Annotated in this window: 48 protein-coding genes and 2 rRNA genes (1 of these 50 running past the window's edge); 17 read left to right on the top strand and 33 right to left on the bottom strand. The window is 71.6% G+C overall.

The features are described 5' to 3' along the window. Together BLT97_RS31800 and rrf are read left to right on the top strand one after the other, a co-directional pair. A 23S ribosomal RNA gene (locus tag BLT97_RS31800) occupies positions 1 to 143 on the top strand; the annotation flags it as partial. Between the two features lie 86 nt (positions 144 to 229). Next, positions 230 to 346 (top strand): 5S ribosomal RNA (gene rrf / locus BLT97_RS31795). 61 nt (positions 347 to 407) lie between these two features. Here the strand turns inward: rrf and BLT97_RS31790 are convergent. From BLT97_RS31790 to BLT97_RS31775, 4 genes are read right to left on the bottom strand one after another with little or no spacing between them, the layout of a single operon-like run. Beyond that, positions 408 to 1,076, bottom strand: coding sequence for a response regulator (locus BLT97_RS31790; RefSeq protein ID WP_093616453.1), 669 nt, complete (start codon positions 1,074 to 1,076; stop codon positions 408 to 410). Continuing rightward, positions 1,073 to 2,320: a sensor histidine kinase gene (locus BLT97_RS31785; RefSeq protein ID WP_093616451.1), complete on the bottom strand. Its 1,248-nt coding sequence runs from the start codon at positions 2,318 to 2,320 to the stop codon at positions 1,073 to 1,075. Before BLT97_RS31785 ends, BLT97_RS31790 begins: the two co-directional genes overlap by 4 nt. Before the next feature lie 59 nt (positions 2,321 to 2,379). After that, positions 2,380 to 3,183 carry an ABC transporter permease gene (locus BLT97_RS31780; RefSeq protein ID WP_093616449.1) on the bottom strand — a complete coding sequence of 268 codons (804 nt, stop codon included), beginning with the start codon at positions 3,181 to 3,183 and terminating at the stop codon, positions 2,380 to 2,382. After that, positions 3,180 to 4,175 (bottom strand): ABC transporter ATP-binding protein, encoded by a 996-nt coding sequence (locus BLT97_RS31775; RefSeq protein WP_093616447.1) that lies wholly within the window; start codon positions 4,173 to 4,175, stop codon positions 3,180 to 3,182. The genes BLT97_RS31780 and BLT97_RS31775 overlap by 4 nt, the downstream gene beginning before the upstream one ends. 145 nt (positions 4,176 to 4,320) lie before the next feature. Between BLT97_RS31775 and BLT97_RS31770 the strand changes: the two genes are divergently transcribed. Next, the gene (locus tag BLT97_RS31770; protein WP_245769654.1) at positions 4,321 to 4,887 is read left to right on the top strand and encodes a GNAT family N-acetyltransferase; all 567 of its coding nucleotides are present in this window, start codon (positions 4,321 to 4,323) and stop codon (positions 4,885 to 4,887) included. A 6-nt stretch (positions 4,888 to 4,893) separates the two neighbouring features. Here the strand turns inward: BLT97_RS31770 and BLT97_RS31765 are convergent, their stop codons facing one another. Together BLT97_RS31765 and BLT97_RS31760 are read right to left on the bottom strand one after the other, a co-directional pair. Next, complete coding sequence (locus BLT97_RS31765) at positions 4,894 to 5,508, bottom strand: NADPH-dependent FMN reductase (protein ID WP_093616445.1); 615 nt, start codon at positions 5,506 to 5,508, stop codon at positions 4,894 to 4,896. A gap of 58 nt (positions 5,509 to 5,566) precedes the next feature. Continuing rightward, positions 5,567 to 7,114: an MFS transporter gene (locus tag BLT97_RS31760; protein WP_093616443.1), complete on the bottom strand. Its 1,548-nt coding sequence runs from the start codon at positions 7,112 to 7,114 to the stop codon at positions 5,567 to 5,569. A gap of 78 nt (positions 7,115 to 7,192) precedes the next feature. Here BLT97_RS31760 and BLT97_RS31755 point away from each other — a divergent pair, with 78 nt between their 5' ends. Then, positions 7,193 to 7,834 (top strand): TetR/AcrR family transcriptional regulator, encoded by a 642-nt coding sequence (locus BLT97_RS31755; RefSeq protein WP_093616441.1) that lies wholly within the window; start codon positions 7,193 to 7,195, stop codon positions 7,832 to 7,834. Positions 7,835 to 7,856: 22 nt separating this feature from the next. On the opposite strand, the gene BLT97_RS31750 is transcribed toward BLT97_RS31755, so the two are convergent. The 8 genes from BLT97_RS31750 to BLT97_RS31715 form a co-directional block, all read right to left on the bottom strand. Next, positions 7,857 to 9,449, bottom strand: a complete 1,593-nt coding sequence (locus BLT97_RS31750) for a type IV secretory system conjugative DNA transfer family protein (protein WP_245769653.1) — start codon at positions 9,447 to 9,449, stop codon at positions 7,857 to 7,859. 1 nt (position 9,450) lies between these two features. Further along, the gene (locus BLT97_RS31745; protein WP_093616439.1) at positions 9,451 to 10,869 is read right to left on the bottom strand and encodes an ATP-binding protein; all 1,419 of its coding nucleotides are present in this window, start codon (positions 10,867 to 10,869) and stop codon (positions 9,451 to 9,453) included. 45 nt (positions 10,870 to 10,914) lie between these two features. Then, complete coding sequence (locus BLT97_RS31740) at positions 10,915 to 12,465, bottom strand: SCO6880 family protein (protein WP_093616437.1); 1,551 nt, start codon at positions 12,463 to 12,465, stop codon at positions 10,915 to 10,917. After that, positions 12,462 to 13,805 carry a hypothetical protein gene (locus BLT97_RS31735; protein ID WP_093616435.1) on the bottom strand — a complete coding sequence of 448 codons (1,344 nt, stop codon included), beginning with the start codon at positions 13,803 to 13,805 and terminating at the stop codon, positions 12,462 to 12,464. The genes BLT97_RS31740 and BLT97_RS31735 overlap by 4 nt, the downstream gene beginning before the upstream one ends. Further along, the gene (locus tag BLT97_RS31730; protein ID WP_093616433.1) at positions 13,795 to 14,640 is read right to left on the bottom strand and encodes a DUF8175 domain-containg protein; all 846 of its coding nucleotides are present in this window, start codon (positions 14,638 to 14,640) and stop codon (positions 13,795 to 13,797) included. The genes BLT97_RS31735 and BLT97_RS31730 overlap by 11 nt, the downstream gene beginning before the upstream one ends. A 202-nt stretch (positions 14,641 to 14,842) precedes the next feature. Beyond that, positions 14,843 to 15,151 carry a hypothetical protein gene (locus tag BLT97_RS31725; protein WP_093616431.1) on the bottom strand — a complete coding sequence of 103 codons (309 nt, stop codon included), beginning with the start codon at positions 15,149 to 15,151 and terminating at the stop codon, positions 14,843 to 14,845. Positions 15,152 to 15,480: 329 nt separating this feature from the next. Further along, positions 15,481 to 15,765: a hypothetical protein gene (locus tag BLT97_RS31720; protein WP_093616429.1), complete on the bottom strand. Its 285-nt coding sequence runs from the start codon at positions 15,763 to 15,765 to the stop codon at positions 15,481 to 15,483. Between the two features lie 83 nt (positions 15,766 to 15,848). Next, positions 15,849 to 18,623 carry a helix-turn-helix transcriptional regulator gene (locus tag BLT97_RS31715; RefSeq protein ID WP_093616427.1) on the bottom strand — a complete coding sequence of 925 codons (2,775 nt, stop codon included), beginning with the start codon at positions 18,621 to 18,623 and terminating at the stop codon, positions 15,849 to 15,851. A 309-nt stretch (positions 18,624 to 18,932) separates the two neighbouring features. Between BLT97_RS31715 and BLT97_RS31710 the strand changes: the two genes are divergently transcribed. Beyond that, entirely contained in the window at positions 18,933 to 19,520 is a 588-nt protein-coding gene (locus tag BLT97_RS31710; RefSeq protein WP_093616425.1) for a DUF6294 family protein, read from the top strand. Between the two features lie 203 nt (positions 19,521 to 19,723). After that, positions 19,724 to 20,959 carry a serine hydrolase domain-containing protein gene (locus BLT97_RS31705; RefSeq protein ID WP_093616423.1) on the top strand — a complete coding sequence of 412 codons (1,236 nt, stop codon included), beginning with the start codon at positions 19,724 to 19,726 and terminating at the stop codon, positions 20,957 to 20,959. Positions 20,960 to 21,017: 58 nt separating this feature from the next. On the opposite strand, the gene BLT97_RS31700 is transcribed toward BLT97_RS31705, so the two are convergent. Both BLT97_RS31700 and BLT97_RS31695 read right to left on the bottom strand, forming a co-directional pair. Further along, positions 21,018 to 21,479 (bottom strand): pyridoxamine 5'-phosphate oxidase family protein, encoded by a 462-nt coding sequence (locus BLT97_RS31700; protein ID WP_093616421.1) that lies wholly within the window; start codon positions 21,477 to 21,479, stop codon positions 21,018 to 21,020. 137 nt (positions 21,480 to 21,616) lie between these two features. Further along, positions 21,617 to 21,847, bottom strand: coding sequence for a hypothetical protein (locus BLT97_RS31695; protein ID WP_093616419.1), 231 nt, complete (start codon positions 21,845 to 21,847; stop codon positions 21,617 to 21,619). A gap of 139 nt (positions 21,848 to 21,986) precedes the next feature. On the opposite strand from BLT97_RS31695, the gene BLT97_RS31690 reads away from it, so the two are divergent. The 5 genes from BLT97_RS31690 (at position 21,987) to BLT97_RS31670 (ending at position 27,966) form a co-directional block, all read left to right on the top strand. Then, the gene (locus BLT97_RS31690; protein ID WP_093616417.1) at positions 21,987 to 23,492 is read left to right on the top strand and encodes a methyltransferase; all 1,506 of its coding nucleotides are present in this window, start codon (positions 21,987 to 21,989) and stop codon (positions 23,490 to 23,492) included. A gap of 193 nt (positions 23,493 to 23,685) precedes the next feature. Continuing rightward, positions 23,686 to 24,492: an ABC transporter ATP-binding protein gene (locus BLT97_RS31685; protein WP_093616415.1), complete on the top strand. Its 807-nt coding sequence runs from the start codon at positions 23,686 to 23,688 to the stop codon at positions 24,490 to 24,492. Positions 24,493 to 24,497: 5 nt separating this feature from the next. Then, positions 24,498 to 25,826 (top strand): ABC transporter permease, encoded by a 1,329-nt coding sequence (locus tag BLT97_RS31680; protein WP_093616489.1) that lies wholly within the window; start codon positions 24,498 to 24,500, stop codon positions 25,824 to 25,826. A 104-nt stretch (positions 25,827 to 25,930) separates the two neighbouring features. Then, the gene (locus BLT97_RS31675) at positions 25,931 to 26,962 is read left to right on the top strand and encodes a C40 family peptidase (RefSeq protein ID WP_093616413.1); all 1,032 of its coding nucleotides are present in this window, start codon (positions 25,931 to 25,933) and stop codon (positions 26,960 to 26,962) included. A gap of 248 nt (positions 26,963 to 27,210) precedes the next feature. Beyond that, positions 27,211 to 27,966: a phosphatase PAP2 family protein gene (locus tag BLT97_RS31670; RefSeq protein ID WP_093616411.1), complete on the top strand. Its 756-nt coding sequence runs from the start codon at positions 27,211 to 27,213 to the stop codon at positions 27,964 to 27,966. A 22-nt stretch (positions 27,967 to 27,988) separates the two neighbouring features. On the opposite strand, the gene BLT97_RS31665 is transcribed toward BLT97_RS31670, so the two are convergent. From BLT97_RS31665 to BLT97_RS38100, 3 genes are all read right to left on the bottom strand, one after another. Beyond that, positions 27,989 to 28,330: a hypothetical protein gene (locus BLT97_RS31665; RefSeq protein ID WP_143041421.1), complete on the bottom strand. Its 342-nt coding sequence runs from the start codon at positions 28,328 to 28,330 to the stop codon at positions 27,989 to 27,991. Positions 28,331 to 28,471: 141 nt separating this feature from the next. Then, positions 28,472 to 30,058: an FAD-binding oxidoreductase gene (locus tag BLT97_RS31660; RefSeq protein WP_093616487.1), complete on the bottom strand. Its 1,587-nt coding sequence runs from the start codon at positions 30,056 to 30,058 to the stop codon at positions 28,472 to 28,474. A 131-nt stretch (positions 30,059 to 30,189) separates the two neighbouring features. Further along, on the bottom strand, positions 30,190 to 30,363 hold the full coding sequence (locus tag BLT97_RS38100) for a hypothetical protein (protein WP_176953957.1): 174 nt from the start codon (positions 30,361 to 30,363) through the stop codon (positions 30,190 to 30,192). A gap of 120 nt (positions 30,364 to 30,483) precedes the next feature. On the opposite strand from BLT97_RS38100, the gene BLT97_RS31655 reads away from it, so the two are divergent. Both BLT97_RS31655 and BLT97_RS31650 read left to right on the top strand, forming a co-directional pair. Then, entirely contained in the window at positions 30,484 to 31,461 is a 978-nt protein-coding gene (locus tag BLT97_RS31655; RefSeq protein WP_093616407.1) for an SCO4651 family lipoprotein, read from the top strand. Between the two features lie 175 nt (positions 31,462 to 31,636). After that, the gene (locus tag BLT97_RS31650) at positions 31,637 to 31,822 is read left to right on the top strand and encodes a hypothetical protein (protein WP_093616405.1); all 186 of its coding nucleotides are present in this window, start codon (positions 31,637 to 31,639) and stop codon (positions 31,820 to 31,822) included. 51 nt (positions 31,823 to 31,873) lie between these two features. Here the strand turns inward: BLT97_RS31650 and BLT97_RS31645 are convergent, their stop codons facing one another. Next, positions 31,874 to 32,245: a metal-sensitive transcriptional regulator gene (locus tag BLT97_RS31645; protein WP_093616403.1), complete on the bottom strand. Its 372-nt coding sequence runs from the start codon at positions 32,243 to 32,245 to the stop codon at positions 31,874 to 31,876. A gap of 350 nt (positions 32,246 to 32,595) precedes the next feature. On the opposite strand from BLT97_RS31645, the gene BLT97_RS31640 reads away from it, so the two are divergent. Both BLT97_RS31640 and BLT97_RS31635 read left to right on the top strand, forming a co-directional pair. Further along, positions 32,596 to 33,216 (top strand): DUF47 domain-containing protein, encoded by a 621-nt coding sequence (locus BLT97_RS31640; protein ID WP_093616401.1) that lies wholly within the window; start codon positions 32,596 to 32,598, stop codon positions 33,214 to 33,216. 6 nt (positions 33,217 to 33,222) lie between these two features. Continuing rightward, complete coding sequence (locus tag BLT97_RS31635; RefSeq protein WP_093616399.1) at positions 33,223 to 34,221, top strand: inorganic phosphate transporter; 999 nt, start codon at positions 33,223 to 33,225, stop codon at positions 34,219 to 34,221. A 340-nt stretch (positions 34,222 to 34,561) separates the two neighbouring features. Here the strand turns inward: BLT97_RS31635 and pstB are convergent, their stop codons facing one another. The 12 genes from pstB to BLT97_RS31575 all read right to left on the bottom strand — a co-directional run bounded on the left by pstB (position 34,562) and on the right by BLT97_RS31575 (position 46,849). Beyond that, entirely contained in the window at positions 34,562 to 35,338 is a 777-nt protein-coding gene (gene pstB / locus BLT97_RS31630; RefSeq protein WP_093616397.1) for a phosphate ABC transporter ATP-binding protein PstB, read from the bottom strand. Between the two features lie 73 nt (positions 35,339 to 35,411). Next, positions 35,412 to 36,485, bottom strand: coding sequence for a phosphate ABC transporter permease PstA (gene pstA / locus BLT97_RS31625; protein WP_093616395.1), 1,074 nt, complete (start codon positions 36,483 to 36,485; stop codon positions 35,412 to 35,414). Then, positions 36,482 to 37,492 carry a phosphate ABC transporter permease subunit PstC gene (pstC, locus tag BLT97_RS31620; protein ID WP_093616393.1) on the bottom strand — a complete coding sequence of 337 codons (1,011 nt, stop codon included), beginning with the start codon at positions 37,490 to 37,492 and terminating at the stop codon, positions 36,482 to 36,484. The genes pstA and pstC overlap by 4 nt, the downstream gene beginning before the upstream one ends. A gap of 147 nt (positions 37,493 to 37,639) precedes the next feature. Further along, on the bottom strand, positions 37,640 to 38,770 hold the full coding sequence (pstS, locus tag BLT97_RS31615; RefSeq protein ID WP_093616485.1) for a phosphate ABC transporter substrate-binding protein PstS: 1,131 nt from the start codon (positions 38,768 to 38,770) through the stop codon (positions 37,640 to 37,642). A gap of 310 nt (positions 38,771 to 39,080) precedes the next feature. Continuing rightward, positions 39,081 to 39,500: an NUDIX hydrolase gene (locus BLT97_RS31610; RefSeq protein WP_093616391.1), complete on the bottom strand. Its 420-nt coding sequence runs from the start codon at positions 39,498 to 39,500 to the stop codon at positions 39,081 to 39,083. A 79-nt stretch (positions 39,501 to 39,579) separates the two neighbouring features. Beyond that, a complete protein-coding gene (locus BLT97_RS31605) occupies positions 39,580 to 40,599 on the bottom strand; it encodes a CHAD domain-containing protein (RefSeq protein WP_342742801.1) in 1,020 nt (339 codons plus the stop codon). Next, entirely contained in the window at positions 40,580 to 42,805 is a 2,226-nt protein-coding gene (locus BLT97_RS31600) for an RNA degradosome polyphosphate kinase (RefSeq protein ID WP_093616387.1), read from the bottom strand. The genes BLT97_RS31605 and BLT97_RS31600 overlap by 20 nt, the downstream gene beginning before the upstream one ends. Before the next feature lie 277 nt (positions 42,806 to 43,082). Continuing rightward, a complete protein-coding gene (locus BLT97_RS31595; RefSeq protein ID WP_093616385.1) occupies positions 43,083 to 43,925 on the bottom strand; it encodes a hypothetical protein in 843 nt (280 codons plus the stop codon). Beyond that, positions 43,922 to 44,806, bottom strand: a complete 885-nt coding sequence (locus BLT97_RS31590) for an ABC transporter ATP-binding protein (protein ID WP_093616383.1) — start codon at positions 44,804 to 44,806, stop codon at positions 43,922 to 43,924. The genes BLT97_RS31595 and BLT97_RS31590 overlap by 4 nt, the downstream gene beginning before the upstream one ends. Then, the gene (locus BLT97_RS31585) at positions 44,803 to 45,198 is read right to left on the bottom strand and encodes a GntR family transcriptional regulator (protein WP_093616381.1); all 396 of its coding nucleotides are present in this window, start codon (positions 45,196 to 45,198) and stop codon (positions 44,803 to 44,805) included. The genes BLT97_RS31590 and BLT97_RS31585 overlap by 4 nt, the downstream gene beginning before the upstream one ends. Before the next feature lie 131 nt (positions 45,199 to 45,329). Continuing rightward, positions 45,330 to 46,256: a mycothiol synthase gene (gene mshD / locus BLT97_RS31580; RefSeq protein WP_093616379.1), complete on the bottom strand. Its 927-nt coding sequence runs from the start codon at positions 46,254 to 46,256 to the stop codon at positions 45,330 to 45,332. Positions 46,257 to 46,291: 35 nt separating this feature from the next. Further along, entirely contained in the window at positions 46,292 to 46,849 is a 558-nt protein-coding gene (locus tag BLT97_RS31575; RefSeq protein ID WP_093616377.1) for a cupin domain-containing protein, read from the bottom strand. Between the two features lie 184 nt (positions 46,850 to 47,033). Between BLT97_RS31575 and BLT97_RS31570 the strand changes: the two genes are divergently transcribed. Together BLT97_RS31570 and BLT97_RS31565 are read left to right on the top strand one after the other, a co-directional pair. After that, positions 47,034 to 48,875 (top strand): bifunctional metallophosphatase/5'-nucleotidase, encoded by a 1,842-nt coding sequence (locus BLT97_RS31570; protein WP_093616375.1) that lies wholly within the window; start codon positions 47,034 to 47,036, stop codon positions 48,873 to 48,875. Positions 48,876 to 48,979: 104 nt separating this feature from the next. Then, positions 48,980 to 50,125: an LmeA family phospholipid-binding protein gene (locus BLT97_RS31565; protein ID WP_093616373.1), complete on the top strand. Its 1,146-nt coding sequence runs from the start codon at positions 48,980 to 48,982 to the stop codon at positions 50,123 to 50,125. 58 nt (positions 50,126 to 50,183) lie between these two features. Here BLT97_RS31565 and BLT97_RS31560 read toward each other — a convergent pair whose 3' ends face one another. Beyond that, positions 50,184 to 50,774, bottom strand: partial view of an alpha/beta fold hydrolase gene (locus BLT97_RS31560; protein ID WP_093616371.1) — the 3' portion only. 207 nt of this gene lie beyond the right edge of the window; only the last 591 of its 798 coding nucleotides appear in the window; its start codon lies off the right edge, out of view — the gene reads right to left on this strand; its stop codon occupies positions 50,184 to 50,186.

Raw genomic sequence — 50,774 nt, 5'->3', positions numbered from 1 at the left:
AGCGGGAAGCCTGCTTCGAGATGAGTATTCCCACCCCCTCGAGGGGTTAAGGCTCCCAGTAGACGACTGGGTTGATAGGCCGGATGTGGAAGCCCTGTAAGGGGTGGAGCTGACCGGTACTAATAGGCCGAGGGCTTGTCCTCAGTTGCTCGCGTCCACTGTGTTGGTTCTGAAACCACGAACAACCCCGTTGTGCCACACGACGGTGCGGTTGTCAGTTTCATAGTGTTTCGGTGGTCATAGCGTGAGGGAAACGCCCGGTTACATTCCGAACCCGGAAGCTAAGCCTCACAGCGCCGATGGTACTGCAGGGGGGACCCTGTGGGAGAGTAGGACGCCGCCGAACTAAATGTGAGAGAAAACCCCCGAGTCATCGACTCGGGGGTTTTCTTGTTTTCCGGGCGGTTTCACGACGGCTTCACCAGGCGAGTGTCGTACGCCAGGATCACCGCCTGGACGCGGTCCCTCGCGCCCGTCTTCGCGAGGATGCGGCCCACGTGCGTCTTCACCGTGGATTCCGCGAGGTGGAAGCGTTCCGCGATCTCCGCATTCGTCCAGCCCTGGCCGATGACCGTGAGGATCTCCCGTTCGCGCTCGGTGAGTTGGGAGATCCGGGAGTCCTGGGCGGTGGCCTCCGTGTCCCCGGGGGCCGGGAGGCGGTCGGCGTACGCGTCCAGGAGGCGGCGGGTGAGGCTGGGGGCGACCACGGCGTCTCCGGAGGCCACCGCCCGGATGCCGGCGAGGAGTTCCTCGGGTTGGGCGTCCTTGACGAGGAAGCCTGAGGCGCCCGCCCGTAGACCTGCGTACGCGTACTCGTCGAGGTCGAACGTCGTGAGGATCAGGACGCGGGTGCGGTCGCCGGCGGCGACGATGCGGCGGGTGGCCTCGATGCCGTCGAGGCCCGGCATGCGGATGTCCATCAGGGCGACGTCCGGGCGGAGTTCGGAGACCAGGCGGACCGCTTCGGCGCCGTTGGCCGCCTCGCCCGCGACCGTCAGATCGTCCTGGCTCTCCAGGAGCATGCGGAAGCCGAAGCGCTGCATGGGCTGGTCGTCGACGATGAGGACGGTGGTCACGGGGCGGTGCCTTCCGGGAGCGGGACACGGAGTCGGACCCGCCAGCCGCCGGCCGGGTGGGGTCCGGCCTCAAGTGTGCCCTGGTAGAGGGCAGTTCGCTCGCGCATGCCCGCGAGACCGCGGCCGCCCTCGCGCGCCGGGCCCCCCTGTCCGGTGTCCGTGACCGTGACGGTCAGGGCGTCGGTCCCGTAGGAGACGAGGACGTCGGCGGCTGCCGAAGGGCCCGCGTGTTTCAGGGTGTTGGTGAGGGCTTCCTGGATGACGCGGTAGAGGGTGAGTTCGAGGCCTGGGGGGAGTGGGACCGGCTCGCCTTCGATCGTCGTATCGACCGGGAGGCCGGCCGCGCGGACGCCCGCGATCAGGGAGTCGAGGTCGGAGAGTGCGGGGGCCGGGGCGAGGTCGGCCGACGGGGACTCCTCGCGCAGTACGTCCAGCAGGCGGCGCAGTTCCGTGAGGGCCTGGCGGCTGGTGGTGCCGATGGCCTCCAGGGCCTGGACGGCACGGTCGGGGTTCTTCTTCGCCGCGTAGGCGCCGCCGTCGGCGAGACCGGTGATGACGGAGAGGTTGTGGCCGATGATGTCGTGCATCTCGCGGGCGATCCGGGCGCGTTCGGCGGCGGCCGCCAGCTGGGCCTGCTGGTCGCGTTCGATCTCCAGGCGGCGGGCGCGGTCCACGAGTGAGGCGAGGTGCTCCATGCGGGAGCGGACCGCGATGCCCAGCAGGGCCGTGAGGGAGAACCCCCAGACCGCGGGGCCGAAGGCGGCGTCCCAGGCGGCGAGCGGGTAGCGCAGGGCGCCGGGGATCAAGGGCAGCGTCACGACGAGGAACGCCGGGACGAGCTGCTTGAGGGGCCGGTGGACGGCGAGGCTGAACACCGGGATCAGGGAAGCCAGATGGGCTTGGAGGATGGCTCCGGTCCACGCGTTGAGGAAGGCGAAGGGGACCATCGCGAGGAGCACGCCCAGGGGGTGGCGGCGGCGCCACAGGAGCGGAAGCGTGAAGCCGATGCTCATGACGAGCAGCTGCCAGTCCGGCACGTCCAGGTTCTGGGCGAGGCGCCGCCAGCCGCTGCTCGCGTAGTCGGTGAGGGCGGCGGTCATCCAGAAGAGGGTGACCGCCACGTCCCATACGTACGGGCGTCGTCGGTCGAAGGCGCGGGCCGCCTGCAGCAGGTGCTGCAGGCGGCCGGTCACCGCGCCGGGGGGTCCGGTCCGCTGGTCTGTCACGCGGTCATCCTCTGTCATCCGTTGCCGTCGAGGCCCCTTGTCGGCTGGGCTCGCGTCGTTCGCGTACGTCCTCGGTCTCAGACATCCCGGCGCTTGAGCAGCAGCCCGGCCACCGCCACCGTCCCGAAGGCCCACAGGCCCAGGGCGAGCAGCGAGGCGGCGGGGGAGGGGGCGCCGGCGCCGGCGACGGCGTCGAGGGCGGAGATGTTGCCCGCGGCCTGGGCCGGGAAGTACTCCATGGCGGTGTCCACGGCGTCCACGGGGATCATGCTGATGACCTCGGGCAGGATCATGATCCCGCCGACGTACGCGCCGATCGCGCCGGCCACCGAGCGCAGCAGGGCGCCGAGTGCGAGGGCGAAGACGCTGAGGGCGGTGAGGGAGGCGGCCGTGCCCAGGACGGCGCCGAGCACGCCCGGGTCCGTGAGGGCCGCCTCCTGGTCGGTGCCGGTCAGGAAGCTCTGCGCGAGTGGGTAGCCGATGAGGCAGGTCGCGAGGGTGAGCGGGAAGACCGTGGCGGTCAGGACGCCGGTCTTCGCCCACAGGACGGGCACGCGGCGCGGTACGGCGGTGAGCGTGGCGCGGATCATGCCGCTGGTGTACTCGCCCGCGGTGCACAGGACGCCGAGCACGGGCAGGGAGATCATCGCGATCTGGGTGCCGGCCAGGCCGATCTGGATCGGGTCGACGAACTCGCGGCTTCCGTCTTCGTAGTTGGCGGCGACGAGGAGGCCGACGCCGACCATCGCCACGGCCGAGAACAGCAGCGTGATCCAGGTGGAGCGGACCGACCACAGCTTGTGCCATTCGGAGCGCAGGACCCGGGCGGGGGTCACGGCATAGGAGCGGGGGCTCGTGACGGCGTGCGTGGGCGTGCTCATGCGGAGGTTCCTTCCAGGGCGGTGGCCTGAGCCGAGGTCTGTGCGCCGGTCTGCGTCGACGTCCGTGCGGTGGCCTGCGCCGGTGTGCGTACGGTGGCCTGGTATTCGACGGCGTCGCGGGTCAGGTCCATGAAGGCCTGCTCCAACGAGGCGGTGTGCGGGGTGAGTTCGACCAGCGGGATCCCGTGGGCGGCGGCGGTGCGGCCGATGTGGGCGCTGTCGCAGCCTCGCACGGTCAGCGTGCCGGGACTGTCGCCGGTGACCGTCACGGAGGGGCCGGTGAGCAGGGCGGCGAGTTCGGCGGCCGACGGGGTGACGACCTTGACGGCTCCGGCGCCCGCCTCCCGTACGAAGGCGTCCACGGTCGTGTCCGCGAGGAGCCGGCCCTTGCCGATGATGACCAGGTGGTCGGCCGTCAGGGCCATCTCGCTCATCAGGTGCGAGGACACCAGGACCGTACGGCCTTCCGCGGCAAGGGACTTGAGGAGGTTGCGGATCCACAGCACGCCCTCGGGGTCGAGGCCGTTCACCGGCTCGTCGAGGATCACCGTGGCCGGGTCGCCGAGCAGGGCGGCCGCGATGCCCAGGCGCTGGCCCATGCCGAGCGAGAAGCCCTTGACGCGGCGGCGGGCCACCTCGGTGAGGCCCGCGAGGTCGAGGACGTGGTCGACGCGGGAGCGCGGGATGCCGTGCGTGAGGGCGAGCGCGGTGAGGTGGGCGTGGGCGGTGCGGCCCGGGTGCACCGAGCGTGCCTCCAGGAGCGCGCCGACCTCGGTGAGGGGCGCGGGGTGCGCGGCGTAGGGGCGGCCGCCGATGGTGGCGGTGCCGCGGGTCGGGGCGTCGAGGCCGAGCAGCATCCGCATGGTGGTGGACTTGCCGGCGCCATTGGGGCCGAGGAATCCGGTGACGGTGCCGGGGTGCACCTCGAAGCTCAGGTCGTCGACGACGGTCTTGTCGCCGTACTTCTTCGTGAGTCCGCTCGCTCGCATCATGTCTTCGACGCTACGGAGCGCGCGGGGTCGTTCCGTCGGACCACGGGCGGCAGTGGCGGGCGGGCTGTAGTACCTGGGTACGACCCGGGGCGGTACCGGAGGATATCGCTTGCGCCCGGCGCTGACCTGCGGCGACGATCGCTGCATGGATGACGACGAGCGCAGCATGCAGTACGAGATACGTCCCGTGCGGGCCGAGGAGTGGCAGCAGGTCAAGGAGCTGCGGCTGCTCGCGCTCCAGGACCCCGCCGCGCCCATCGCCTTTCTCGAGACCTACGAGGCCGCGGTGCAGCGGCCCGACTCCTTCTGGCAGGAGCGTGCGGCGGGCAGTTCCCACGGCACGCAGGCGCGGCAGTTCGTGGCCGTCGCGGCGGACGGTACCTGGGTCGGGGCGACCGTGGCGATCGTGGAGCGGGCGGGGAGCAAGGACTTCTTGGGCGCCGAACTGCCAGTGACCGGTACGCACTTCGTGGGCGTGTACGTACACCCCGACCACCGGGGCAGGGGGCTGATCCAGGGCCTGTTCGCCGCCGCGGCCGAGTGGTCCTGGTCGGTGGAGGGGGTGGAGCGGGCCCGGCTCTTCGTCCACCAGGACAACCACCGGGCGCAGGCCGCGTACAAGAAGATCGGGTTCGAACGCAGCGGAGGGGTCGTCCCGTTGGAGGCCGACCCCTCGAAGCTGGAGTACGAGATGGTGCTCGACAAGCCGTAAACGCGGTCAGTTGTACGGGCGTTCCGCGCGGCCCGCGCGGAGCGTCCGGGCCCACCAGTCCAGCTGGTCCAGCATGGTCTTGGCGGCGCCCGCCGCGCCCTGCGGGTCGTGTGCCTTGCCGTCCTCACCGAAGTGGTCCCAGGCCTGGTGGAAGCTGACGCCGTCGCGGATGGTGACGCAGTGCACCTCGGCGAAGACCTGGCGCAGGTGCTCCACCGCGCGCAGGCCGCCCGAGACGCCGCCGTAGGAGACGAAGCCGACCGGCTTGGCGTTCCACTCGGTGCGGTGCAGGTCGATGAAGTGCTTCAGGTGGGCCGGGTAGCTGTGGTTGTACTCGGGGGTGACCACCACGTACGCGTCGGCTGCCTCGATGCGCGCGGCGAGTTCGGCCAGGGCCGGGGTGCGCTCGGTGCCCCAGTCGGGGTGGCAGGCGGGCAGCTCCAGGCCGGCCACGTCGATCACGTCGAGTTCGGCGGCCGCGTGCTGCTCGGCGAGCGCGGTGAACCACTGGCCGACCGTGGGGCCGAAGCGGCCGTCGCGGGTGGAGCCGATGATCACGGCGAGGCGGTAGGGCTTGGGGGACGAGGGCGAGGAGGGCGCGGCGGGCGGCGTGGTGGACATGGCAAGGGCTCCTTGAGCTCAAATGTGTTCGGTATGCGGGCAGTTGGGGCGAGGGGTATCAGCGAGTCTGCAGCGTTGTGGCTTTCGACGGCGGTGCCGGGTCGGTCTTCGTAAGGTCGGCCGTTACCGCCGGGTTCGTGGCCGGCCCGCTGTCGGGGCGCGGCCGGGACAGCGCCCACACCACCACCGCCAGTACGGCGACCAGACCCGCCACCGCCCAGATGCCGAGCCGCAGCGCCTCGCTGAACTGCCCGGCCTGTACGGGGCTTTGGGGCACTCCCGACGAGATCCGCCCGGCGGCCTCGGCCGAACCGGTCCGCGCGGTGAGCAGTGCGAGCAGCAGGGTGCCGAAGAGGGTGAGCATCACCGCGGCCGTACCGCCGCGCACGGTGGTGAGGAAACCGGAGGCCATGCCCGTACGGGAGGGCTCGACCAGGGCCAGTGCCTGGGCGTCGACCAGGCCGAGCGAGAGCCCGCTGCCGGCGCCGATGAGCAGGACCGGGGCGGCGAGGGCCGCGGTGGAGATGCCGGCGTGCAGCACGGTCCCCAGCCAGAGGTTGCCGGAGACGATCAGGAGCAGCGAGGTCAGGAGCAGGGTGCGGGCCTGCAGGCCGCGGTTGACGAGCCGGCCGCCGAGCTGGGGCAGCACGGCCATCGGGACGCTCAGGAAGAGCAGGACGAGTCCGGCCTCCCGTGCGCTGTAGCCGCTGGTGCCTTGCAAGTACGTGGGCAGGAAGACCATCACGGCCGTGGACCCCGTGCCCAGGGCGAAGGTGCCGAGGGGCCAGGCGAGGAAGCGTCGGTTGCGGGTGAGGGCGAGGTCGAGGATCGGGTGCCCGCCGCGGGCGGAGATCCGCCGCTCGATCCGTACGAACGACACCAGCAGGCCGAGACCGAGGGCGAGCGGCAGCAGGGTCGACGGGGTGAGCCAGCCGTCCTTGGAGCCCTGGGTGATCGCGAACAGGGTGAGCGCGAGACCGGCGATGAACGTGACCGCGCCCGCCTTGTCGACCTTGGGGCGCGCCTCGGCCCGTACGTCGGGCAGGGCCGTCGAGCCGAGGAGGATCACGGCGCCCGCGGCGGCGAACACCAGGAAGGTGGTGCGCCAGCCGAGTCCGTCCACGATCGCGCCGGAGACGGTCGGGCCGAGCGAGAGGCCCACGGACGCCGTGGTGCCGCCGAGCGCGAACGCCTTGGTGCGCGCGGCCCCTTCGAAGGTCGAGGCGAGCAGGGCGGTGCCGGTGGCCATCACCCCGGCAGCGCCGACGCCCACCAGGATGCGGGCGAGGTCGAGCAGCAGGATGTTCTGGCTGGTGGCGGAGAGGACGGTGGCCGCCGTGTAGACGAGGGCGCCCAGCGAGAACAGCCGGCGCCGGCCGAAGAGGTCGCCGAGCGAACCGGCGACCAGCATGAAGGAGGAGGCGGCCAGGAAGTAGCCGGTGACGACCCAGTTGAGGGCCGCTCCGCTCGCGTCGAGGTCGGCGCCGATGTCGGGCAGGGCCACGGTGGTGCCGGACATGGCCATCGGGAGGGTGAAGAGGCCGAGGAGGACTACGGCCAGAGTCGTCTTGCCCCTGTGCGCCGGGGTGTGCGCTGCGGTTGGCATGCCGATAAGCTACAACGAACGTTGTAGTGATTACAACGGTCATTGTAATTTTTGGCTCGACCTAGGTTGAGGTTTCGTATGGCGGAAAAGCCTCTGCGCAAGGGGATGTTGGAGAAGCGGCAGGCCATCCTGAAGGGTGCCCGGACGGTGTTCGGGCGCGAGGGCTACACGCGGGCGAGCATCGACGCGATCGCGGCCGAGGCCGGGGTGTCGAGCCGGACGCTCTACAACCACTTCGGGGACAAGGAGGGGCTGTTCCGGGCGGTGCTCCTGGACAGCTCGGCCGCCGTGACGGCGGCCCAACAGGAGGTGCTCGCACGGCACTTCCACAAATTCCGCGACCCCGAGGCCGATCTCGTAGACCTGGCATTGGAATGGGTCGGTGGCGCCGAGGCCCACCCCGAGCACTTCGCCCTCGTACGGCAGATCATTCCGGAGGCCGGGCGGCTGCCCGCGGACGTCCTCAAGGAGTGGCAGCGCATCGGGCCGCAGGCGACCAGGGAGGCCCTGAAGGGGCATCTCCTGGAGGCCGGGCGTGCGGGGCTCCTCGCGGTGGACGAGGGGAACGCGGACCGGGCGGTGCGGCACTTCGTCCTGTTCACCGGCGGGGCCGTGACGTCCGAGTCGTACCAGGGCGCGCTGCCGCTGGAGCCCGAGCGGCTCGACTTGCTCGTACGCGAAGGGGTGGAGCTCTTTCTGAAGCTGTACGGGAAGGCGTGAGCGTGGGGGTGAAGTCCCCGGACTACACCGGCAGTTCGGCGCCGGGCCAACGGGAGCGGCCCTGCTCGCGGGAACGGAGCAGGGCCAGGGTCACCAGACCCAGGTGCTCCGTGCCGGCGTCGAGCAGCTCCGGGAGCTGGGGAAGCGGAGCGACCGCCGCGACGTCGTCCAGGACCAGGGTCAGTGGTGGGTCGAGGCGACCGGCGGATGACCGTTCGGCCATGCGCCGGCCGCGCTCGACCACGCTCGAAACGAGTGCGGTGAGCAAAGGCATGGCACCGGGCTGCGTCCGTGGATCCTCGATGGCTTCACCCACCACGTAAAGGGTGCCCCCTTCGTCCACGAAGGAATCCAAGGTGAGTGCATCAGTTCGGTTGGGTGTGCAGGCCTCGCGGATGTGGATCGAGAAGAGCGAGGACAGGGCGCGGGCCGTCAACTCCTGTGCCATGTCCCGGCGTTCGGGGTGCGCGGTGAGCTCGGCCTCGAGTTCGCCGGCGGATCCGGCGGCGGCTTTCGGGTGCGTACGGAGGGTGCGGACGGCCTCCTGCACCTGGCTGCCCTGGGCCCAGCGGTGCACGTGCTTGACGCCGCGGTTGTCCACGGCGGCGGCGTGCAGATAGCTGCGCAGCAGGGTCTCCGCGGTGGCGGCCGTGGCGGCGTCGAGCTTGGCGGTGGGGCGGACCGGGGCGAGCAGGGCCTCGGCGCGCTGCCGTGCGGTCTCCTTGTCCTCGCAGCCGGCTGCGGGGTTCCAGTGCATGCGGGCCGGGGTGTCGCAGAGGTGGCCCGGGTCGTACAGGAGGACCGGGCCGAGCTTGGACCGGGCGTCCTTGGTGTCCTCCCAGACGGTGGGGTCGCTGGTGACGATGAGGGCGGGGCCCTCGGCGTCTTGGATCGCCTGCACGGCGAGGGGCTTTCGGGTGCGAGGGTCACCCAGGACCAGTCGTTGCGGTTGCCGCTGTGCGGGGAGCGGGTGGCGTTCCTCCGGAACGGGGGCGCTGGGTGCCTCCGGCACCCGCTCGACCGGTGCCTCCGGCACCACGGGCAACGGCGCCTCCGGCGCCACGCGCTGCTCCGCGACTCCGTCGCGGGGAGGAGAAGGGGACCAGTCCCGCTCCTCCACCTCCCTGTCCCGCGGAGGAGAAGTGGACCAGTCCCGCTTCTCCGTATCCCCGTCACGGGAAGGAGAAGCGGACGAAGCGGAGGCAGTGGAGGAAGCCCGGACAGCCCGCCACCGCGCCCAAGTCCCCATCACGAACACCGTCAGGACCACCAGGACCATCGCCTGGCCGATCACCAGGCCCCAGAACAGCCCGTATCCGGAGAGCTCCGCGGCCGGTGTGGAGGGCCACGCGCCCGCCACGTCGTGCGGAGCGGACACCAAGTGCCTTATCGCCTGCGGGGTCCGCCCGAAGGTGACCCCGGACGGCCAGGCGCCGTGCGCGAACAGTCCCGCGAGCCCGGTCGCCGTCCACACGAGCACCGACAGGCCGAGGACGAACGCGAGCACGCCCACGAGCAGCCCGTCCGGAATGCCACCGGACCCGCCGGAGCCGCCGGGCCCACCCGGGCCTCTTCCGGGGTCGCGGGGGTACCCCCGCTCATGCTCGTACCGCATCTCACGCCACCGTGGATTCCGAGGACGAACCCATCTGCTGCTCCATGTACAACGCCCGCTCCTCCGCCTCCCGTTCGGCGGCGAGCAGTTCTTCCGAGGCCGCGGCCATCGACTCGGCGGCCGACTCCGTCATGGCGCGGTCGGTGTACACCAGCGGCCGCTCCATCTCCGTGATGAGGTGCTTCACGACCTGCACATTGCCGTTGACGTCCCAGACCGCGATGCCCGGGGTCAGCGTGGGGATGATCTCCACCGCCCAGCGCGGCAGGCCGAGCACCTTGCCCGTGGCCCGCGCCTCGTCCGCCTTCTGGGCGTAGATCGTGCGCGTGGAGGCCATCTTGAGGATCGCCGCGGCCTCCTTCGCCGCCGCTCCGTCCACCACGTCCGACAGGTGGTGCACCACTGCCACGAAGGACAGGCCGAGGCGCCGGCCGAACTTGAGCAGGCGCTGGAAGAGCTGGGCCACGAACGGAGAGTTGATGATGTGCCACGCCTCTTCCACCAGGAAGATGCGCTTCTTGCGGTCCGGCCTGATCCACGTGTGCTCCAGCCACACGCCGACGATCGCCATGAGGATCGGCATGGCGATGGAGTTGCGGTCGATGTGCGAGAGGTCGAAGACGATCAGGGGTGCGTCGAGGTCGATGCCGACCGTCGTCGGGCCGTCGAACATGCCGCGCAGGTCACCGTCGACCAGACGGTCGAGGACGAGCGCGACGTCCAGACCCCAGGCCCGTACGTCCTCCAACGCCACGTTCATCGCCTCGGCCGACTCCGGCTCCGGGTGGCGCAGTTGCTCCACGATGTCGGAGAGCACCGGCTGGCGCTCGACGATCGTCTCGTTGACGTAGGCGTGCGCGACCTTGAGCGCGAAGCCCGAGCGCTCGTCGAGGCCGTGCCCCATCGCCACCTCGATGATGGTGCGGAGCAGCGCGAGCTGGCCGGTCGAGGTGATGGAGGGGTCGAGCGGGTTGAGCCGGATCCCGGTGTCGAGGGCGACCGTCGGGTCCAGGCGGATCGGCGTTATGCCCAGCTCCTGGGCGATGAGGTTCCACTCGCCCACCCCGTCCTCGCCCTGCGCGTCGAGCACGACCACCTGGCGGTCGCGGAACCTCAACTGCCGCAGTACGTACGTCTTCTCCAGCGCCGACTTGCCGTTGCCGGACTCGCCGAGCACCAGCCAGTGCGGCGCCGGGAGCTGCTGCCCGTACAGCTGGAAGGGGTCGTAGATGTAGCCCTTGCCGCTGTAGACCTCGCGGCCGATGATCACGCCGGAGTCGCCGAGGCCGGGAGCGGCCGTGGGCAGGTAGACGGCCTGCGCCTGGCCCGTGGAGGTGCGCACGGGCAGGCGCGTGGTCTCCACCTTCCCGAACAGGAAGGAGGTGAATGCGTCCGTGATCGCTGTCAGCGGATCTCGCATGAGCTGGCCCCTTACGACGGCTCGGCGGCTCTCGCCTGATGACGGCTAGCGGCGGATGCCGGTCGCGAACGGCAGCGTGTTGACGAAGGCCCGGTGGTGCTCGCGGTCGCACCACTCCAGCTTGAGATAGGACTTGCCGGCCGAGGCCCGGATGGTCCGCTTGTCGCGGGCGAGGGCCTCGGGGTTACGGGAGGAGACGGTGATGTAGCCGACCAGGTTGACGCCGGCCGCGCCGCTCGCCAGGTCCTCGCCGCGCTGGTCCAGGCGGGAGTGGGCGGCGACGTCGCGCGGGTCGACGGTCCGGTTCATCTTCATCTGACGGGAGGCCTCGGCCTCGTCGTTGGTCTTCTCCGTGAGCATCCGCTCGATGGCGATCTCGGTGGGTTCGAGGTCCATCGTCACGGCCACCGTGCGGATCACGTCGGGGGTGTGCACGAGCAGCGGCGCGAGGAAGTTGACGCCGACGGGCGTCATCGGCCACTCCTTCACCCAGGCCGTGGCGTGGCACCAGGGCGCGCGCGTGGAGGACTCCCGCGTCTTGGCCATCAGGTACGTGGCCTCGCGGGCGTCCAGCTCCGCCGGCCAGGCGTTCCGCTTCGTCATCGCCTGGATGTGGTCGATGGGGTGGTCCGGGTCGTACATCGAGTGCACGAGCGAGGCGAGCCGGCCCTGGCCGAGCGGCTGCCGTACGCGGATGTCGGCCTCCTGGAGGCGCGAGCAGATGTCCGTGAGCTCACGGGCCATGACCACCGCGAGCCCGGCGTCCTTGTCCACCTTGCGGCCCGCGAGCGGCCGCGTGGCGCGCGCCATCGCGGCGGCCTCGGCGGCCAGGTCGCGGCTGTAGTGCATGCACGCGACCAGGTAGGCGCGGTGCTGCTCGCTGCTCGTGGACACCATGGACTGGAGCTGGTCGTACGACTCCTGGAGCCAGCCCGGCGCCTTGTCGTCCCCGCGGACGGCCACGTCCTTGGCGTGGGCGTCGGGGTCGGCGGGCAGCGTACGGGCCAGCATCTGGAGGCGGGTCACGAAGCCGTCGCCGTTCGCCACGTGCTTGAGCAGCGTGCCGAAGCGGTCGACCAGGGCCTCCTGGTCCTCGGAGTCGCGCAGGCCCACGCCCGGGCCCTCGATCTCGATCGCGGCCGTGACCGTCCTGCGGTCGGCGTGCAGCAGCACGGCGATCTCGTCCGGGCCGAAGGGCGCCGCGAGCCAGGTGATCCGGCCGATACCCGGCGGCGGCCCGACCTCGACCTCACGGCCGTCGAGCCGCACCCCGGCCTCCGGGGCGCCCGACCGGTAGGCCGTGCCCTGCCGCAGTGTGCGCTTGTAACTGCGGTTGATCTCGTACCACTTGAAGAAGGTGCGCCCCTTGTACGGCACGTACACCACGGCGAGCGCGAGCAGCGGGAAGCCCATGAGCAGCACGATCCGCAGGCTGAGCACGGGCACGAGGAGCCCGCACATCATGCCGAGGAACGCGCCGACGATGATCAGCGCGATCTCGCCGGTCTCACGGTTCTTGCCGATGATCGCGTTCGGCCGGGCGCGGCCGATGAGATAGGTGCGGCGGGGCGTGACCGTGTGGGACTGGGTCGTCAACGCCCTTCACCTCCAGAGCGGTTGCTGGTGCGGCTTGCGGTGGCTCCTGCCCGTCCTGCCCCGCGCGAGCTGTGGGTGCTCGTGCTCGGGGTCGTACGGGGCGGGGGTGCGGCGGAGGGGACAGTTCCGCCGCCGTTCGAGGCGCCGCGCGTGCTGTGGGCGGCGACGCCGCCGGAGGCGGGGTTGGCGGGACGGGCCTGCCCGCCGCCGCCTCCGTCGCCGCCCCGGCCGCGGGCGCTGTGGGTCTTGATGCCCTGCGAGACGAGGGCGGCGGGCGAGGAGATCACGGCGGCGGCCTTGGACTCGGCGCCGCTCATGATGCGGTTGTTGCGGCCCGCGGCGATCTCGTCGCCGAACCCGGGCACGAAGCGGTAGATCATCGCGCTGGCGAAGATGGCGAGCAGGATGATGCTGAGGCCGGAGACCACGGCCGAGAACGCGTTCGGCCCGTCGGCGTCGCTGAGGGCACCCGCGAGCCCGAGCACGATCACGATCACGGGTTTGACCAGGATGACGGCGATCATGATGCCCGCCCACCGCCGTACGTGGCCCCAGAGGTTCTTGTCGACGAGCCCGGCGTACACGACGGTCCCGAGCAGCGCGCCCACGTAGAGCAGGGCGGCGCGGATGACGAGTTCGAGCCAGAGGACTCCCGCGGCGAGGATGCTGACCAGCGAGACGACGATCAGCATGATCGGCCCGCCGCCGATGTCCTCGCCCTTCTTCAGGGCCTCGGAGAAGGTCCCGAAAAACGTGTCCGTCTGGTTCCCCGTGGCCTTCGCGATGGCGTCGGTGATCCCGTCGGTGGCGGAGACCACGGTGTAGAGGATCAGCGGCGTGAACGCGGAGGCGAGCACCGTCAGCCACAGGAAGCCGATGGCCTCGCTGATGGCGGTGGTGAGCGGCACCCCGCGCACGGCCCGCTTGGCGACCGCGAGCAGCCAGAGCAGGAGGGTGAGGATGGTGGACGCGGCGAAGACGACGGCGTAGCTCTGGAGGAACTTGTCGTTGGTGAAGTCGACGTCCGCCGTCTTGTTCACGGCCTCGCTGAGCTTGTCGACGGTCCAACTCGCGGCGTCGGCACAGCCCTTGGCGAGAGAGCTGAGGGGGTCGAGGGTGTTGAGGGCTTCGTCGGCGGGGGTTTTGGGGGCGTCGCCGGAGCCGGATTCGCCGTTCTCGCAGTACTCCCGCGCCGGGCCGACGATGAGGTCACAGTTGTCGTCGGGGTCGGGCGTGGGTGCCGCGAAGGCCCGTGTGGCCAGCGTCAGGGCAGCCGCCTGCACGGCTGCGACTGCCCCGGCCAGGGCGAGGGTGCGTCGTCGGTAATGGCTACCGGGCATACGTGAACCCTCCGAACTCCTCGACGGCCTTGGTGATCTCGTCGGCGGACGACACCTGGTTGTCCCCGTTGACGGGGGCAGGGCCGGCCTTCGATGAGAAGCTCTCGACCTTCCAGTCACCGTCGGTCCACCGGAGCTTCAGCGTCATGGTGAACCAGTCGCTCGTCACTGGGTTCGTGGAGGCCTTGCCCGCGGTTCCGAACACACCCGTGCACCAGACCTCGACGGTCGCTGAACTGTCCGAGTACGCGGTCGCCTTGGTGCCGACCGGGGCGGTGCGCGAGACGTAGGTCTGACCGGCCGCGGCGTTGCCGTCCTTGTCGAGGCCCACCTTGTCCAGGAACGCGTCGTCGTACGCCTTGTCGAACTTGGCCTTGAGCTCGTCTCTCTTCTCGGGCACGAAGACCGTCTCGACGATGGCCGGCCGCAGCCCAGGTTTGACGATGTCCGCGGAGACAAGGGCAACGGCAAAGTTGGCCGCCGCGCTCTGTGCGCCCGTACGGGACTGCTCGTAACCGACCGGGATGCCACCGCGCTCGGTGCCCACCGCACCCTCCCCCGACGCAGCCGTCGGATTCCCCCCCGGCTTCGAGCCGCCACCCGACCCGCCCTCGTCCTCGCCCCCCTGATTGGCGAAGGCAATCGCGGCGATGAGCAGCACCACCACACCCACCACCGTGACCAGCGAGCGCGAGGAGCGGGCCGGGCGGCGCGGGGCGCCGTAGCCGTCCGCGTCGCCCTCCGGCAGGCGCGTCCGCGTGGTGCCCGTGCCGCCGTAGAACTCGGCCTCGGGACCGGGACGGCTGTCCTCGTCGTAACCGCCGCCAAGACTCATGACGCGTACGCCCCCTCAACCGATTGCAGAACCGCGCTGTACGACGGTAGCCGGGCCGCTTGCCGCGCGGGGGCGGAGTGATGACTGGACATCAGGGAGACGCAACCTCAGCCGGTGGGCACGACGGATGAATGGGAAAGTGGCCGGGAACAGTCGGTGGTGCCCCGGCCGGCGACCGCGAACTCGGGTACGGGCAGGGCGACTAGACGGCCATCCCGTACACGATGGTGAAGACCGTGCCGAGCGAACCGATGATGAAGACGCCCGTCAGTCCCGCGACGATCAGACCCTTGCCCTGTTCGGCGCTGAACGTGTCCCGGAGCGCCGTGGCACCGATCCGCTGCTTCGCGGCGCCCCAGATCGCGATCCCCAGACAGATCAGGATGGCGATCGCCATGACCACTTCGATCATCACGCGCGCTTCGTTGCCCAGGCTTCCGAAGGGCCCCCAGTCTGGAGCGATCCCGCCGATGATGGTGGTGATGTCGCCCTTCTCGGCTGCCAGAAGCATGTAACTCACCGCCCCTTATGGGTAGTTCCGCACCCCCTGCCGCTGCGCAGAGGCCAGGCATCATTGTCTCCGAGATTTGCCCGACGCATGTCGACTTACGGCCATCAGTTGCCAGAGTTGTCCCGGAGGCGTCCCGGATCCGACGAATACCGCCCGGCGCTCCCCAGTGGGGAGACCCGGGCGGTATACGCGGTTCCGTATGGTCACTCTGTGTATCACGAGGGGTGACGCCGGGCAACGAGCGGGGTGATCCTGGGTCACGCAGGTGTCCCCCGGGGTGGCGGGTCGGCCGCCCGGCCGTGTGTCGGCCGGCTGCGACCCGGCCACGGCTACGACCCGGTCACGGCGACGATCACGGCGAGGACGCAGAGCACCAGGGCGGCGATGCCCAGGTAGCGGCCGACGTCGCGGACGAACGGGGAAGGGCTGCGGTCCTTCGCGACGACGATGCGGAGCCGCACTTCGTTGCCCGCCACGTACGCCGGGATCAGGTCGCCGTCGCGGCAGGGCGGGATCCGGAACACGGCCTCGACGCCGCTGCCTTTCACGGGCAGGTCGACGCCGGTGGCGGCCTGTGCCGCGGTGACGGTGATCGGTATGACCTTGGGTGCCATGCGGTCTCTCCCCCGGGGTGGACGTGCGTCGGGGAGATTGTGTCGGGTGCGGGGCCCGCTGTCCTCTCCGCCCCGGGAATCGCCTAGGTGCTGTCCGGCCGTGTGGGCTCCAGGAGTTGGGCCAGGTCGGCGCGGCCGGCCGCGCCGAGTTTCGCCGTGAGGCGGTACAGGTGGCCCTCCACCGTACGGACGGACAAGGTCAGGCGGTCCGCGATCTGCTGGTTGCTCAGGCCCGCCGCGGCGAGGAAGGCGATCTCGCGTTCGCGGCGCGTCAGGGGCAGCGGACGGGCCCAGGCGAGCAGCGCCGGGGTGCGCAGGCCCTGGCAGGAGGCGGCGACCCGGTCGGCGGCCGCGGCCTCGCTGCCCGCCGAGCCCGAACGGCCCGCCCGCTGGAAGGCGTTGGCGGCCTGGGCGTGGGCGTCCGCCGCCGCGGCCGGGGCGCCTTGTCCGGCCAGCAGGAGCGCGGCCGCGCGCAGCGCCTCGCCGTCCTCGGCGTGCAGGGCCGCCGCGTGCATGGCCGCGCCGTGGGCGGCGGGACCGTCCACCTCGTGTTCCAGGGCGCCGAGCCGGTCCGCCGTGGCGCGGCTCGCGTCCCCGAGACGGACCGCGCAGTGCAGGGCCCACACCTCGTACGCGAAATGACCACGGGACGCGCCCAGTTCGGCCCCCGCGCGGGCGTGGGCGACGGCCTCGCTCAAGGCGCCCTCGGCGGCCGCCGTCCACGCCCGTGTCACCCACAGCTCCGGGTCGCGGACGGCGAACACCGGGCTCAGCGCGGACTCGGCACGGGTGAGCGTGTCCCGGGCCGCGTCCCGGCGGCCGAGGAGTGCGCGGGCCCGGGCCAGGGCCACCAGCGCGAACTGGCGGAACCCGCCCGCGGAACCGTGCTCGCGCAGCCCGTCGACCGCCTCCCGCAGCAGCCGTTCCGCGTCCGCGGGCCTGCCCTGTTCGAGCAGGGCCTCGCCCAGGACGCAGTGGGAGAGCTCGGGCCCGAAGGGGAGGCCTGCGTCCCGTTCCCGGTACGCACCGGCCAGCTCCACCGCCTCCGCGGTCCGTCCCGACAGCCATGCGCCGACGACCTCGGCGAGCGTGAGGGGGATGCGGAGGTAGCCGAGCTGCCAGGAGTGCGCCAGGGCGTCACGGGCCGCCGCGGCCGCCTCCCGTGCCGGTCCTTCGCGCCCACGTACGGAGTGGGCGATGGTGCGGGTGAGGCCGGCGAGCAGCAGCGGTTCGGGCTCTTCGGCCTGTGCCGCCGTATCGGCGTCGCGCAGGGCGGCTGTGTCGCCGGGGGCTTCGGGGGCGGTGAGGGGATGGCGGGCGGCGAGGGTGCGGGGATCGGGGAGGGGCCGGGGGCGTCCGGGCGCCGTGCCCGCGCCGAGTACGGCGAGGTAGCCGCGGACGCCGGCGAGGTGGCGGTGGGCGACGGGGTCCCGGAGCCGGGCGGCGGTGGCCGCGAGGGTGTGGTGGGCGGCCGGTGAGTCCCCGGCGATGAGGGCGAGGCCGAGGATCTGCGGGACGGCGGCCTGGACGTGCTCGAGGTCGGTACGGGCGAGCTCCGTCAACAGCGCCCATTCCGCGGCGAGTTCCTCGGACCGGGCGTGCGTGGAGGCCGCCGTCGCGACGACGAGCTGGGCGGGGAAGCCGGCGCCCGCCGCGAGCGCGGCCCGTGCGAGGCGTTCGGCGAGCGGCATGTCGGCCAGGAGCGCGGCCTGTTGGGCCGAGCGCAGCGACAGCGCGGGGTCGGGCGGCAGATCGGAGTCGAGGCGCAGCAGGGCACGGCGCAGGCGCGGCGCGGTGGGCTCCTCCCAGCCCTCGGGGCCCGGGTCGGCCGGTCCGAAGGAACGGGCGATCGTGCTGCCGGGTTCGAGGGCGCGGGCCAGGGTGCCGCGCAGACGCCGGCCGCGCAGCCGGCCGAGCCCGGCCCGGCGGACCTCGCCGTAGAGCGGGTGCGCGAGCCGGGCGGTGAGCCGGCCCTGCTCGTCCTGCGTGACGGTGACGAGCCCGCGCTCCTCGGCGGCCTCGACGGCATCCGCCGCGTCGGGCGGCACCAGGCGGCCGAGGAGACGGACGTCGAGCGGTTCGCCGAGCGCGAGCAGGTCGACGATCTCCCGTACGGCATCGGGGAGTTCACCCATGCGGGCCGCGATCAGGTCGACCAGCGTGGGCGTCACCATCGGGACGCCCTTCCAGCGCCAGGTCTCGCCCGCCTCGTACAGTCCGCCCGCCGCGCGCTCGCCCTCCACGAGGTGGCGCAGGAACAGCGCGTTGCCTTCGGTGAGCCGCCACAGCCGTTTCGCCGATACGGAGTCCACGGGGCCGCCGAGCACCGACGCGAGGAGCTGCCCGCACTCCTCGAGGCCGAGCGGCGGGACATCGAGCCGCCGCAGCCGGCCGCTCTGCCACAGGCCGGTCACCGCCTCCGGCACGGGCTCTCCGGAGCGGACCGTCAGGACCAGGCCGGCCGCTCCTTCCAGCGCCAACTGCTGTACGAGGAGGGCGGAGAGCTCGTCCAGGAGATGCGCGTCGTCCACGCCGAGCACGAGACCGGCGCGGCCCGCGTCCCGGCACAGCGCCTGGCGAGTGCGGTGCAGCGCCTCGGCGGCCCCCGTGTCCACGGGTACGGCCCAGGCGGCGAAGGCGGCGAGCGGGACGGCGCGTGCGCCGGGGGTGCCGGCCGCCCACCGCGTCACGGCGCCCCGCCGTGCCGCGGCGGCCACGGCCTCGCGGGCGAGACGGGTCTTGCCGACGCCGGGCGGTCCGATCAGGACGGTCCCGGCGCGGCCCTGCTGCGGCCTGAGCGTTCCCTCGATGGTCCGTAAGTGCTCGGACCGGCCGGTAAGCGGCCAATCGGGCGTCACGCACCGAGCATAGGGACGGCGGGCTGCGGCGGGAACGCCCTGGGATCGGGGAGCGGTGGTGCGCCCTGGGCTCGGGGCGCGGTCGTGCGCCCCGACGGGTGGGGAGTGGTCGTATCCCGGGCCGGCCCCGGGCGGGGGGCGCCCGGGATCGAGTAGCGGTCGCCCGCCCCGGCCGGATTCGAGTAGCCGACTACTCGTGCCCTGCCCGCGGCCCGGACCGATGCTGAGGACGTCCCGGCCGACCGGTACGGGACGCAGACCGGCACATCGGTGCGGGGCACCGGTGCACGACCCACGGGGGACAGACGCATGACCGACCTCATGAACGGGACAGGGACAGGCCAGGCGAAGAAGCGGACGGCGCGCCGTACTTGGGCCGGGGTCGCCACCTTGGCGGTGGCGGCCGGGACGCTGGGCGTCGCGACGGTCGTACCGGACCGGGGCGGCAGCCCGCAGAAGGCGGCCGCCGTGCGGGGCGCGACGGAGACGGCCCGGGCGACCGAGTCGGCCGGGGCGGCGGGGCAGTCCAATGCCGAGGGGATCGTCACGAAGGCGGGGACGGGCACCAAGGTGTTCACCTTCCGGACCACCGCCGTCGGCGACTGCCGCCGGATGAACGGCGCGACGTGGAAGCTCTCCTCCACCGGCCACGCCTACTTCAAGGGCCACTTCTGGAGCAGCAGCGGGGACGACGCCTGGCTGATGTACGCCAAGCTCCTCGACCACCGCGGCGGTCTGATCGGCTACCTGCGCGCCGACCGGAACCCGGGCGACGCCCGCAAGTTCGTCATCGGCCTGCCGGAGGCGAACCAGATCTACACCGCGGGCCGCAACGCGTACTTCACGCCGCGCCTGTTCGACGAGGTCACGACGATCAGCCTGACGCGGCACTGCTGACAGGGCCGCCGGACTCACTGCCATACCGGCCGGAGGGCCGGGCGTGCGCACACCGCGCTGCCCGGCCCTCCGCCATGCCGTCCGCCGGAAGGCCCGATCCCGGAATGTCGACCTCCGTAAGTGCAGTCGTGGCCGGAAGGGTGGCGCGCCGCACGCGCACCGCTACATGATCGCAACTCGCCCAGGACACAAGGAGATTGACGATGACCAACGGTTCGTCCGGCCGCTTCTCCACGTCAGGCCTGAACCGGCTGCACGACGTCCTCGCCCGGCACGTCGAGTCCAAGAAGATCCCCGGCCTCGTCGCGCTCGTCAGCCGCGGCGACGAGACCCATGTCGAAGTGCTCGGCGCGATGCGCCACGACGGCGCCGGCGCGCCGATGAGCCGCGACACGATCTTCCGTATGGCATCCACCGGCAAGCCCGTCGGGATAGCCGGCGCGATGGTGCTGCTCGACGAGTGCCGGCTCCGCCTCGACGACACCGTCGACGAGTGGCTGCCCGAACTCGCCGACCGGCAGGTGCTCAAGACCCCGGACGCCGCGCTCGACGACACGGTGCCCGCGCGGCGTCCGATCACCGTACGGGACCTGCTGACCTCGACGTTCGGGCTCGGCATGGACTTCACGGCGCTCGGCACCCCGCTGATGAACGCGGTCTTCGAGCAGGGCCTCACGCCCAACCTGCCCACGCCGATGCCGGAGCCGGACGAGTGGATGCGGCGGCTCGGTGCGCTGCCGCTGATGTACCAGCCGGGGCAGACCTGGCAGTACCACATCAGCCATGACGTGGTCAGCGTCCTGGTGGCCCGGGTGTCCGGGCAGCCGTACGCGGACTTCATGCGGGAGCGCATCTTCGAGCCCCTCGGCATGAAGGACACGGGCTACCACGTGCCGGCCGCCGACATCCACCGGCTGCCGCCGCTCTACGCGCCGGATCCGCAGACGGGCGAGTTCCATGTGTGGGACGAGGCGGAAGGCGGCCGCCACAGCTCACCGCCCGACTTCGTGAGCGGTGGCGGCGGCCTCAACTCGACGGCCGACGACTACCACGCGTACTACCGGATGCTCCTCAACGGCGGCGTGCACAACGGCGAGCGCATCCTGTCGCGCGCGGCCGTGCGCCTGATGACCACCAACCGCCTGAGCCCCGAACAGCTCGAAGCCCGCACCAAGCTGGCCAAGGACAACGTCCACATCTCCTTCGGCCAGGGCCAGCAGGGCGGCTGGGGCTTCGGCATGGCGGTCCGCACGTATGTGGGCGATTACGCCCCGGTCGGCCAGTTCGGCTGGGACGGAGGCAGCGGCACCTCGGCGTACGCGGACCCGACGAACGACCTCCTCGGCATCCTGCTCACCCAGGTCGGCTCCTCGGTCCCCGCGCCGATGCACCTGATGTCGGACTTCTGGACGACGGTGTACCAGGCGCTGGAGGACTGAGCGGGTTCGGTGGGGGCGGCCTCGGGCGTGCTGCCCGCACCCCGGGGCCGCCCCACCTTCACCCCAGCCACACCCCTTCGCGCATCACGACCCGGCCGCGCAGCTCGGCCTCCCCGTGCCAGGCGCGCACGGTCCGCGGTACGACGCGCAGGTAGACGAAGGGGCCTTCCTCGGTCCGCGGATCCCAGCCGAACTTGCCGGCGAAGGCGTCCCCGGCCTGCCCGGGCACCTCACCCGCGGGATGGAGCTCCGCCTCCCCCTGGAGCAGCCCCACGTCGTAGCTGTCGGGCAGCGCGAGCCGGACGCGCGGCTCCGCCCGCACGTTGCGCGCGGTGGCGGAGCTCGCGCCCGTACACATCCACACGGCCTCCGCGTGCCACAGAAACCACAACGGGACCTGGTGCGGCCCGAGTTCGGGATGGGACGTCGCGACCCAGACATCACGCTCCGAGCCGAGCCGTTCCCTGACGTCCTGTGCGCGCTCGGCCGTGGTCCGGCCTTTGGTGTTCGGGGCTTGCATGGGCGTCGACGCTAACCGGGGGACGCGCGGTGCGCATGGGGCGCGAGTCCTAGGCCTGACGGCCGGTCCGTCCCACGAGAACGCCCTCGTTGTCCACAGGCAGTGGACAACGAGGGCGTTCTCGTGGAAGTGAAGGCTCAGAGCGTGGTGCCCAGCGGGCCGAAGCCCGTGTCGGGTTCCGCGTGGGCCGGGTGGGTGGACGTGGTCGCCCCCGCGGGAGAGGCGTCGCGGGCCGGGGCGATGATCTCCCGCTCGGCGGGGTCCGCGGCCATGGCGTACGGCATCGTGAGGACCGAGCCGACGCAGATCAGTCCGCCTGCGAGGCCCGCGCGCAGCCGGCGGGACTGGGGGATGGTGCTGGATTCCATGGGGACTCCATAGCAGGGCGAAACGGAATGTTGATCTCAACTCGCCGTGCGGCAAGGTCAGTTCAGCCCGTTCGCTCAATGGCGGTAACCGCATGGAGTAAGGGTCAAGAGGGCCGGACGGCCCGCCGAATACCCTCATATGACGACCAGCACAGCGCCTCTGCTCACGCCTCAGGCCACCGTCGCCCTGCGCGACGCGCTCCTGCGGCACGGCTACACGCGGGACGGGATCGTCACGCGGATCGGGCTCGAAGCGGCCCATGCCCTCAATCGCTACGACCCCGGGCCCGCCCTCCGACTCCTCGGCGAAGACGACCCGTTGGGCGTGCTCATCCGGCTGTTCATGTGCGGCCGCGGCGTCCCTCTCGTCCAGGTCGAGGAGGCCCTCGTACCGCTGCTCGAGCCTGCGGGCGAGGGGCAGGTGCGGGCCGCCGTCTATCTGCACCCGTACGAGAAGTGGTGGGCGGTCTCGGACTTCCCGCTGTTCCTGCGGCCCGAGGCGCACGACCGGCGCGCGGACCGGGTGCTGCCGATCGGGCCGACCGCGACGCTGCTGCGCCGCGCCCTGCTCACGCACCGGGTCGGCACGGCGCTCGACCTGGGCACGGGCTGCGGGGTGCAGGCTCTGCACCTGTCCGATCAGGCCGCGTCCGTGGTCGCCACCGACCTCTCGCACCGCGCCGCGCGCTTCGCCGCCACGACGGCCGCGCTGAACGGGCTCGACTGGGAGGTCCTGGAGGGCGACATGACCCAGCCCGTCGCCGGGCGGCGCTTCGACCTGGTGGTCTCCAACCCGCCGTACGCCGTCGGGCCCGGCACCGTCCACTGCGTGTACCGCGACTCAGGACGGCCGGGCGACACGATCGGTGCCGAACTGGCCGCCGCAGCACCCGACTTGCTCACCGAGGGCGGCCACCTCCAGTTCCGCGCGAACTGGGCCCATGTCGCGGGCGAGGACTGGCGCGAGCGCGTGGCGCACTGGCTGCCCGCCGGCGGCGGCCTGGACGCCTGGATCGTGCAGCGCGGCGTGACGGACGCGCGTGCGTACGTGGACCACTGGCTCGAACAGAGCGGCGGCGAGGAGCACTTGGGGCAGCGTGAGGCGTGGCTGCGGTGGTTCGAGGACCGGAAGATCACCGGGGTGGGGACCGGGACGGTGGTGCTGCGCCGCACGGACCGGCACGACCCCGTCGTACGGATCGAGGAACTGTCCCCGGAGGCCGCCGAGTTGACGGGCGCGCAGGTCGCGGACTGGTTCACGCGCCAGGACTGGCTGCGCGACCACGACCCGCTGACCTCCCGCTTCCGGCCCGGCGTGGGCGTCCGGCTGTGGCAGGAGGCCTCGCTGCGGCCCGAACCGGACGCGGCGGCGCGCGGCTGGCAGCTCAAGCAGCAGCTGCTCAAGACCCCCGCGGACGGCCTGAACTGGAACGACCGCACCACCCCGCTCGCCGTCGCCCTGCTCGGCGCGAGCGGCCGCGAGGACGAGACCCTCGGCGACCACCTCACCCGCCTCGCGGAGGCCGAGGGCACGGACCGCAGCCGCCTGGTCCTCGCCGCGCTGCCCGAGGTGGCACGGCTGGTGGAGCGCGGGGCGCTGGTGCCGGAGGGGCTGGCGGGGCGGGTGGGGGAGGCGCCTGCCTGAGCGGACAGGGCACGCACGGGCCCGACCCCGTACGGCCGGTCCGGCGGTCCCACCCCCACCCCACCGGGGTGTACCCACCACCACCCCGGTCCGGGCCCCACGCCCAATGTGCCGCCGAGCTCCCGTCCCTACCTTCGAAGTACGGCAGCGGAAACCGCCGTACATACGGAGAAGACGTGACAAAGGGGCTGACATGTTCGGGCGTAGGGACAAGGCGCAGAGGCCCTCCGGGCGGCACAGCGACGAGGCGCTGCGGCTCGTGAAGGTCAGCAAGAGCTACGGGGAGGGCGAGAGTGCCGTGCGGGCGCTCGACGGGGTGAGCCTGTCGCTGCCGCGCGGGACGTTCACCGCGGTCATGGGCCCTTCCGGGTCCGGCAAGACCACACTGCTCCAGTGCGCGGCCGGGCTCGAACGGCCCGACAGCGGGATCGTGATGGTGGCCGGCGAGGAGATGAGCAAGGGCAGCGAGGCCGAGCTCACCAAGTTCCGGCGCCGGCGCATCGGGTTCGTGTTCCAGCAGTACAACCTGCTGCCGACGCTGACCGTCGCGCAGAACACCATCCTGCCGCTGAAGCTGGCGGGGCGGCGGATCGACAAGGCCAAGGCCCGTTCCGTACTGGAGCAGGTGGGGCTCGGCGGGCGCCTGAAGCACCGGCCCGACGAACTCTCCGGAGGGCAGCGGCAGCGCGTGGCCATCGCGCGCGCCCTGGTCACCGAACCGGCCGTGGTGTTCGCCGACGAGCCGACCGGCGCCCTGGACATCCGCAGCGCGCGCGACGTGCTGCGGCTCCTCCAGGAGGCGGTACGCGTGCACGGGCGGACCGTGGTGATGGTGACCCACGACCCGGTGGCCGCCTCGTACGCGGACTCGGTGGTCTTCCTGGCCGACGGGCGGCTCGCGGGGCACATGCAGCGGCCGACGGTGGACGCGGTCGCGGAGCGGCTCGCGCACCTCGGCGACGACATCAACGGGCACGACTACGCGGCACAGGGGGTGTGACGGACATGTTCGCGCTCGCCCTGCGCTCCGTCCGGCAGCGGCCGGGACGGTTCGCCGCCACCCTGTTCAGCGCCTTCCTGGGCGCGCTGATCATCATGACCTTCAACTCGATGCACGACACGGCCGCCGGCGCCGGGGTCGACGACCGCAGCGCGGAGACCCTGACCGTCGCCGCGAGCGTGGTGGGCGGTTACGGCAGCCTGCTGGTGTTCTTCGCCGTCGCCTCCACGCTCACCGTCGCCGTACGCCAGCGCGCCGACGAGATCGAGCTGCTCCGTACCACCGGCGCGACCCCCGCGCAGATCAAGCGGATGGTCGTCGGCGAGGCCTTCGCCGTCGCGCTGCTCGGTGCCGCGCTGGCCGTGATCCCCGCCATGTTCGGCGGGCGGGCGCTGCTCGACCTGTTCCAGGACAGCGGGCAGGTGGCCGGTTCCGTCGAGCACTCCTTCGGGCCGATCGCGCTCAGCACAGGCTTCGACATCACCCTGCTCGCCTCCGTCTGCGCCGCCTTCCTCGCCGTACGTCGCGCGGGCCGCCGCACCGTCAGGAAGCAGGGCCGCGCGCGGACCTTCTTCTCCTACGCGGCGCTCGGCGCCGGAGCCCTCAGCCTCGCGTCCACCTCCGCCTTCGACGGGGACGCCGAGATGCTCATGGCGCCGGCCGCGTACGGGGCGATCCTGCTCTCCGTGTGCTGCGCGCTCCTGTCGACGCGGATCCTGCCGGTCGCGCTCACCGTGCTCGAGGGCCCGGTCACCGCGCTCGCCGGCGCGGGCGGCTACCTGACCGTGCGCAACATGCGGCAGCGCGCCGCCCAACTGTCCAATGTGCTCATGCCGTTGATCCTCTTCACCGGCATGGCCGTCGCCACCCTGTACATGCAGGGCGTCGAGAACGACGCGGTGCGGGCCTCCGGCCTGGTCAAGGCGGCCGACGCGAAGACCCTGGAGACGCTCAACTACGCGGTCGTCGGGATCATCGTGGCCTTCTGCTGCATCATGCTGATCAACACGCTCTACGCGACCACCTCGTACCGCGTACGGGAGTTCGGCCAGCAGCGCCTGGCCGGCGCCACCCCGCGGCAGGTGCTCGCGATGGTCGCCGCCGAGAGCACCGTCCTCACGGTGACCGGCGTCGCCCTCGGATCGCTCACCGGCTTCGCGGGCATCGTGGCCTTCACCTCCGTACGCACCGACGGGCTCCTGCCCGGACAGGGCCTCGGGATCTGGCTGGCCGTCACGGGGATCGCCGCGGCGGTGACGATCGGCACGAGCGTGGGCACGGCCTGGCGGCAGCTGCGGGCGCCGGCGGTGGAGGCGGTGGCCCTCGCGGCCTGAATCAGTCGGTCCGGCACGGCAGTTGTCCACAGGTACGCGAACAGAAGTCCGCCCGCCCATACACTGGGCGCGGCGGACTTCCTGTGCGTGAGGGGCGGTGGACGATGCGTAAGGCCTGGCTGGTCACGGCCGTTTTTCTGAGCGGCGGACTCGGCTTCGTGCTGCTGCTCGTCGTCGGCACCTTCATGGTCGCGGGCAATCTGGCGAACGGGGTGGGCAAGGGAGCCGTCGGCCTCGCCAAGGGCGCCGTGCCGGCCGCGTACCAGCCGCTCGTGCAGAAGTGGGGCAACCTCTGCCCGGCGATCAATCCGGCCCTGCTCGCCGCCCAGCTGTACCAGGAGAGCGGGTGGAACCCGAAGGCGCAGAGTCCGGCGGCCGCGCAGGGCATAGCGCAGTTCATCCCCGGCACCTGGGCCGCGCACGGGCTCGACGGCGACGGGGACGGCGACCGCGACGTGTGGGATCCCAACGACGCGATCCCGTCCGCCGCTTCGTACGACTGCAAGCTCGCCGGTTACGTGAAGGACGCCCCGGGCAACCCGACGCACAACATGCTGGCGGCGTACAACGCGGGGGCGTACGCCGTCATCAAGTACGGCGGTGTACCCCCGTATCGCGAGACCCAGAACTATGTGAAGACCATCACGACCCTCGAGAAGTCCTTCGCGCGCCCTGTTGGCCGAGTCTCTCCCTCGCGGCAGGCGGCCGGCGCGATCTCCTTCGCGCAGGAGCAGCTCGGCAAGGAGTACCTGTGGGGCGGCGACGGGACGCCGGAGGAGGGCGGCCGCTTCGACTGCTCGGGCCTCACGAAGGCCGCGTACGCCACCGTGGGCGTCGAGCTGCCGCGCGTGGCCAACGACCAGTACAACGCGGGACCGCACCCCAAACGGAGCGAACTCCTCCCCGGTGACCTGGTGTTCTTCTCGGACGACCTGACCAACTCGCGGGCGATCCGGCACGTCGGCATCTATGTCGGCGGCGGCTACATGATCGACGCTCCGCGGCCCGGGGCGGTGATCCGTTTCGCGCCGGTGGACACCCCCGACTACTTCGGTGCGACCCGGGTCACGCAGGACGGGGCGCAGGCCCTGGGCGAGGCGCGCGAAGGGATTGCGGAAGCCGCTTCGCAGACGTGAGTTGGCCGAAAGCAATCGTCCGACCACCGCTCTGAGCTGCGGCGATGAGTCACTCTTCGATAACGTCCGAGTGATCTTTCAGTGGAGAGTGGAACGTATCCAGGGGAAGTGAACGTTCTACGGGCGACGGACCGCGACACTGGTCCGGGACACCGACGGCAGACGCACTGACCAGGCTGAAGCACGGGGGTTGAGAACAAGGGCGCGCACCCACGCGCGCCCACGACGAGACAAGGGGCCGCGGCACCATGGCTGGAGTGGAGAGCGCCTTCGCGCGCGCGTCCGCCGGACCGGAGATCGCCGTCGACGGCGCCTCGAACCCCGACGTCGACCTCCTCTACGACATCAACGGACTCACCAGGTCCACCCCCGAGTGGCTCGACCGCGCGATCGGCTTCGTCGGCGAGTACGGGCTCCTGGTCGCCCTCGTCGTCCTCGTGCTGTGGTGCTGGACCTCGGTGCGGCGCCGCCCCGAGCCGGAGACCGCCGTCGCCGGGCTCGTGTGGGCGCCGCTGGCCGCGGGCATCGCGGTGCTCGTCAACATCCCGATCCGCGGGTTCGTCGAGCGCCCCCGCCCCTTCCTCGACCACAAGGGCCTCGAGCTGCTCGTGCACGGCAAGACGGACTACTCGTTCGTCAGCGACCACGCCACGCTCGCGATGGCGCTCGGCGTCGGACTCTTCGTGGCCAACCGCAAGTTCGGCCTGATCGGCATCGGGCTCGCCCTCCTGGAGGGCTTCTGCCGGATCTTCATGGGCGTGCACTACCCGACGGACGTCGTGGGCGGCTTCGCGCTCGGCACGGCGACCACTCTGCTGCTCGCGCCGCTCGCGATGGCGCTGCTCACCCCGCTCGTCACGGCGATCGCCCGCTCGCCGCGCGCCGGCTTCCTCGTACGGGCCCGGCGTGCGCCGCTCACCCCCGACACCGTGGACCTCCCGGAGCCGCGGGTGGCGGACGACGCCGCCGACCCGGACGCGGGGCGCAACGACCTGGCGGCTTGAGCGGCGGCGTCCGCCGCCCGCTCTAGCCCGCCGAGTTGACGGTCTGTGCGGTCAACTGCGGCTCAGCTGCCGCCTGTTGGGCCGCGACCGTGACCTCCGTGCCCGGCGGTTCGGGGCTCACCGTCCCCGCCTGCTCCCTGTCCTCCGCCTGGCGGCGGCGCATCAGCTTCAGGCCGTAGCCGCCGGCCACCGCGGCGACCGCGGCCGAGGCCAGGGCGAGGGGTCCTGCTTCGGGGTGCGTGGCGGCGAACTCGCCGGTGCCGGAGGCGGCGGCCGCGGGGCTCGCCCCTGCGGCGAGCAGCATCGCGGCGGCGGCGACGGAGCCGAGCGGGGCTATTCGGGTACGGGTCCTCTTCGTGCTCATGCTGACCTGCCCTCGGGTTGCGGGAACGACCGATGCCTCCAGGGCACCCCCGGGGCGGGAACTGGGCCACCCGAGGGCGTGTCGGGTGGGCCGGACGGGGGGCGGATACCGCCGGATGGGGGGGCGTGCGCTCCCGGCCGCTCAGAGCGCCTGCGGGAAGGCGAACAGGCGCTCCGGGTCGTACCTGCGCTTGACGCGGGTCAGACGGGGCGCCGCCGGACCGTAGTACGCCGTGCGCCAGCCGGACAGCGTCGGGTCCGCATAGTTCTGGTACGCCGCACCCGAGGCGTACGGGCGCATCGCCCGGCGCGCGGAGGCCAGCCAGGCCTGTGCACCGGTGCCCGCGGTCCCGGCCTGCCAGCCCGCCTCGTACTGCACGAGCACCCGCTGGCGGCGGTGCACGAACGCGGTGGCGGTCGGGGCCACCCGGTTCACCGCACCGCCCAGGGCGGTGAGCGAGACCGAGACGTCACGCGCGTCGGCCCGCCCGCTCAGCAGTCCGGTCAGCGCCGCGATCCCGGCCGCGGGCAGCTCGCGGGCGAAGAAGTCGGAACGGGCGGCATACGTGGCCCGGCCGAGCACGCCCGCCTCCTCGCGGCCGGGCAGAGCGCCCGGCAGATGGCACGCCTCGTCCGAGGAAGAGGCGCAGCCCGCGTAGAACTCCATGGCCTCTTCGTACGATCTGCGCTGGAGCGAGACCGAGGAGGCGGAGGCGCCGATCGCGTCGGCGAGCCGGTCCACGGCGTTCTGCAACTCCCCGTACGTGCCGAGCGAGAACGCGATGACGCGCACCGACGGCCGGCCGCCGGACTCGACCCCGATCCGGCACTGCGACCAGATCTCGTCCGGCTGCCCGGGACCCCACCGCTGCCAGGCCCGCACCACGTCGGCCGCGCGCTCCCCGGGCCAGAACATGGCGCAGGTCACCGCCCGCGGCGCCGGATGCGTGGTGAAGCCCAGCTCCGTCACCACACCGAACTGGCCGGCCCCCGCGCCCCGCAACGCCCAGAAGAGATCGGGGTGTTGGTCCGTCGTGCACACCAACTCCCGCCCGTCCGCGGTCACCAGCGTCGCGCTGGTCAGGCTGTCGCAGGTCAGTCCGTACGCACGGGAGGCGACCCCGTGCCCGCCGCCGAGCGCGAGGCCCGCGATGCCCACGCTCGGGCACGAACCGGCCGGCAGCGTCGCGCCCTTCGCGGCCAGCGCACGGTAGACGTCGATCAGGCGCGCGCCCGCGCCGATGCTCGCGCTCGCGCCGCCCGCCCGTATCCCCGAGAGCCGGGAGGTGTCGAGGATCAGGCGTCCGTCCCCCGAGGACCAGCCCGCATACGAGTGGCCGCCGCCGCGCACCGCGACCGGGGTGCCCGTGCGCCGGGCGAACGCGAGCGCGGTCCGTATGTCCTCGCTGCCGGCGACGTACGCGACGGCCGCGGGCCTGAGCGCGTCGAAGCGGGTGTTGAACAGCTGCCGCGCGGTGTCCCAGTCCGCGTCCCCGGGGCGCACCAGCTCGCCGTCGAGATCCTCGGCGAGGGCCGGCCAGTCCGGGGTACGGGCGGACGGCCCCCGGCTGGGGGGCCCGTCGGGCGGGGGCGGGGAAGCGGTGGTGCCACCGCCCCGGCTCTCCTCCCCGCCGGAGCCGCCGGAGCCGCCTGAGCCGCCGCTGCACGCCGCCGCGGCGGCCGCGCACGCGAGCGTGGCCCCGCCGATGATGGCCGTACGCCGGTCCATGTTCCGCACGTGGTCCATGAGTTCCGTGTACCCGCCCTCCGCCTGCGGACGTGCCCGTCGCAGGTACGGACGGCTGCGGCCGCGGAAGGGTTCCGTGGCGCCGGCGGAGCGCGGCCCGGGGCCCGCCGGGGTCAGCCGCCCGCGTGCTCCAGCGCGTCCGATCTGGCCTTGGACCGTGCCCTTCGGGCCGGTCCGCGCCACCCGCAGGTGCAGTGCGCGACACAGAACTTGCCCTGCTCGACCGTGCTGGTGTGGTGCACGGCGGCCTGGGCGGGTGCGGCCGGAGGTGGTGGCTTTTGTTGCACGTTTCAACCGTAACGGCCCACGGGCCGTGCTACAGGCCCGTGACGGGTGCCGTTACCAGTCGTTAAGCGGAACACAAGGGGGCCCGCGTACGGACGGCCAGTGTTGGGGGTAGGCAGGCGATGGTGGTGCAGCAGCTCGAGGGGCGTCGCAGCGGCAGGAGCCGGCGCCTCCTGGCCGCTCCGGTGGGTGCGGGCCTGGCCGCGCTGGTCCTGGCCACGACAGGCTGTTCGCCGGGCGGTGCCGCCGCGGACGATGCGGGCGGCGATCCGCGCGAAGTCCTGCGGCGCGCGGCCGACGAGCTGGTAGAGGCCCGCACGGCACGGGCGCGCACCTCGATGGAGATGGCCTCGGGCGGGACCCGCGTGACGATCCGCGGCGCCGGCACGTACGACTTCGTACGGCGGGTCGGCGAGCTCGAAGTGCAGCTGCCGCAGGACCCCTCGGGCGCCGAGCCGCAAGCTCCGATCACGGAGATGCTTGCGCCCGGCGCCCTCTACATGAAGAACCGCGGCGCGGGCGTGCCCGCCGACAAGTGGGTCCGCATCGACACCGCCTCGCTCTCGGACGGCAACCTCGTCACGGGCGGCGCCACCGACCCGCTCACGGCCGCCGAACTGCTGCGCGGCGCACACTCGGTGGAGTACGTGGGGCCCGCGGAGGTGAACGGCACGGCGGTGCGGCACTACCGGGGCGTGACCGACCTGGCGCGCGCGGCCGAGTTGGCGCCGAAGGAGAACAGGGCCGTGCTCCGGGCGGCGGCGAAAGGGTTCAGCACGGACACCGTGCCCTTCGACGCATACCTCGACGACCAGGGGCGGCTGCGCAAGATCCGCCAGGAGTTCAGCTTCGCCAACGGGCAGACGGACGGCGGGAGTCAGGGGGCGAAGCCGGCGGGCGGCACCGAGGCCGGATCCGGCGCGGAGACCGGCTCGGGGTCCGGGTCCGGTGCAGGATCCGGTTCGGGGTCCGGCGCGGCGTCCGGCGCCGAGGGGGTCGCCGTCGTGTCGACGACCTGGCTCGACGCGTTCGGCACCAAGGCCTCGGCCCGGCTGCCCGAGGCCGAGGACATCTACGCCGGGAAGATCGCGACAGGCTGAGAAGGCGGGCTCCGGCCGCGCCGATCCCGAACTCGCCCTGCGGGCAGCCGACTTCACGCCCGAAACGGCCCACCCGAAATGGTCCATACGTGCCATGCGCGTTCCGTAGACCGCTCCCTACTCTAGGAAGTCGGACTCGGGACGAATCTGCGACCGCCGACGGCGGAAAGAGGTGATGTACGTGGCGCCGGCCCAGAGCAGGGGAGCGGTTCAGGACCACGTCGCCCTCGCCGAGATCGAGCTGTGCGGCGACCTCATCATCGCGGCCTCGGCCGCGGACGAGGAGCGGCTCAGCGCGGACCGGATCGACGAGGTGCTGAGGGTGGGGGATCTGCGCGGGGAAGGCGAGGGGGAGAGGTAACCGGAGAGGTTGCCGGGCCAGGGGCGCGCGGTCGGCGCCCCCGCTCCCGCCTCAGGTCCGCAGCAGTCGCGCGATCGCCTTCGTCGCCTCTTCGACCTTCGCGTCGATCTCCTCGCCGCCCTTGACGGCCGCGTCCGCCACGCAGTGGCGCAGGTGCTCCTCCAGGAGCTGGAGCGCGAAGGACTGGAGGGCCTTGGTCGAGGCCGAGACCTGGGTGAGTATGTCGATGCAGTAGACGTCCTCGTCGACCAAGCGCTGAAGGCCGCGGATCTGGCCCTCGATGCGGCGCAGCCGCTTGAGGTGCTCGTCCTTCTGCTTGTGGTAGCCGTGGATCCCGCGGTCGTGGTCCGTGACCACGGCGGGCGCGGTCTCCGTCGCGGTCGCGCTGCCCGCCTCGGCGGCGCCGGCCTCGGTGGTGGTCATCCCGTCCTCCTCATCGCGTACACCGGACCCTGCCGGTATACCCCTGGTGGGTATATGGTACTCGACACGCTCATTTCGGCCACAGCTCTCGCGCTGTGCCGACCGGCCCATCGGGCCGTGCCGCCCGCTCGCCGGCCCCCGGGCCGACCTGCCCGGGGTGTTTCTCCCCGTCACCGGGCGGCCGCACGCCCGCCGCCTGGGCGCCATCGCCCGGTGAGGCCCCCGTCACGGGAGGGCCCGTGCTGATCACTGTGCCCGATGGGCGACACTGGGGAGCGGCCGGTTAGCCGTGGCCGGTTGATGCGCCTAGCATCAGCCTCACCGAATCCGAAGCACCCCGAGGACCCCACGTGCGTTTTCGTCTGACCCCCAGGGAGACGAGCTTCTACGACATGTTCGCGGCTTCCGCGGACAACATCGTGACGGGCTCGAAGCTCCTCATGGAACTGCTCGGGGCGGATTCCTCCGCCCGGGCCGAGATCGCAGAGCGTATGCGGGCCGCGGAGCACGCGGGAGACGACGCCACGCATGCGATCTTCCACCAGCTGAACTCCTCGTTCATCACGCCCTTCGACCGCGAGGACATCTACAACCTCGCGTCGAGCCTCGACGACATCATGGACTTCATGGAAGAGGCCGTCGACCTCGTCGTCCTCTACAACGTCGAAGAGCTGCCCAAGGGCGTGGAGCAGCAGATCGAGGTGCTCTCGCGCGCCGCCGAGCTGACCGCCGAGGCCATGCCGCACCTGCGGACCATGGACAACCTCACGGAGTACTGGATCGAGGTCAACCGTCTGGAGAACCAGGCCGACCAGATTCACCGCAAGCTCCTGGCCCAGCTCTTCAACGGCAAGTACGACGCCATCGAGGTGCTGAAGCTGAAGCAGATCGTCGATGTGCTCGAGGAGGCGGCGGACGCGTTCGAGCACGTCGCCAACACCGTGGAGACCATCGCGGTCAAGGAGTCCTGAGGCTTCGTGGACACCTTCGCTCTGGTCGTCACCATCGGTGTCGCCCTCTTCTTCACGTATACGAACGGCTTCCACGACTCCGCGAACGCCATCGCCACATCGGTCTCCACGCGTGCGCTGACGCCCCGCGCGGCGCTCGCGATGGCCGCGGTGATGAACCTGGCCGGTGCCTTCCTCGGCAGCGGCATCGCGAAGACGGTCTCCGAGGGCATCATCGAGACGCCGCACGGCTCCAAGGGGATGTGGATCCTCTTCGCCGGCCTGGTCGGCGCGATCGTCTGGAACCTCATCACCTGGTACTTCGGCCTGCCCTCGTCCTCCTCGCACGCCCTGTTCGGCGGCCTGGTGGGAGCGGCGCTCGCCGGCGGGATCGGGGTCATCTGGTCCGGGATCGTCGAGAAGATCGTGATCCCGATGTTCCTGTCGCCGGTCGTCGGCCTCGTGGCCGGTTACCTGGTGATGGTCGCGATCATGTGGATGTTCCGCCGTGCGAACCCGCACAAGGCCAAGCGCGGCTTCCGTATCGCCCAGACGGTGTCCGCGGCGGGCATGGCCCTCGGCCACGGCCTCCAGGACGCGCAGAAGACCATGGGCATCGTGGTGATGGCGCTGGTCATCGCCGATGTCGAGAAGCCCGGCGACCCGATCCCCGTGTGGGTCAAGGTGGCCTGTGCGGTGATGCTGTCGCTCGGTACGTACGCGGGTGGCTGGCGGATCATGCGGACGCTCGGCCGCAAGATCATCGAGCTGGATCCGCCGCAGGGGTTCGCGGCGGAGACCACGGGCGCGGGGATCATGTTCACCACCGCGTTCATCTTCCACGCGCCGATCTCCACGACGCATGTGATCACCTCGGCGATCATGGGTGTGGGGGCCACGAAGCGGGTGAACGCGGTGCGGTGGGGTGTCGCGAAGAACATCATCCTGGGGTGGTTCATCACGATGCCGGCGGCGGCGTTGGTGGCTGCGTTCAGCTTCTGGTTGGTGAACCTCGCGTTCCTGTAGGACGCGTATGCGCTGAAACGTGGCGGGGCCTGCTTTCTTCTGAGGGCGGGCCCCGCTTCTGTTGGCGAGGGTTCCGCCCCGGACCCCCACTTTCAGCCCCTCCGGCGCTTGAGGAGATCCGGCCGCAGGCCGGATGCGGGGTCCGGGGCGGAGCCCCGGTTTCGGGAAGGGGCGGGTAGGGGAATTTGCGCGCCGCAGGCGCCCAGGCGCGCCCCCACCGGCGCGCAGCACCCCAGGCCGGGCACCCCCGAACACCCAAAAGGGCCCGCCCCCAAGAGGGGGCGGGCCCGGGCCGGGCGGTGGCACCGCCATGCAGCACCGCTCGGCGGAACCGGGGGGCCTAGCCGAAGCGGCCCGAGATGTAGTCCTCGGTCGCCTGGACCGACGGGTTGGAGAAGATGCGCTCCGTGTCGTCGATCTCGATGAGGCGGCCGGGCTGGCCGACGGCGGCCAGGTTGAAGAAGGCCGTGCGGTCGGAGACACGGGCGGCCTGCTGCATGTTGTGCGTCACGATGACGATCGTGAAGCGCTCCTTCAGCTCGCCGATCAGGTCCTCGATCGCCAGGGTGGAGATGGGGTCCAGGGCCGAGCAGGGCTCGTCCATGAGGAGGACCTGGGGCTCGACGGCGATGGCCCGCGCGATGCAGAGGCGCTGCTGCTGACCGCCGGACAGGCCCGAGCCGGGCTTGTTGAGGCGGTCCTTGACCTCGTTCCAGAGGTTCGCGCCGCGCAGGGACTTCTCCACCACGTCCGCGAGCTCGGACTTCTTGTAGTTGCCGTTGAGCTTCAGGCCCGCCGCCACGTTGTCGAAGATCGACATCGTCGGGAAGGGGTTGGGGCGCTGGAAGACCATGCCGATCGTGCGGCGCACGTTCACCGGGTCCACCGCGGAGGCGTACAGGTCCTCGCCGTCCAGGAGGACCTTGCCCTCCACGCGGCCGCCGGGGGTGACCTCGTGCATGCGGTTGAGGGTGCGCAGGAAGGTCGACTTGCCGCAGCCGGAGGGGCCGATGAAGGCCGTCACCGAGCGGGGCTCGACCGTCATCGAGATGTCTTCGATCGCCTTGTGGGAGCCGTAGTACGCGGTCAGGCCGCCTACGTCGATTCGCTTGGCCATGGGGATCACTGCTTTCGGGAAGTGCGGGGAGAGGGTCGCTGAGCGGCTCCGTCGCCGGAGCCTCATGGCCGCGTCAGCGGCCCGTCTTGGGGGCCTTCCAGCGGGCGATGCCGCGGGCCACCAGGTTGAGGAGCATGATCAGGATGATCAGGGTGAGGGCCGCCGCCCACGCCCGGTCGTACGCCGCGGGAGAGCCGGCGCTGTTCGCGTACTGCTGGTAGATGTACAGCGGCAGCGAGGCCTGCGGGCCGTCGAACGGGTTGGTGTTGATCAGCGGGTTGCCCCAGACCAGGAGCAGCACGGGCGCCGTCTCACCGGCGATACGCGCCACTGCCAGCATGACACCGGTCGTGATGCCGCCGAGCGAGGTGGGGAGCACGACCTTCAGGATCGTGCGCCACTTCGGGACGCCCAGGGCGAGGGAGGCCTCGCGCAGCTCGTTCGGGACGAGCTTGAGCATCTCCTCGGTGGAGCGGACGACCACCGGCATCATCAGGATCGCGAGGGCCATGGCGCCGGCGAAGCCGGAGTAGCCCTGGCCGAGGATCAGGATCCAGAAGCTGAGGATGAACAGGCCCGCGACGATCGACGGGATGCCGGTCATGACGTCGACGAAGAACGTGACGGCCTTGGCCAGCTTTCCGCGGCCGTACTCGACCAGGTAGATCGCCGTGAGGAGACCGACCGGGACGGCCATGAGGGTGGCGAGGCCGACCTGCTCCAGGGTGCCGATGAGGGCGTGGTAGATGCCGCCGCCGACGTCGGTGTCCGCGAGGACGCCCATCGAGTGGGTCAGGAAGTAGCCGTCGAGGACCTTGATGCCGCGGGCCACCGTCTCCCAGATCAGGGAGACCAGCGGGATCACCGCGAGCAGGAACGCGACCCAGACGACGCTGGTGGCCATCCGGTCCTTGGCCTGGCGACCGCCCTCGACCTTGGCGGCCAGGAGGTAGGTGACCAGGAGGAACAGGATCGAGGCGATCAGGCCCCACTGGATCCGGCTGTCGAGGCCGCCCGCGAGACCGATGCCGCACCCGGCGGCCACGGAGCCGGCCGCGATGACGTACGGGGCCCACTTCGGCAGGCGCGCTCCGCGCAGCGTGGAGGGCGCGGGCGGCGGGGTCTGGGTGTTCAGTGCGTGGCTCATGCGTTGGCCCCCGAGTACTCCTTGCGGCGGGCGATGATCGCGCGGGCCGCGCCGTTGACCAGCAGCGTGATGACGAACAGCACCAGGCCGGAGGCGATCAGGGCGTCACGGCCCTGCTCGGTCGCCTCGGAGAACTTGCTGGCGATGTTCTGGGCGAAGGTGCCGCCGCCCGGGTCGAGGATGCTGGCGTTGATGAGGAAGCTCGGGGAGAGCACCGTGGCGACGGCCATCGTCTCGCCGAGCGCGCGGCCGAGGCCGAGCATCGAGGCGGAGATGATGCCGGAGCGGCCGAAGGGCAGCACCGACATGCGGATGACCTCCCAGCGGGTCGCGCCGAGCGCGAGCGCCGCTTCCTGGTGCATCTGGGGCGCCTGCCGGAAGACCTCACGGCTGACGTTGGTGATGATCGGCAGGATCATGATCGCGAGCAGGATGCCCACGGTGAGCAGCGAGCGCGGGGCGCCGCCCTGCCACTCGAAGACCCCGGTCCAGCCGAAGAACTGGTCGAGCCAGCTGAACAGGCCGGTCAGGTGCGGCACCAGGAACAGGGCGCCCCACAGGCCGTAGACGATGGAGGGCACCGCGGCGAGCAGGTCGACCACGTAGGCGATGGGACCGCTCAGCTTGCGCGGCGCGTAGTGCGTGATGAAGAGCGCGATGCCGACGGCGATCGGGACGGCGATGACCATCGCGATGATCGACGAGACGATCGTGCCGAAGGCGAGGACCGCGATACCGAAGTACGGCGGGATGGCGTTGGCGTCCCACTCGAAGGTGGTGAGGAAGTTGCCCTCGTTCTTCGACAGGACGATCGACGCGCGGTAGGTCAGGAAGGCCGCGATGGCGGCCATGATCAGCAGGAGCAGGATGCCGGACCCGCGGGAGAGGCCGAGGAAGACCCGGTCACCCGGGCGGGTGGCGCCGCGGGCGGCGGCCTTGTGCGAGATCGGCTTCGGCTGCGCGTCCTGCGGTGGGGGAGGTGCTGTCGTGGAAGGTGATATGTCCATGGGAGTCTCCGGTCTGCGGAGCGTGCCGTGCGGTCTGCGGGCGGCGGCTCCTGGAGCGTCAGCGTGTGCTGCTGCTCCTGGCGGCGGTGCACCGGACGGTGCGGCGGGCGGTCACGTACTGCGACCGCCCGGCCGCACTCGGTTCCATTAGCTCAGGGCGGCGATGGTCTCGCGAACCTTGGCGTTGATCTCGGCCGGGATCGGGGCGTAGCCCTGGTCCTTCAGCGTGGCCTGGCCCTCCTCGGAGGCGGCGTAGCCCAGGAAGGACTTCACGGCCGGCAGGGTCTCGGCCTTGTTGCCCTTCTCGCAGACGATCTCGTACGTCACCAGGGTGATCGGGTAGGCGCCCTCGGCCTTGGTGGCGTAGTTGAGCTCGAGCGCGAGGTCCTTGCCCTTGCCGACGACCTTGGCGTCGGCGATCGCCTTGGTGGCGTTGTCGACGTTGGCCTCGACCGGGGCGGAGGCGCCGGTGTCGATCGCGACGGTCTTGATGCCGTCCTTGGCGTAGCTGAGCTCCATGTAGGAGATCGAGCCGGAGGTCTGCTTCACCTGCTGGGCGACACCGGAGGAGCCCTGCGCGGACTGGCCGCCCTTCGGCTCCCAGGCCTTGCCCGGCTCGTACGGCCAGGCGTCGGGCGCGGCGGCCTTCAGATACTTGGTCAGGTTGTCCGTGGTGCCGGACTCGTCCGAGCGGTGGAAGGCCTGGATCTTGGTGTCGGGAAGCTTGGCGTCGGGGTTCAGCTTCTCGATCTTCGGGTCGTTCCAGGTGGTGATCTTGTTGTTGAAGATCTCGGCCAGGGTCTTGGCGTCCAGGACCAGCTTGTCGACACCCGGAACGTTGTAACCGACCGCGATCGGGCCGCCGACCATGGGCAGGTCGATGGCCTGCGAGTCCTTGCAGACCTTCGCGGACTCGGTCAGCTCGTCGGGCTTGAGCGCGGAGTCCGAGCCGGCGAACGCGGTCTGGCCCTGGAGGAAGGCGGTGACGCCCGCGCCCGAACCCTCGGCCTTGTAGTTGATCTGCACGCCCTTGCAGGCCGCCGTGTAGGCCTTGATCCAGGTCTGGATCGCGTTGGCCTGCGCGGAGGAGCCGTTGGCGAGCAGCTGGCCCTTGGCATCGTCGCACTTGATGTTGGACGTGTCGGGGGCGGCCGCGGTGTTGGTACCGCCGGAGCCGCCGCTCGTGTCGTCCGAGCCGCACGCCGTGAGGGCCAGGGCGCCGGAGACGGCGAGAGCACCGAGGGTGAGGGCCCGCCGGTTCATGCGCTGAAGCTTCACTTTCGGGAGTTCCTTCCAGGAGCCGCCGTCGTCGGAGCGGCGTGCGATGTCGTGTGACATAGGAAATCTGTGTGGCCCGCTGGAGGGCCCGTAGGTATCTCGTGCGTATCGCGGCGGGGTGCCGGCCGCTTTTTGTCAGCGACACGCACCGCGTACAGCCGAAATTAGGCAGGACAGGTGAAGCCGCCGATGGCCGAGAGTGAACGGCAGGTGAACCTACGCGGTCCGTGTGGTTAGGTCACGGTCCGATTACGCCCAATCCGTGCGGCGGAGTGGGACGGGTCACGCCGGTACGGGTACGGGGGCGGACTCAGGCGCGGCTGAAATGCGCCAGGAGCTCGTCGATGAGCGTCCGGTCCCGGGGCTGGGTCACCCGGGAGCGTGCCGCCGCGGGGGAGAGCCAGAGCAGGCGGTCTACCTCGCGGTTGGGCTGGAAGCGGCCGCCGGTGCAGCGGGCGGCCCAGTAGTGGACGACCTTGGGGCGGCCGCCCGTGAAGTAGCTGACCGACGGCAGGCGCGGGCCGGGCTCGCAGGTGTGGCCGGTCTCCTCCTCGACCTCGCGCAGCGCGCCGGCCAGGGCGTCCTCGCCCCGCTTGAGCTTGCCCTTCGGGTGCGACCAGTCGTCGTACTTGGGCCGGTGCACCAGGCAGATCTCCAGGGAGTCGTCCACCGGGGAGCGGCGCCACAGGACGCAGCCCGCGGCGCGCACCAGCTCGGAGGGGGCGCTCACGGCGCGCTCACCGGGCCCGAAGGGGTGCCCGCCCCGTGCGCGCCGCTCACCCCGTACACCCCGCCATCCGCCCGCCGCCTCACGGCGTGCTCACCGCCGCCCCGCTCTCCACCCGCTGCCACGCCCCCTTGAAGGCGAAACGTGCCGCCTCGACCTCGTGCCGCTGGTCGGCGTGCAGGACGCCGAGCGCGTAAGCCGTGGCCGGGGCGATTCGGGGGGTGCGGGCGGCGGCGGACGCGGCCGCCGCCGCCTCGGCCGCGTCGCGGTGCCGGTCGAGGGCGCGGCTCGCGGTGACGAGGTGGGGCGCGAAGTCCCGTACGCCCAGCGCCTCCTGGGCGTAGCGGTGCAGGCGCAGGAGCAGCCGGACCTGGTGCCAGGGGGTGTCCTGGGTCTCGGGCGCGCCGTCGGAGGCGAGGCCGTGCACCAGCGCTTCCGCGTTGTACGGATGGCCGGCCCGCACCAGCGGGAGGGTCTGCACGGCGTCGCAGAGGCGCGCCTCCACGTCCGCGGCGAACGGCGCGAGCCGGTGCGCCGCCGCGTCCTTGCGCAGCGGTACGTCGCTGGCGAGCACCGCGACCCCGTCCGCGACCGCGTGGAAGCGGGAGGAGCCGAGGGCCTGGAGCGCGGTGGAGTGGGCGCGGGTGCGGGCCAGGGTGAGCTGCCGGTCGAGCAGCGCGCCCGCCTTGGCGGCGCCCACGGTGAGCTGGCCGGTGCCGGCCGTGGCGGCCTGCGCCGGGATCGGGGCGGTGCTGCCGGCGAGGCGCTGGAGCGCGGTCAGCAGCCGCTCGAGACGTTCCGCGTACGCGTGCTCGCGCGCCAACGTGCCCGAGAGCCAGGCGAGTTCGGTGCGCAGCTCGTCCGACCAGCTCGCGTCGAGCAGCGGCCGGAAGGTGTGCAGGGTGCCGCTGATGCGGCGGGCCGCGCGGCGCAGCGCCATCGCCGAGGACGAGGCCTCCGGTGCGCCGCTCTCGCGGTGCTGGCGCAGCGCGCGCAGGAATTCCGTGGCCTGGTCCTGAAGGTATCGGACCAGGTCCTCCGAGCCGCCGTCCGCGGGGTCGGCCCCCGCGGCCTTGCTGCGGTCAGGGTTTCGCTGAGCCACGCCGGCGCCTCCGCGCGTCGATGAGCATCTCCTGCACATTGCGCAGGGGCTGTCCTTCGGGGTCCTGCGCGTGCCGGGTCCAGTCGCCGTCGGGGCCCAGGTGCCAGGACGAGGTGGTGTCGGACATACCGGTCTCCAGGAGCCGGTTGAGTGCTGCCCGGTGGGCCGGGTCGACGACCCGGACGAGTGCCTCGATACGGCGGTCGAGGTTGCGGTGCATCATGTCGGCGCTGCCGATCCACACTTCGGGCTCGCCGCCGTTGCCGAAGGCGAACACGCGCGAGTGCTCCAGGAAGCGGCCGAGGATGGAGCGGACCCGGATGTTCTCCGAGAGGCCCTCGACCCCGGGCCGGATCGCGCAGATGCCGCGCACCCACACGTCGACCGGCACGCCCGCCTGCGAGGCGCGGTAGAGCGCGTCGATGATCGCCTCGTCGACGATCGAGTTCACCTTGATACGGACGTGTGCGGGCCGGCCCGCGCGGTGGTGCTTGACCTCGTCGTTGATCCGCGAAATGAGGCCGTCCCTGAGGGACTTGGGGGCCACGAGCAGGCGGCGGTAGGTCTCGCGGCGCGAGTAGCCGGACAGGCGGTTGAAGAGGTCGGAGAGGTCCGCGCCGACCTGCGAGTCGGCGGTCAGCAGCCCCAAGTCCTCGTACAGACGGGCCGTCTTGGGGTGGTAGTTGCCCGTGCCCACGTGCGAGTAGCGGCGCAAGGTGTCGCCCTCCTGCCGGACGACGAGCGACAGCTTGCAGTGGGTCTTCAGGCCGACGAGCCCGTACACGACATGGCAGCCGGCCTCCTCCAGCTTGCGGGCCCACTTGATGTTGGCCTGCTCGTCGAAGCGCGCCTTGATCTCGACGAGGACGAGCACCTGCTTGCCGGACTCGGCGGCGTCGATCAGGGCGTCCACTATCGGCGAGTCGCCCGAAGTCCGGTACAGCGTCTGCTTGATGGCGAGCACGTCCGGGTCCGCCGCGGCCTGTTCCAGGAAGGCCTGCACGGAGGTCGAGAAGGAGTCGTACGGGTGGTGCAGGAGCACGTCGCGCTCGCGCAGCGCCGCGAAGATGTCGGGCGCCGAGGCGGACTCGACCTCGGCGAGGTCGCGGTGCGTACCGGCCACGAACTTCTGGTACTTGAGCTCGGGGCGGTCCAGCGAGGAGATGTTGAACAGGCCGGTCAGGTCGAGCGGACCCGGCAGCGGATAGACCTCCGCCTCGGAGATCTTCAGCTCGCGGATCAGCAGATCGAGCACGTACCGGTCGATGGACTCCTCGACCTCGAGCCGCACCGGCGGCCCGAAGCGGCGCCGCATGAGCTCCTTCTCCAGGGCCTGGAGCAGGTTCTCCGCGTCGTCCTCTTCCACTTCGAGGTCTTCGTTGCGCGTGACCCTGAACATGTGGTGCGCGCGCACCTCCATGCCAGGGAACAGCTCCTTGAGGTGCGCGGGCGCTGAGATCACGTCCTCGATGGGCACGTACCGGCCGGGCGAGGCCTCCAGGAAGCGGTTCAGCAGCGGCGGCACCTTGACCCGCGCGAAGTGGTTGTGACCGCTGACGGGATTGCGTACGACCACCGCGAGATTCAGCGAGAGACCCGAGATGTACGGGAAGGGGTGGGCCGGGTCCACGGCCAGCGGGGTCAGCACGGGGAAGATCCGCTGCCGGAACAAGGTGAAGAGCCGGGCCTGCTCCTTCTCGGTGAGATCGCCCCAGCGGACGATCCCGATGCCCTCCTCGGCCAGCGCCGGGCCGACGTCCTCCTGGAAGCAGGCGGCGTGCCGGGCCATCAGCTCGCGCGTGCGGTTCCAGATCAGATCGAGCACCTCGCGCGGCTGCAGGCCGGAGGCGGAACGGGTGGCCACACCGGTGGCGATACGGCGCTTGAGGCCGGCCACGCGGACCATGAAGAACTCGTCCAGGTTGCTGGCGAAGATCGCGAGGAAGTTCGCCCGTTCGAGCAGGGGCGTGTGCGGATCCTCGGCCAGTTCGAGCACGCGCTCGTTGAACGCCAGCCAGCTGCGCTCACGGTCCAGGAACCGTCCCTGCGGCAGCTCGGCGCCCTCGCCGTCCTCCTCGTACGCGTCCAGATCGGCGTCGAGGTCGGGCTCGAGGTCGGAGACCGCGGCGGCCACGGTGTGCGGCCGGTGCGCGGCTATGGAACCGACGGAGGGCTGGGCGTGCACGGGGACCTGGGGCGTGTTCATGTACTCATTGTTCCGCCTCGTGGCGAATCCAGCCGCCGCGTCCTCGGAGCCGTCTCGGACGAGGTGGGGGCGCTCCGGCGGGGAGGTGGTCGGGCTCTCGGAAGGGGCCTGCATCCACCGAGCGTCGCAAGGCCGTCTGAATCGTTGGTTACGGCGACATGACGTGCAGGACATCGTGGGGCGACCCCGGGGGTTCGTCCGCCCCCCGGGGTCGCCCTTGCCGTACGCGCCTCCCCCTGTCAGGGCGTACGGCGGCTTATGGGTCGTGTGCGGCCGGTCAGGGGGTGCGGCGGCGCAGCAGCCAGAAGGCGGTGGCGGTGAGGGCCGCCGTCAGGGCCAGGACGATCCCGGTCTCCATGAGCTGGAGCGGCCAGAAGTGCTTGGCCGGGTGGTCGTCGATCCCGCCCGCCGACCACCAGCCGCGCAGTGTCATGGAGGTGCTGTCCGTGGGCCAGAGCTGGTCGCGCATACGGTGGAGGCCCTCGAGGACGAGCAGCATGGCGACCATGGCGATGCCCATCGCGGGCAGAACGCGGCGTACCGCCACCGCGGTGAGAGCGCCCACTGCCAGTGCGCACAAGAGGTACGCGACGGCGACGGGGCCGCGGTCGACGTAGGTGTCCGGGTAACTCCAGCTGTTGCGCAGGCCTGGGGGCGCGTCCTGCCACATCCAGCGGTACAGCAGGACCAGGGCGGTGCCGCCCACGGTGAGGAGTATGGCGGGCACGAGCAGTTTCGAAGCCAGCCAGCGGGCCGGCGAGACGGACTGGGTCCAGGCAAGCGCGGCGGTCCCGTTCTCCAGTTCGCGCGCGATGAGGGCGCCTGCCGCGTATGCGGCGATCCCGTAGCTCATCCAGGCGATGACTGTGGCCAGCGTGCTGGCCTCGCCGGTCCAGTCGAGGAGCACCGAGGGTGCCGGTTCCCTGCAGTCGCGCAGGCCGGGCTGCGCCGGGATGGCGCATCCGCTGTCGAGGCTGCCGGCCTCGATACCCCGGGAACGCACCCACAGCAGGGAGCCCACCATCAGGGTGAGGAACAGCCCCCCGAGCAGCAGCGCGACCCGGTGCAGCCGGAGCACCGCCCACGTCAGCCCCCGAGGGGCGAACGACATCGTGCTCATACGGCAGCCTCCTCGGGCACAGCCGGACCGGACGCCGTGCGCAGATGCGCGAGGACGATCTCCTCCAGGGACGGCTCCACCGCATCCCAGCCCGGCGGCAGCGCCTCCCCGCGCCGAACGAGCGCCGTCGCGCCCCGGCCGGCCGGGCGGTGCTCCACGACGCGCTGGCCGTCGAGCGGGCCGGTCCCGGTGAGCAGCACATGGGAGGACACCAGCTCGTCCACCGCGCCCGCGAGCCGCACCCGCCCACCGCCGAGCAGCACCAAGTGGTCGCAGGTCCCCTCCAGTTCGGGCAGCACGTGCGAGGACATCACGATCGTCGTGCCGTGCTCGGCCGCCTCGGCCATCAGCGCGCCCATCAGCTCCTGGCGCGCCACCGGATCCAGATCCGCCATCGGCTCGTCCAGCAGCATCAGACGGGCCCGCTTGCCGAACGCGAGCGCGAGGGCGACCCGCGTGCGCTGGCCGCCCGAGAGTGAGCGGATACGGGCCTTCGGGTCGAGTCCGCCCTGCTCGTACGCGATCGTCTCGGCGGCCGACGCGGACCACCGCCCCGAGGACCGGTTCAGCTCCGCGCCGAGCCGGAGCACCGACGCCACCGTGAGCTGCGCCGGCAGCGGCTTGGACTGGGCGACGTACGCGACGTCCGCGCGCGCCCCCGGAGGCACCGCACCGAGTACCTTCAGCTCGCCGCCGGAGGGCCGGAGCAGACCTGCCGCGAGCGCGAGCAGCGTCGACTTGCCCGCGCCGTTCGGGCCGACCAGACCGCAGACGCGGCCGGCCGGCACGGCGAAGGTGCAGTCGTCGAGCACGCGGGCCCGCCTGCGTCCGTACCGCATCACGAGGCCCGACGCCTCAACTGCCCACTCCGGCCCGCTCATCCGGCCTCCCCCTCGCGCCCCTGCGGAAAGTGTTCTTCGAGTACGGCGGCCGCCAGGGCCAGCGCATCCTCCCGCTCAAGCCCCTCCGCCCGCGCCCGCTTCGCCCACGCCGCCAGGTCCGCCCGCAGTCCGTCGTGGTCCGCGCGGCCCAGCGTGCGCCGTACGAAGGTGCCCATGCCGCGTCGTGCCTCGACCAGGCCCTCGCGCTCCAGCTCGCGGTAGGCCTTGAGCACAGTGTTGGGGTTGATCGCGGTCGCCGCCACCACCTCGCGTGCGGTGGGCAGTTGGTCGCCGACGTCGAGCAGCCCGAGGCGCAGCGCCTGCTTCGTCTGCTGGACGATCTGGACGTAGGTGGCCACACCGCTGCGCCGGTCGATCCGGTACGCGAACACACTCTCAACCCCCTTTCACTAATTGAATAGTGAAAGGGTGGACGAGGAGAGGGGCCGCGTCAAGAGGCGCGGCCCCTGGGGGAGTTGGGGAGTCGGAGCGTCGGAGCGTCGGAGAGTCGGGGGCTCCGGGCTCAGGACTCGGTGCGGTACATCAGGTCGGTCTCGTACGTGGAGAAGCCGAGCCGCTCGTACACCGTGACCGCCGCCTTGTTGTCCGCGTCCACGTAGAGCATCGCCGTCGGCAGTCCGGCCGCCGCCAGGTGGCGCAGGCCGGTCGCCGTCAGGGCCTTGCCGAGGCCGCCGCCCTGCGCGCCGGGGCGCACCCCGACCACGTACACCTCGCCGAGCCGCTCCCCTTCCGAAGCGGGATGCACCTTCGTCCAGTGGAAGCCGATCAGCTCCCCGTCGCGGAAGGCGAGGAAGAAGCCGGCCGGGTCGAACCACGGCTCGGCCTTGCGGTCGTCGAGGTCGCGCTGGGTCAGGGAGCCCTGCTCGGGGTGGTGGGCGAACGCCTCGGCGTTGACCCGCAGCCAGGCCTCGTCGTCCTGGCCGGGGACGAACGTGCGGATGGTCACGCCCTCGGGGAGCACCGGCTCCGCGAAGGCCGAGGGGTCCAACGGGCGGCGCATCTGGCGCAGTTCGCGGAACAGCGTGAGGCCGAGGATCTGGGCGAGATGGCGAGCCGACGCGTGCCCGCCGTGCGCCCACACGCGCAGCCGCTTGCCGGTGGCCGAGAGCAGCGCCTGGCCGAGCGCGCGGCCGTGGCCGCGGCCGCGGTGGCCGGGGTGGACGACCAGTTCGCCCGCCGGTGCCTCGACCGGGTCGGTGTCCTCCAGCTGGGCGTAGCCGACGAGTTCGCCGTTCACCGTGAGCAGCAGATGGCGCACCCCCTCGCGGGGGCCGCCGCGCAGCTGGAGCCTGCCCTGCTCGGACACGGCCTGCTGGCCGTCGGTGCGGGCGGCCTCGGCGAGCAGGCGCGTCACGGCCTCGATCTGCCCGGGGGCGAGGGCATCCAGGGTTTCCAGGGAGCGTACGGGCGGGGTGGCTGCGTCAGTCATGCCCCGAGCGTACGGCGCCGTCCGGGGCGTGTGGCTCAGCGCGTCTCCAGCTCCGCACGCCACACCGGGCTGTCCACGTAGTGGTTGTCGTAGCGCTCGGAGGAGTCCTTGATCTCCTGCGGGCTCGCCTCGCCGCGCAGCACCCGGCCGAGCAGCCGCAGGTAGTCGAAGCGCGGCATCCCCGGCGTGAACACGAACAGCACGTCGGCGGTGGAGCCGGGCGCGGCCGCGAAGGCGTGCGGGGTGTGCGGCGGTACGTGCAGGAAGTCACCGGTTTCCAGGAGTTCGACCTGATCGTCGATCAGGACCCGCAGCCGGCCGCCGAGTACGAAGAAGAGCTCCGAGGCGCGGGTGTGGAAGTGGGCCGGCGCGCCGACGGCTCCTTCGGCGAAGGCGGAGCGGTAGGAGGTGACCGGGCTGCCGTCGGTGCCGTAGTCGGCGAGCAGCGTCATGACGGCGCTGGGGTCGCTGGTGGTCTCGGCGTCGGCGGCGCGCGTGATCAGCGGCTTCAGGGGCGGCAGGGGATTGGAGGGCTTCACGGTGGTGTTGACCTGCGGGTTTTCCGTCTTCTGCTGCGTCGTCTCGTTGCTCATGGGTCAAATCTACGGCCGGAAAAGACCCGTGGTGGGGTGCATTTGGTGACCGGAATCCGGGGTCAATTTTGGTGTACCGTCCGCCCCGGACACCCCGCAGTAGCCCAGTCGTAACCCGCAACCCCCTGTCGCGCTACGCGCGTTGACTCTAGGCTCGCCCCCACTGTTGGACAGAGGGGAACAGATGTCAGTGACACCACAGCGGCACCGCACGCGCGGCCGCCTGATCGCCGGCGTGACGGCGCTCGCCGCCGCCGCTTCCGTCGCGGCGGCCCTGCCCGCCGGAGCCGAGGACGCCGGCCGGGGCCACGGGCACGGCAACGGGAACGGACACGGCCGCACGGTCGACGTGCAGCTCCTTTCCTTCAACGACTTCCACGGCAACCTCGAACCCCCGGCGGGCAGTTCGGGCCGGGTCGCCGAGCTTCAGCCGGACGGCACCACGAAGGACATCGACGCGGGTGGCGTCGAGTACCTGGCCACGCACCTGCGCGAGGCGCGCAAGGGCCACAAGTACTCCGTCACCGCCGCGGCCGGCGACATGATCGGCGGCTCGCCGATGCTGTCGGGCCTGTTCCACGACGAGCCCACGGTCGAGGCCCTGAACAAGCTCGACCTCGACGTCTCGTCCGTCGGCAACCACGAGTTCGACGAGGGCCGCGCCGAGCTCGCCCGGATGCAGAACGGCGGCTGCCACGCCGAAGAGGGCTGCTACGAGGAGGGCAAGGAGTTCGGCGGCGCCGACTTCCCGTACCTCGCGGCCAACGTCACGGACGAGAAGACCGGCAAGCCGATCCTCAAGCCGTACACCGTCTGGAAGAAGGACGGAGTCAAGATCGGCTTCATCGGTGTGACCCTGGAGGGCACCCCGGACGTCGTGACCGCCGAGGGCGTCAAGGGCCTGAAGTTCCACGACGAGATCGAGACGATCAACAAGTACGCGAAGGAACTGGACCGCCAGGGCGTCAAGTCCATCGTGGCCCTGATCCACGAGGGCGGCGAGCCAGCCTCGCCCGCGTACAACTACAACTGCGACAGCCCGGGCGCCGGCGACGGCATCTCGGGTCCGATCACCGACATCGCCAAGGGCGTCACGTCCAAGGTCGACGCGATGGTGACCGGCCACACGCACGAGGCGTACGTCTGCACCATCCCGGACCCCTCGGGCAAGCCCCGCATGGTCACCTCGGCCTCCTCCTTCGGCAAGGCCTACACGGACACCACGCTGACGTACGACCGCCGCACCAAGGACATCGTGCGCACCTCGGTGAAGTCGGCCGAGTCCGCGAACCACGTCGTCACCCGTGACGTCACCAAGGCCGCGGACATGAGCGAGCTCATCAAGCGCTGGAGCACGCTGGCCGCGCCGATCGCCAACCGCCCGGTGGGCTTCATCGCCGGCAACATCGACGGCCGCGGCGCCAAGACGCTGGAGACCCCGCTCGGCGACCTGATCGCCGACGCGCAGCTCGCGTACGCCAAGACGCTGGATCCGGAGACGGACCTGGCGCTGATGAACTCCGGCGGCATCCGCGGCGACCTCGTGTACAAGGCGAGCGGCGCCGAGGGCGACGGCGTCGTGACGTACGGCGAGGCCTTCACGGTCCAGCCGTTCGGCAACACGGTCAACCTGATCGACCTCAAGGGCTCACAGCTGATCACCGCGCTCCAGCAGCAGGTCAGCGGCACCAACGAGGCCTCCCCGCGGATCCTTCAGATCTCGCAGGGCCTGACCTACACGCTGGACCTGACCAAGACGGGCGCGGCCCGCGTGCTGGCGGACACCATCAAGCTCAACGGGCAGCCGCTGGACCCGAACGCCACCTACCGCGTCGCGCTCAACCAGTTCCTCGCGGGCGGCGGCGACGGCTACACCGAGCTCGGCAAGGGTGCCAACCCGCTGGTCGGCGGTGAGGACCTGGTCGCTTTCGAGGACTACCTGAAGGCCAACTCCTCGGCGGCCGCCCCGCTCCCGGTGCCGAAGGCGGACCGCATCACCATCGTGCAGAAGCCCGCGGGGCAGTAATGCGCAGAGCCGTGGCCCGCACGGCGTGAAGCGGCTCACTTCCGCGGTGAGTTGAGTCACGAAGGGGTTGCGGTGGGGGGACGTACGCGTGATCGGATGAACCGATGCGTACGTCCCCCCACAGCTTTTCCACGCATCCCCCCTACGGCCCGGTGCACGACGAGGATGAGGAACCCTGGGAGCCGCCCCAGCACCGGCGCGGCGGCCGCAGGCGCCGGCGCAACCGCTTCGCGGGCCTGCCCCTCGCCGCCAAAGCGCTCGTCCTGCTCCTGGCCGCGGCCGCCTTCCTGGTCCTCGCCGACCGCTGGGCCCTGCTCTACGCCGAGCACAGGACGGCCGGGAAGCTGAAGGACTCCCTGGACCTGGCGGCCGCGCCCGAGGTCGAGATCGAGGGCTTCCCCTTCCTGACGCAGCTCCTCGACGGGCGGATCGACGAGGCGCGGGTCGCGGTGCCCGACGTGGCGGCCGACCGGGTCTCGCTCGCGAAGGTGTCGGCCACGGCCTCGGACGTACGGATCGAGGGCGCACCGCTCTCCGTGCGGGGCGCCTCGGTGGACGAGATGAACGGCGAGGTGCTGCTCTCCTTCGAGGACCTGAACCGTGAACTGGGCGCCTCCCAGGTCACGTTCACCGCGCAGGGCCGCGACCGGGTGCTCGCGCGCGGGACGCTGCCGGTCGCCGGCCACGACCTGAAGCTGTCCGCCGACGCGCGGATCCGCCGCTCGGGCCCGGACGGGATCTCCACGCGGATCGGCGGCATGCGCCTGGACATCGGGGACCTGGCGACCTACCGCCCCGGTACGAAGCCCTCGCAGGGGCTGCACCTCACCCGGAAGTCGGCGGACGCGGTCCGCTCCTCGCAGCGGAAGCTCAAGTCGCTCTTCGAGGTTCCCGAACTCGTCGACCGCCTCGGCGTCCCGCCGTCCACGGTGCAGCGGGCGCTGCGCGAGGAATCGGAGCTCGCCTCCCTGGCCGGCACCCCGCGCTTCGTGCGCGCGCTCACCGGGCTCAACCTGATCGACGTGGCGATGGACCACCCGGCCCTGCTGAAACAGCTCGGCCTCGACCCGGCCCTCCTCGACGGCCTGTCCCGGCTGACCCGCCCGGCCCTCGCGGACCGCCTCGCGCTCGGCTTCCGGCTGCCCGAACTGCCGGACGGTGCAGGCGAGTTGACCCTGCGCGACGTACGGGTCGAGCGGGACGGCATCCGGGTGGAGCTGGCCGGGTACGGGGTGTCCTTCGGCGGGTGAGCCGGTGGGCGGGCCGGGGTGTTCCGGTGCGCCGGCCGCACCCCGGCGGGTGCGCCGTTCACAACCCGGCGAGGAACTCGCGTACGGCCCGGTGGAAGCCCTCCGGGTCCTGCGCCTGCACGAAGTGGTCCGTGTCGAGCCGTACGAGCGTCGTGTGCGGCCGGCGCGCGGCCATCTCCTCGGCCGTCTCGCCGGGCAGCGCCTGGCTCTTGCGCCCGTTGACCAGCAGTGCGGGCACGGAGCTGCCGAGCCAGGCGTCCCAGTGCGAGCCGTGCACCGCGTTCTCCGAGTCGACGGTGTCCTGCGGGTGGAAGGGCAACCGCCAGCTGCCGTCCGGCTGTTGGCGGATCCCGCGGCCGATCATCCGGCCGACGGGACCCGTCGCCTCGATCAGCTCCTCGCGCGTCGCGGCGGTGTACGGGTAACCGAGCACGAACGACAGCGGGCTCGGCCCCTCCGGCATGACGACCGGACCGTCCACGTCCACGAGCGCCGCGACGAGATCGGGCCGCCGGGCCGCCAGATACATCGCGTTGATCCCGCCGAGCGAGTGCCCGAGCGCGACGACCGGCCCGGGCGCGAGGTGTTCGAGCAGGGCGACCAGATCGTCCACGTACCCGTTCCGGCCGTAGTCGGCGGCCCGGTCCGA

The sequence above is a fragment of the Streptomyces indicus genome, from assembly GCF_900100315.1.
Taxonomy (GTDB): Bacteria; Actinomycetota; Actinomycetes; order Streptomycetales; family Streptomycetaceae; genus Streptomyces; species Streptomyces indicus.
Note: the sequence above shows the minus strand (reverse complement) of the source record. Positions and strands in the feature narration are given on the sequence as shown.

Excerpts from the sequence above, each read along its gene's own strand:
- BLT97_RS31650 (WP_093616405.1), top strand. The coding sequence starts at position 31,637 with ATGTACGTGGCGCCGGCCCAGAGCAGGGGAGCGGTTCAGGACCACGTC.
- BLT97_RS31565 (WP_093616373.1), top strand. The coding sequence starts at position 48,980 with ATGCGTACGTCCCCCCACAGCTTTTCCACGCATCCCCCCTACGGCCCG.
- BLT97_RS31725 (WP_093616431.1), bottom strand. The coding sequence starts at position 15,151 with ATGCTTCTGGCAGCCGAGAAGGGCGACATCACCACCATCATCGGCGGG.
- BLT97_RS31695 (WP_093616419.1), bottom strand. The coding sequence starts at position 21,847 with ATGGAATCCAGCACCATCCCCCAGTCCCGCCGGCTGCGCGCGGGCCTC.
- BLT97_RS31700 (WP_093616421.1), bottom strand. The coding sequence starts at position 21,479 with ATGCAAGCCCCGAACACCAAAGGCCGGACCACGGCCGAGCGCGCACAG.
- mshD (WP_093616379.1), bottom strand. The coding sequence starts at position 46,256 with ATGACTGACGCAGCCACCCCGCCCGTACGCTCCCTGGAAACCCTGGAT.
- BLT97_RS31595 (WP_093616385.1), bottom strand. The coding sequence starts at position 43,925 with ATGAGCACGATGTCGTTCGCCCCTCGGGGGCTGACGTGGGCGGTGCTC.
- BLT97_RS31775 (WP_093616447.1), bottom strand. The coding sequence starts at position 4,175 with ATGATGCGAGCGAGCGGACTCACGAAGAAGTACGGCGACAAGACCGTC.
- BLT97_RS31665 (WP_143041421.1), bottom strand. The coding sequence starts at position 28,330 with ATGAGCACGAAGAGGACCCGTACCCGAATAGCCCCGCTCGGCTCCGTC.
- pstA (WP_093616395.1), bottom strand. The coding sequence starts at position 36,485 with ATGAGCCACGCACTGAACACCCAGACCCCGCCGCCCGCGCCCTCCACG.
- BLT97_RS31600 (WP_093616387.1), bottom strand. The coding sequence starts at position 42,805 with ATGAACACGCCCCAGGTCCCCGTGCACGCCCAGCCCTCCGTCGGTTCC.
- BLT97_RS31765 (WP_093616445.1), bottom strand. The coding sequence starts at position 5,508 with ATGTCCACCACGCCGCCCGCCGCGCCCTCCTCGCCCTCGTCCCCCAAG.
- BLT97_RS31685 (WP_093616415.1), top strand. The coding sequence starts at position 23,686 with ATGTTCGGGCGTAGGGACAAGGCGCAGAGGCCCTCCGGGCGGCACAGC.
- BLT97_RS31755 (WP_093616441.1), top strand. The coding sequence starts at position 7,193 with ATGGCGGAAAAGCCTCTGCGCAAGGGGATGTTGGAGAAGCGGCAGGCC.
- BLT97_RS31655 (WP_093616407.1), top strand. The coding sequence starts at position 30,484 with ATGGTGGTGCAGCAGCTCGAGGGGCGTCGCAGCGGCAGGAGCCGGCGC.
- BLT97_RS31720 (WP_093616429.1), bottom strand. The coding sequence starts at position 15,765 with ATGGCACCCAAGGTCATACCGATCACCGTCACCGCGGCACAGGCCGCC.
- BLT97_RS31660 (WP_093616487.1), bottom strand. The coding sequence starts at position 30,058 with ATGGACCGGCGTACGGCCATCATCGGCGGGGCCACGCTCGCGTGCGCG.
- BLT97_RS31750 (WP_245769653.1), bottom strand. The coding sequence starts at position 9,449 with ATGCGGTACGAGCATGAGCGGGGGTACCCCCGCGACCCCGGAAGAGGC.
- BLT97_RS31745 (WP_093616439.1), bottom strand. The coding sequence starts at position 10,869 with ATGCGAGATCCGCTGACAGCGATCACGGACGCATTCACCTCCTTCCTG.
- BLT97_RS31710 (WP_093616425.1), top strand. The coding sequence starts at position 18,933 with ATGACCGACCTCATGAACGGGACAGGGACAGGCCAGGCGAAGAAGCGG.
- BLT97_RS31680 (WP_093616489.1), top strand. The coding sequence starts at position 24,498 with ATGTTCGCGCTCGCCCTGCGCTCCGTCCGGCAGCGGCCGGGACGGTTC.
- BLT97_RS31760 (WP_093616443.1), bottom strand. The coding sequence starts at position 7,114 with ATGCCAACCGCAGCGCACACCCCGGCGCACAGGGGCAAGACGACTCTG.
- BLT97_RS31670 (WP_093616411.1), top strand. The coding sequence starts at position 27,211 with ATGGCTGGAGTGGAGAGCGCCTTCGCGCGCGCGTCCGCCGGACCGGAG.
- BLT97_RS31645 (WP_093616403.1), bottom strand. The coding sequence starts at position 32,245 with ATGACCACCACCGAGGCCGGCGCCGCCGAGGCGGGCAGCGCGACCGCG.
- BLT97_RS31730 (WP_093616433.1), bottom strand. The coding sequence starts at position 14,640 with ATGAGTCTTGGCGGCGGTTACGACGAGGACAGCCGTCCCGGTCCCGAG.
- BLT97_RS31570 (WP_093616375.1), top strand. The coding sequence starts at position 47,034 with ATGTCAGTGACACCACAGCGGCACCGCACGCGCGGCCGCCTGATCGCC.
- pstB (WP_093616397.1), bottom strand. The coding sequence starts at position 35,338 with ATGGCCAAGCGAATCGACGTAGGCGGCCTGACCGCGTACTACGGCTCC.
- BLT97_RS31770 (WP_245769654.1), top strand. The coding sequence starts at position 4,321 with ATGGATGACGACGAGCGCAGCATGCAGTACGAGATACGTCCCGTGCGG.
- BLT97_RS31575 (WP_093616377.1), bottom strand. The coding sequence starts at position 46,849 with ATGAGCAACGAGACGACGCAGCAGAAGACGGAAAACCCGCAGGTCAAC.
- BLT97_RS31590 (WP_093616383.1), bottom strand. The coding sequence starts at position 44,806 with ATGAGCGGGCCGGAGTGGGCAGTTGAGGCGTCGGGCCTCGTGATGCGG.
- BLT97_RS31690 (WP_093616417.1), top strand. The coding sequence starts at position 21,987 with ATGACGACCAGCACAGCGCCTCTGCTCACGCCTCAGGCCACCGTCGCC.
- BLT97_RS31675 (WP_093616413.1), top strand. The coding sequence starts at position 25,931 with ATGCGTAAGGCCTGGCTGGTCACGGCCGTTTTTCTGAGCGGCGGACTC.
- BLT97_RS31735 (WP_093616435.1), bottom strand. The coding sequence starts at position 13,805 with ATGCCCGGTAGCCATTACCGACGACGCACCCTCGCCCTGGCCGGGGCA.
- pstC (WP_093616393.1), bottom strand. The coding sequence starts at position 37,492 with ATGGACATATCACCTTCCACGACAGCACCTCCCCCACCGCAGGACGCG.
- BLT97_RS31785 (WP_093616451.1), bottom strand. The coding sequence starts at position 2,320 with ATGACAGAGGATGACCGCGTGACAGACCAGCGGACCGGACCCCCCGGC.
- BLT97_RS31780 (WP_093616449.1), bottom strand. The coding sequence starts at position 3,183 with ATGAGCACGCCCACGCACGCCGTCACGAGCCCCCGCTCCTATGCCGTG.
- BLT97_RS31705 (WP_093616423.1), top strand. The coding sequence starts at position 19,724 with ATGACCAACGGTTCGTCCGGCCGCTTCTCCACGTCAGGCCTGAACCGG.